Here is a 54,024-nt window from a genome sequence, read left to right on the forward strand (position 1 = left end):
ATCGACCAGGCCGACGTCGACGAGGCGATGGAGAGGATGCAGAAGGCCGCCGAGCGGTGGCGCGAATACGGCTACGACCTCGACTGGGCCAACCTGGTCTACATCGGCGAGCGCAATGAGCCCTCCGCCTACCTCGCCGCAGGCGGCTGGACGGTGACCGGCAACGGCGTCAACGACCTTCTGACCAGCCACGGCTATCCGCCGTTCGACGGCGACACGCCGTTTGCCGACCTGCGGTACATCAGCGGCGTCCTCGGAGACCAGGGATGACCAGGGCGGACTCCGACAGCTGGGACCTGGCCTCCAGCGTCGGCGCGACGGCCACGATGGTCGCCGCGGGCCGGGCGATCGCCAGCAGGGAGCCCGACGCTCTCATCAACGATCCGTTCGCCGATCCGCTGGTGCGCGCCGTCGGTCTGGACTTTTTCGCCCGGCTTATCGACGGGGAGATCGGGCTGTCTGACGACGATGGCGCGGCGGCCACCCGGTTGATCGTGAACGTGATGGCGGTGCGCACCAAGTTCTTCGACGACTTCTTCACCGATGCAGTGGCGGCGGGGATCCGGCAGGCGGTGATCCTGGCGTCGGGCCTCGATGCGCGGGCCTACCGGCTGTCCTGGCCAGACGGCACGGTCGTCTACGAAATCGACCAGCCGAAGGTGCTGGAGTTCAAGAACGCGACGATGGCGTCGCTGGGCGCCGAACCCACCGCCGACCGCCGGGCGGTCAGCATCGATCTGCGTGATGATTGGCCGGCAGCGTTGCGCGCCAACGGTTTTGATGTCACGCAGCCGACAGCGTGGACCGCCGAGGGCTTGCTGGTGTACCTACCGCCCGAGGCGCAGGACCGGCTCTTCGACGACATCGCGAAGCTGTCTGCGCCGGGCAGCCGGCTGGCCACCGAGTACCACCCCGACGGCGGCGCGAGCATCGGAGAGCGGGCAGAAGCGTTCCGCGAGCAGTGGCAGAAGCACGGCTTCGACATGAACCTCGCCGACCTGTTCTACAAGGGCGACCGCAATCCCGTCGTCGACTACCTCGCCGAGCACGGCTGGCAGGTGGCCACCCGCAGCCGGCCCGAGATGTTCGCCGCGTACGGGCGACACTTCCCCGGCAGCGACGAGCTTGCGCCGATGCGAGAGTCGCTGTCCGTCACGGCAATTCGGCAATAGGACATCGCGATGGCACGGACCGACAACGACAGCTGGGATCTGGCATCCAGCGTAGGTGCGACCGCAACCGCCGTCGCCGCGTCCCGGGCGGTGGCCTCGCAGGGCCCCGACCCGCTGCTCGACGACCCGTACGCCGAACCGCTGGTTCGTGCGGTCGGAGATTATTCGTTTATCAGGATCGTCGACGGCGATGCGTTCGTCGACAACCCGGCGATGAACCGCAGGACAATGAGCGAGCAGATCGCGGTCCGGACTCGGTATTTCGACGATCTCTTCACCGCCGCGGGCGAGGCAGGAATTCGGCAGGCGGTCATTCTGGCCACCGGGTTGGACACGCGCGCCTATCGGCTGCCCTGGCCGGCGGGCACGGTGGTGTTCGAGGTGGATCAGCCGCGCGTCATCGAGTTCAAGACCTCGACACTGGAAAGCCTTGGCGCGGTGCCCAAGGCTGTCCGCAAGACCGTCGCCATCGACCTGCGTGACGACTGGCCCTCCGCGCTGCGCGCGGAGGGCTTCGATCCGGCCGCCCCCACGGCCTGGATCGCCGAAGGGTTGCTGGTATACCTGCCGCCGGAGGCGCAGGATCGGCTGCTGGACAACATCACTGAGCTGTCCGCCGCCGGCAGCCGGCTGGCCACCGAGAACATGGACATGAAGTCGATGCCCGAGGACTGGGCGCAGAAGCTCGACGAGCGGTCGCGCCGTGCGGGGTCGCGGATCAAGCTGTCGGAGCTGTTCTACTCGGGCGACCGAAACTCCGCCCACAATTACCTGTCCGGGCACGGCTGGCAAGTCAGCACTCAGACGACGGCAGAGGCGTTCGCTGCCAACGGTTTCGACCTGCCCGACGACGAGCTGATCAATATGGCCGGCGACTCGGGATATTTGACCGCTATCCGACAGGGGCAATGATGGCGCGCAGCGACAACGACACCTGGGACCTCGCGTCGAGCGTGGGGGCGACGGCCACCATGGTCGCCGCCCAGCGAGTGCTCGCCCACCGCGAGGGCCTTATCGATGATCCGTTCGCCGAGCCGCTGGTGCGTGCCGTCGGGCTGGACTTCTTCGTCAAGATCCTCGACGGCGAGATCGACATGGCCGATTTGGCGGACGTGGACCCGCGGTTCACCGTCCGCCGGTCGGCCGAAGGGATGACAGTCCGCACCCGGCACTTCGACAAGTTGTTCACCGACGCCGCCGACGCCGGGGTCCGGCAGGCGGTCATTCTGGCGGCCGGGTTGGATGCGCGCGCCTATCGGCTGCCCTGGCCCGACGGCACGGTCGTCTTCGAGGTGGATCAGCCCGAGGTCATCGATTTCAAGTCGAAGACGCTGGCGGGCCTGGGCGGCGCTGCGCCAAAGGCGACGCGACGCACAGTCGCGATCGATCTTCGAGAAGACTGGCCGAAAGCGCTGCGCGACAATGGCTTCGACGCATCTCAGCCGACGGCGTGGATCGCCGAGGGGTTGTTGATTTATCTGCCTGCGCAGGCGCAGGATCTGCTCTTCGACCGGATCGACGAGCTCAGCGCCCCGGGCAGCCGCGTCGCCACCGAACACATCCCCGACGTCACCATGTTCTCCGATGAGCGGTCGCAGCAGATCTCCGAACGCCTCAAGCAGTACGGCCACGACTTCGAGATGCGCGATCTCATCTATCACGAGCAGCGCAGCGATGTGGTCGACTACCTCACCGGCCACGGCTGGGATGCCACCGCCCGAAGGGTGCCGGATGCGTATTCCGACAACGGTTTCGAGTTTCCCGAGGACGGCGCGATGGGTTTCTTCGCCGAGATGAGCTACGTCAGCGCCATCAAACGCTGACGGCCTCACCCCCGGTCGAGCGGGCCCGCTCCCCTTCCCCCGCGAGCGTGCGTGTCTGCACGAGACACGCCGCGCGTTTTCGACACTTTGCGCACCCTCGTTCCCGTGCGAGCGCGCGGCGATCGCCGACGATCAGTGCGTGTCGAGCAACAGACACGCACGCTTGGGCGGATGCATCCCCAAGGCTTAGAACCGGTAATTCCCCAGCCACAACGCGCTGACGCCGGTCAGCGAGCGCTCTGCGTGACCCAACATGTCCAACACCGACCGGCCGACCAGCGCAGCGACGGCCTCGGTCAGCGACGCGGCCGCGGGCTGCGACGAAGGCTTGGGCCGCAGGAAGTCCAGGAACGACGAGCCCGGGTAGTTGACGATGCGGACATCGGCGTCCTCGCCGTGCCCCGCCAACACCTTGGCCCTGTTGATCGCGGTGCGTAGCCCTCCGAGCTCGTCGACCAAACCGCGTTCGAGCGCGTCGGCACCGGTCCACACCCGACCGCGGGCCACGGCATCGACGGCCTCCACGGTCAGCTTTCGGCCTTCGGCTACGCGCTGGACGAAATCGGTGTAGCAGAGGTCGGCCTCGGCCTCGACGCGGGCGCGCTGCTCGTCGGTGAACGGCGTGTTGATCGACCACGCGTCGGCATTGTCGTTGGTGCGCACCGAATCCGATCCCACACCCAGCCTGTCTTTGAGTTCGCGGGCCACTATCTTGCCGGCCAGTACTCCGATGGAGCCGGTGATGGTGCCCGCGTTAGCGACGATCGCGTCGGCGCCCGTCGACACGTAGTAGCCACCCGACGCCGCCACCGCACCCATCGAGACGACGATCGGCGTCTTGCTGTCCCCGATCCGATTCACTTCTCGCCAAATAGTTTCCGATGCAGTGACCGATCCACCGGGGCTGTCCACCCGCAACACGATCGCCGACACCGAATCATCGGCTGCCGCCTCGCGCAGCGCGGCCGCGATGGTGTCTCCGCCCGCGCTGGAGTTGCCCAACGGCAACACGCCGGGACCGCCCCGCCCATTGACGATCGGGCCGTGCAGCGTGACGACAGCGATCGTCGGTTTCGCCTTTCGACCCGGGATCGGCGGCACTTGCGAGCCGGGGCGGCCAGCAGCTGCCTTCGCATACCGCGACAGGTACAGCCGCGGCGCAGCATCGGGATCATTGTCGGCGTCGCCCCTACTTGCCGAAAAGTTCGGCGCTCCTACGAGTTCGTTGATGCGCGCATATGCCTCGTCGCGGAAGCCGATTCGATCGATCAGCCGGGCCGTGACGGCGTCATCGCGCAGCAGAGGCGCCTTGTTCGCCAAGTCGTCGAGGGTGGCCGTGTCGACGTGGCGAGCTTGCGCGACCGCTCGCCAAACCTCGTCGTGCAGACTTTGCAGCACTCGGCTGTCCGCCTCACGGTGGGCGTCGGTATAGCGGTCCTCGGTGAAACGGTTTGTGGCAGACTTGTATTCGCCGACGGTGATGAATTGAGGTTCAATGCCCGCTTTGTCGAGCGCAGTACGGAGGAAGAGCGCGTTGGTCGCGAAACCGACGAGGTTGACTGTTCCCGACGATTGCATCCACACCTCACGGAACGCCGACGCCAGGTAGTACGCCAGCGTGCCGGGGTAGGTCTCGGCCCACGCCAGCGACGGCTTGACGTCGCTGAAGGCCGAAATCGCATCGCGCAGTTCCTGGACCGGACCGGCGGCCGCAGCGGGCAGCTGCACCCGTGCGACCAAGCCCGCCACACGCTTGTCCTCGGCGGCACGGTGGATCGCGGCGACTGCCTCGCGCAGGACCATCGGCTTTCCGCCGGTGATGATCGCCATCGGGTCGAACCCACTGGTCTCCGGCGGGGCCGTCAACAGGTCCAGCTCGAGCACGCAGCCGTCGGGTATGCCGTGGTGGCGGGCGGTGTCCACTTTGCGGGCAAGCTGCCGCAGGTCATCGGCGCCGGGAAGGCTGGGCAAAAAGCTGAACATGGCCCGAGCCTACCGACGCGGGCTCCGCCGAGATCGCCGCGGCCTAGGGTGGTTGGGTGCGGTTCTCCATCTCGATCCCCCAACTGGACTATGACCGGTTCGACGACGCCGGCGTGCAGGCTTATCTAGCGCGCGCCGAGAAGCTCGGCTTCGACGGTGGCTGGACGCTGGAGCAGGTCGTCGGCAAGTCACCCGGGATTGCGCCGCTGCAACTACTCGCCTACGCGGCGGCCTGCACCAGCCGGCTGCGGCTGGGCGTCGCGGTGTTGATCACGACGCTGCACGACCCGCTGCAACTCGCGGCGGCAATCACCGCCGTCGACCGCCTCAGCCACGGCCGGCTGGACGTCGGTGTCGGCCACGGCGGCAAACGCAGACCGTTCAGAGCCTTCGGCGTGGCACCGGAATCGTTCGTCAGCTATTTCACCGAGGGCATCGACCTGATGAAGGCGGCGTGGTCCGACGAGGCGACCGTGACGTTTCACGGGCGGTTCCGCGACGTCGACGGGCTGACGATCCAGCCCAAGCCCGTACAGCGGCCGCACCCGCCGCTGTGGGTGGGCGGCACCGCCCCCAAGGCGCTCGCGCGTGCCGTCCGGATCGGCGACGCCTTCCTGGGTGCTGGCTCGTCGACCACCTCGACCTTCGTCGAGGCGGCCAAGACCGTGCGTCGTGAACTCGACGAACAGGGCAAGGACCCAAGGCAATTCACCATCGGCAAGCGGGTGTATCTGATGGTCGACGACGATGCCGCCCGCGCCCGCGGACGCGTCGTCGAGGGGCTGCACCGGATCTACGACAACATGCCGGGCATCGAGGACGTGCCGGTGTCAGGGACACCCGACGACGTGGCTCAAGGGCTACAAGAGGTGATCGACGCGGGCGCCAAGATGGTGCTGTTGAATCCGGTCGGTGCGAACGTCGCCGAAGACCGCGAGCAGATGGAACGCCTTGCCGCCGAGGTGATTCCGCAATTGCGCTGAAAGGCGAAAGCCCCCGAATGAATCGGGGGCTTATCGGCTTGGACGTCAGAGCTCTGTCGCGGAACCGCCTGCCGCTTCGGTCCATGATCCGCCCGCGGATGCGATCTTTTCCTTCGCGCTGGCGCTGAACTTGTTCGCGGTGACGTTGACCTTCACGGTCAGCTTGCCATCGCCGAGCACCTTCACCAGAGAGTTCTTGCGGACCGCGCCGGCGGCGACGAGTTCGTCGACGCCGACGTCGCCGCCCTTGGGGAACAGCTTGTTCAGGTCGCCGACGTTGACAACTTCGTACTCGGTGCGGAACCGGTTACGGAAACCCTTCAGCTTAGGCAGCCGCATGTGAATCGGCATCTGACCGCCCTCGAACATCACCGGGACGTTCTTGCGGGCCTTCGTACCCTTCGTACCGCGACCGGCGGTCTTGCCCTTGGAGCCTTCGCCGCGACCCACCCGGGTTTTCGCGGTCTTCGATCCCGGCGCGGGCTTGAGATCATGAAGTTTGATCATTATTTGGACTCCACCTCTTCCACCTCTACGAGGTGATGCACGGTCTTGATGAGCCCGCGCGTCTGCGCGTTGTCCTCACGCACGACCGACTGACGGATCTTGCGCAGACCCAGCGACCGCAGGCTTTCCCTCTGCCGCCACCGGGCACCGATGGTGCTGCGAACCTGGGTGATCTTCAGCTCTGCCATGGCTATGCCGTTCCTTCACGTGCGGCGCTCGCGGCCAGCGCGTCGGCCTCACGGCGCGCCTTGAGCATGCCGGCGGGCGCCACGTCTTCGATCGGCAGGCCGCGCCGGGCCGCTACCTCTTCGGGACGCTGCAGCAGCTTCAGCGCGGCAACGGTGGCATGCACCACGTTGATCGCGTTGTCGCTACCCAGCGACTTGGCCAGGATGTCGTGCACGCCAGCGCATTCCAGCACCGCGCGGGCGGCGCCACCGGCGATCACACCGGTACCGGGGCTGGCCGGGCGCAGCATGACCACGCCCGCGGCCGCCTCACCCTGCACCGGATGCGTGATGGTGCCGCCGATCAGCGGAACGCGGAAGAAACCCTTGCGTGCCTCCTCGACGCCCTTGGCGATCGCGGCGGGAACTTCCTTGGCCTTGCCGTAGCCGACACCGACCATGCCGTTGCCGTCGCCGACGATGACCAGCGCGGTGAAGCTGAAGCGTCGACCACCCTTGACCACCTTGGAGACGCGGTTGATCGCGACGACGCGCTCCAGATAGTTGCTCTTGTCGCCGCCGTCGCGGTCGCGCCGACCACCACGATCGTCGCGTCGGCCACGACCCTCGCGATCGCCGCGCGGTGGCCGGTTATCTGAAGTCGCCGGCCCGGCGCCTGTCGCCTGCTCGGCCATTACGCAATCCTTCCAATTGTTTTCGTCATTAGAACTTCAGCCCACCTTCGCGTGCCGCATCGGCCAGCGCCGCGAGCCGTCCGCCGTAGGTGTAGCCACCCCGGTCGAATACGACGTTCTCGATGCCTGCGGCCTTGGCGCGCTCGGCGATCAGCTGACCGACCCGCTTGCTGTGGGCCTTCTTGTCGCCCTCCACCCCGCGCACGTCGGCCTCGATGGACGACGCCGCGGCCAGCGTGGTGCCGTTGAGGTCGTTGACCAACTGCACGTGGATGTGCCGAGACGAGCGGTTGACGACCAGGCGCGGCCGTTCGGCCGTCCCCTCGATCTTCTTCCGCAACCGGGCGTGCCTGCGCAGCCGCGAGGTCCGCCGGACCTCCGCGACACTCTTGCCGGCGCTCTTCGAAGCGTCTTTTGCCTTCTGAGCCTGAGCCATTGCTACTTACCTGTCTTTCCGACCTTGCGGCGGATCTGCTCACCCTCGTAGCGGATACCCTTGCCCTTGTAGGGATCGCTCTTCCGCAGGCGGCGGATGTTGGCCGCGACCTGGCCGACCTTCTGCTTGTCGATACCGGAGATCGAGAACTTCGTCGGCGTCTCCACCGCGAACGTCACGCCCTCGGGCGCGGTGATCTGCACCGGGTGGCTGTAGCCGAGGGCGAACTCGAGGTTGCTGCCCTTGGCCACCACGCGGTAGCCGACGCCGAAGATCTCCATCTTGATGGTGTAACCGTCGGTGACGCCGGTGACCAAGTTGGCCACCAGGGTGCGCGAGAGTCCGTGCAGCGAGCGGTTGCGCCGCTCGTCGTCGGGCCGCGTCACCACGATGGCGCCGTCGTCATCGCGGGCCACCTTGATCGGCTCGGCGACCGCGAGCTCGAGGGTGCCCTTGGGCCCCTTGACCGAGACGTTCTGGCCGTCGATCGTCACGTCGACTCCGGCGGGTACCGGAACCGGCTGCTTACCAATGCGGGACATAGCTAGTTCTTCCCCCTCACCACACGTACGCGAGGACTTCGCCGCCCACGCCTTGTCGTGCCGCCTGACGGTCGGTGAGCAGACCCGACGACGTGGAGATGATCGCCACGCCGAGGCCGCCGAGAACTCGCGGCAGGTTGGTGGATTTCGCGTACACCCGCAGACCGGGCTTGGACACCCGGCGCAGGCCCGCGATGCTGCGTTCGCGGCTGGGGCCGTACTTCAGCTCGACGATCAGCGACTTACCCACGCGAGCATCCTCAGTGCGGTAATCGGAGATGTAACCCTCGTTCTTGAGGATCTCGGCGATGTTCGCCTTGAGCTTCGAGTGCGGGAGCGTCACCTCGTCGTGGTACGCCGAATTGGCGTTGCGCAGACGTGTCAAGAAGTCTGCGATCGGATCCGTCATAGTCATGACAGCCGGTTCACCTTCCTCGCGGCGGTTCCCGTATCGGGGCCTGCCGCAACCTTTTCCGATGTTTTCGTGGTCTGTTCTGCTGTTACCAGCTGGACTTCTGCACACCCGGCAGTTCGCCGGCGTGCGCCATTTCGCGCAGGCAGATGCGGCAGAGCCCGAACTTGCGGAACACCGCGTGCGGGCGGCCGCACCGCTGGCAACGGGTGTAGGCCCGCACCTTGAACTTAGGCTTCTTGTTGGCCTTGTTGACCAGTGCCTTCTTTGCCATCTGCTCAGTTCTCCTTGAACGGAAAGCCCAGCGCCCGCAACAGCGCTCGTCCTTCGTCGTCGTTCGTCGCCGAGGTGACGACGGTGATGTCCATGCCTCGAGGCCGGTCGATGGAGTCCACGTCGATCTCGTGGAACACCGACTGCTCGGTCAGCCCGAAGGTGTAGTTGCCGGTGCCGTCGAACTGCCTGGGCGACAGGCCGCGGAAGTCGCGGATACGCGGTAGCGCGATCGAGATCAGCCGGTCGAGGAACTCCCACATGCGGTCGCCGCGCAGCGTGACGCGCGCACCGATCGGCATGCCCTCGCGCAGCTTGAACTGCGCGATGGACTTGCGGGCCCGACGAACCTCGGGCTTCTGGCCGGTGATCAGCGCTAGGTCGTTGACCGCGCCGTTGATCAGCTTGGCGTCGCGGGCGGCGTCGCCGACGCCCATGTTCACCACGACCTTGACCACGCCGGGGATCTGCATGACGTTGCCGTAGCCGAATTCCTTCTGCAGAGCTTCGCGGATCTCCTCGCGGTAGCGCTGCTTCAAACGAGGCGGAGTTTTCACCGCGCTTTCAGTGGTAGTCATTCTCAGATGTCCTTGCCGTTGGTCTTGGCGATGCGGACCTTCTTGCCGGTCTCTTCGTCTTTGCGGTAGGAGATGCGGGTCGGCTTGCCGTCGGAGTCGACCACCATCACGTTGGACACGTGGATCGGCGCCTCCTGGGTGACGATGCCGCCCGACTGCGCGCCGCGCTCATTGCGCGAGACCGCGGTGTGCTTCTTGATGCGGTTGACGCCCTCGACCAGCACCTTGTTACGGGTCGGAAAAGCCTGCAGCACTTTGCCTTTGGCACCCTTGTCCTTGCCGGAGATGACCAGCACGGTGTCGCCCTTGTGGACCTTCATCTACAACACCTCCGGAGCGAGCGAGACGATCTTCATGAAGCGCTTCTCGCGCAGTTCGCGGCCGACCGGGCCGAAGATGCGGGTACCGCGAGGATCGTTGTCGGCCTTGATGATCACCGCCGCGTTCTCATCGAACTTGATGTAGCTGCCGTCGGCGCGGCGGCGCTCTTTGACGGTGCGGACGATGACGGCCTTGACCACCTCACCGCGCTTGATATTGCCGCCGGGAATGGCGTCCTTGACCGTGGCGACGATGATGTCACCGATGCCGGCATAGCGCCGCGACGATCCGCCGAGCACACGGATGCACAAGATCTCCTTGGCGCCCGTGTTGTCGGCAACCTTCAGCCGCGATTCCTGCTGAATCACTCGATCTCCTCGACCTGGTTATATGTGTGCACGCAGGATTACCGACCCTGACGTGCGCGGTCTTGCTGTCACCGATAGGCACGCGGGGCCTATCGCAAGCGATTGGCCGAGGTCTGCCCAAGGCAACCCGTTGATTCTATGGGAGGACCAGCGAACAGCCAAATCCGCGCCGGTCGGAGCCCGATTGTGCGGACACAATGTCGCGCTGAGAGCGCCGCCATCGCCCATATATCCACGGCGTCGCTCTCAGACTGACATTGTCACCGCAGGGACATCAGCCACGCACCGAAACCCGATATGGGTGGTCGCGCTGTCTTGGGACTGCGGTGAACGCGCAGCTGGGCGGTACCGGTGGCAGTACTCCGGCGCGCACAGGTGTGAACCCCCTTTGAGCACCTGATTGATCGACGGGTCGGGCTCAGCCGAGGGGCAGCATCCCCCTGAGGCGTCGAGCCGGTGGTGGCCGGTGAACTGGGTCGTCGTCCACTCCCACACGTTGCCGATCATGTCGACAAGGCCGAACCCGTTCGGCGGGAACGTCCCGACCGGCGACGTGCCGACCCAGCCCGCTGCGCCGTCATTCTGGTACGGAAAACGCCCCTGCCAGGTATTGGCCATCAGCCGACCGTCGGGCATCGGGTCATCGCCCCAGGCGTAGATGTCGGTGCTGCCTGCGCGGGCTGCGTACTCCCATTCGGCTTCGCTGGGCAGCCTGCGTCCCGCCCAGCGGGCGTAGGCGGCCGCGTCCGGATAGGCCACCTGCACCACCGGGTGATCCGCTCGGTCCTCGAAGCTGGGGTCGCCGCTGTCCGGGCCGAACGGATGCCGCCAGCTGGCCCCGGGTTTCCATTCCCACCACTGTCGCCAGTCCCTCAGGTTCACCGGACCGCGTGTCGGCCGGAACACCAGCGCGCCGGGCACCAGGTCCGCCGGATCCGCGCCCGGGTACAGCACCGGGTCGATGTCCCGCTCGGCCACGGTGAGGTAGCCGGTCTGGTCGACGAATTCGGCGAACTGCGCGTTGGTGACGGGATGCCGCTCGATCGCAAACGACCGCACCGTCACCGTGTGTATCGGCGCCTCTTCGGGATAGAAGCTCGTCGACCCCATGCGGAAGGAGCCGCCCGGCACCTCGACGAGCTCGGTGAGCATGCGTTTCACGGTATGTCGACGGCGACCTGCCCGGTCAGCACCGCCGCGGCGGCGTCGAAGCCGACGGTGCCCGCAGGTGCCTGCACGTGGATGGCGGCCAGGTAGTTGTTGGAGTTGGTCCAGATGTGGGCAATGCGGTCGAGGAATTCGACGGATTGCTGCGGTGTGTCCGACCACGCGCCCATCAGTTTCTGACCGCTGTAGGCACACAGTTCGGCGGGCAGCACACTGACGCTGCTCACCGTCGACGTCGCCATCACCTTGTCCGCGTACTCGGTGAACGCCTCGGCGGGCTCCAGCGTGGTCTGGGCGACGGTGATGGTTGCCGACATCGCGGTTGGACCTTCGATGCGCAGATCGCTGTTGCCCGGTGATTTGCCAATCCAGCCGTCGGGCAACGCGACCGTGATTTCGGGCGCCTTCGGGTCGGCCGACTGCAGGGTGATTCGAGGGACGGCCATGGTCGGCGGAGCGCACATGACAGCATCCGCCGGGACCGGGGCCCGTGTGGTAGCGACCACGCCGGGCGCCGCAGGACCAGCATCATCTGCCGATTGGGGCGGCTGCGGACGTGCGACAGTCGCAGCATCCTCGTCGCGGATCGCCACACCCTCGTCGGTGCGGACACAGCCCGCGGGCAGGGGTGTCAGCAGCACCAGCACGGCCGCCGCCGTCCAACCGATCCGCCTCACCACTCCATCATCAGTCTTTTGCAAACGCCATCGCGAGTTCTTTCTCGACGTCGACATAGGGCGCGCCCGAGAGGTCGACGTCGACCTGCGCGATGGTGCCGCCGGTGAACGCATAAGGAGCCTTGAACGAACTCGACACCGCCGAGCCTGTGTTGCGTCCGACGCTGATCGTCGCACCGGCCAGCCCGAAGGTGCCCGGATGCGCCTTTACATCCGCCAGCGACGCCACGGCGTCCCCGTCGATGTAGAGCGTGACCTCACCCAGCGGCGTGTGGCTGTTCTCGACGGTTCCGGTGCGGCAGTAGGCGGCGCCGAAGATGTGCCTGCCCAACGGCACCGGCCCGGGCGACGACACCATCTGCTCCTGCTCGCCCATGAAGTTGTAGACGTAGTGCAATCGCCCGTCCTGGATGAACAGCACATGCCCGCCGTGCCCGCCGCCCTGTTTGAACAGCACCCCCTCGGCACCCGTCGTTTCGACGGTGACCTCGGCAAGCAGAGACAGCGACTGACCCCGCGGTTCCGCGGCGGCGCCCATGCCGACCTCCGCTGTGCCCGGGTAATACGTGAAGCTCTTTCGCTCACCAGCCAGGTAAGGGCGGTAGCGCGTCATGGTCTCGAGAATGTTGAGATCAGCCAGCGGCAGACCGTTGTACTTGGCCGCCTCGTCGAACCACAGCTTCGTCATCTCCTCGAGCTTGTCCGGATGCTCGGCGGCGAGATCGTGACATTGGCTGCGGTCGTTCTCGATGTGATACAGCTCCCAGCGGTCCTTGTCGAAATGTGACCAGCCCGCCGGCGTCGCGGCGTGCACGGTATTGGCGAACCAGCCCTTGTGCCAGATGCCGCGGGTTCCCAGCATCGCGTAGAACTGCGTGGCCTTACCCGTCTCGGCGGACGGATCGGCCAGCGCCGCTTTGAAACTCACGCCGTCGAGCGGCTTCTGTGCGATTCCAGCGACCTCAGCCGGCGGTGCGATGCCAAGCAAGTCGTAGACCGTGGGGGTGATGTCACAGACGTTGATGTAGTTGTCGCGGACTTCGCCGTGCGCGTTGATTCCGTTGGGCCAGCTGATGATTGCGGTGTCGGCGATACCTCCTTCGTGGGAGGCGTAACGCTTGTAGAGCTTGTACGGCGTATTGAACGCCATCGCCCAGCCGATCGCATAGTGCGGGTAGGTCTCGGGTCCGCCGAGGTGGTCGAGGTAGCGCAGGCTTTCTTCGACGGTGTCGATGTAGCCGTTGAAGAACTTGACCTCGTTGACGGATCCGTTCGGGCCGCCTTCACCGCTGGCGCCGTTGTCGGAGATCACCACGATGATCGTGTTGTCCAGTTGCCCGGACTCCTCGAGATAGTCGAGAATGCGGCCGATTTGGTCGTCGGTGTAGGACAGGAAGCCGGCGAACACTTCGGCCATCCTGCTGAAGAGCCGCTTCTCTTCGTCGGTCAGCGACTCCCACGGCCGCACGGTGTCCTGCGGCGGCCACGGCTCCCCGTTGGGACCCTTGACATCGAGATACGGGTTGACGGGCGACAATTCGGTGTCCGGCGGGACGATGCCGAGCTTCTTCTGATTCTCCAGCACGATCTCGCGGTAGCGCTCGTAGCCCATGTCGAACTTCCCGGCGTAGCGGTCGGCCCATTCCTTGAACACGTGGTGCGGGGCATGGCCGGCCCCCGGGCAGACATAGGAGAACCACGGCTTGTCGGGCGCGATCACCTTCGAGTCGCGGACGAACTCAATTGTCTTGTCGGCGATGTCTTTCGACAGGTGATAACCCTCTTCCGGTGTGGCCGGCGGGGCAACCTGATGATTGTCGTACACCAGGTCGGGATACCACTGGTCGGTTTCGCCGCCCATGAAGCCGTAGAACCTCTCGAAGCCGCGCGACAGCGGCCAATGACGCCGGGTGGCAGCGAGATTCGATTCTTCGAGCGGCGTCAGATGCCACTTCCCGACGCAATAGGTGTTGTACCCGCGCTCGCTGAGCACCTCCGACAACAGCGCGGTGTCGGCCGGGATGCGGCCGTTGCAGTTGGGGAAGCCGTCAGTGAACTCCTCGATGGTCGCCATGCCCACAGTGGTGGCGTTGCGCCCGGTCAACAGCGAGGCGCGCGTCGGCGAACACAGCGCCGTCGTGTGGAATTGCGAGAGCCGCACACCGCGCTCGGCGATGCGGCTCATCGTCGGCATCTCCACCAGCCCGCCGAAGCAATCCCAGGTGGCGATGCCGGTGTCGTCCCAGACGAGATAAAGGATGTTCGGCGAGCCGGCGGGCGCGGTCGGTGCGGCGTAGGGGCCCCAGTCGGGCTCGGAATCGCGGATGTCCAGCTCGATCTTGCCGTTGAATTCGGTTGACATGGCCACCCTCGTCCCGTCGTGGTCCCAACCGCCCGGAGATTACACCGGAGGCACATCCATTTGCCGCCAATTGACGACGGTGACATCAAGTTGTGTCCGGCGTTCGACCCTCCTACCCGACTTCACCAACGGCCAGCTCAACGCGGCGCGATGCGAAACCCGCTGTGCTGCAAGGTCTGCATGGACCCCGCCACGGTTAGCTCGTTCGAATTTCGGGTAACGCCGAATTGTCTCACCCGTGACGGCGCGATGGCGGAGGGCGGCAAGGCCGTGCACAACGAATCCGGCAGTGACAAGATGCCGAAGGTGGGGACAACTAGGCCAGGAAAAACCAAGGTGCAGACGATTTCGTATCCGGCGCCGGGCGCGCGCCCACACCGCCAAGACGACTACGCGGTCGATCCGCACGTGGTGGTGCTGTTCGGGGCGACCGGAGATCTGGCGCGCAGGAAACTGATCCCCGGCCTGGCCTACCTCGACCAGTCCGAGCTCGCGCCGAACATCGAGATCGTCGCGACCTCGCTCGAGGACATGTCGCGCGATGAGTTCCTTGAGATCGCCAAGTCGGCTATCGAGGACTTCGGCACCCACAAGCTGACCAGCGAACAGTGGAGCCGCTTCGCCGAAACGGTCACCTACGTGCCGCAGGGCGCGGGGCCCGAGGCGTTGGCCGCGGCCGTTGCTGAGGCCGAGGACAAACTGGGGCCCGACGTGCGGCGGCTGCACTATCTGTCGGTCCCGCCCAAGGCCGCCCGCGCCGTGATCACCACACTGCGCGAGGCCGACCTGGTCGACCGCTCCCGCGTCGTGATGGAGAAACCGTTCGGCACCGACCTGGCCAGCGCCGTCGAACTCAACGACTTCGTGCATCAGACGTTCGCCGAGGAGCAGATCTTCCGCATCGACCACTTCCTCGGCAAGGAGGCCGCCCAGAACATTCTGGCGTTCCGCTTCGCCAACGGGCTGTTCGAACCGATCTGGAACCGCAACTTCATCGACCACATCCAGATCGACATTCCCGAGACGCTCGGGCTCGACGAGCGCGCCAACTTCTACGAGAGCACCGGCGCCTACAAGGACATGGTGGTCACCCACCTGTTTCAGGTGATGGCATTCGTGGTGATGGAGCCGCCGACGGCGCTGGAACCGCGCGCGATCAGCGAAGAGAAGAACAAAGTGTTCCGGTCGATGTTGCCGGTGAACTGTTCTGACGTCGTCCGCGGACAATTCGTCGGATATCGCGAACTCGACGGTGTGGCAAGGGATTCCGACACCGAAACCTTCATCGCACTCAAGGTCGGCATCGACAACTGGCGCTGGGCCGGTGTGCCGGTCTACCTGCGTACCGGAAAACGGATGGCCGAAGGCATGCGGATCATCTCGATCGCCTTCAAGGAGGCACCCCGATCGATGTTTCCGGCCGGCTCAGGCGTGGGCTCACAGGGACCCGATCACTTGACCTTCGACCTGGCCGACAACTCCAAGGTGTCGCTGTCGTTCTACGGCAAGCGGCCGGGCCCTGGCATGAAGCTGGACAAGCTGTCGATGCAGTTCTCGACGCAGGAGATCGACACCGTGAACCAGGTGCTTGAGGCGTACGAGCGGTTGATCCTCGACGCGATGCGCGGTGACCACACGCTGTTCACCACCGCAGAGGGCATCGAGTCGCTGTGGGAGCGGTCCGAAGCGCTGTTGAACGATCCGCCGCCGGCCAAGCCGTACCCGCAGGGCACCTGGGGACCGAACGCAATCCATCAACTGATCGCACCCAACGCGTGGCGGTTGCCGTTCGAGCGGACGTGGCGCGAGGCCAAGAACAACGACTGCTAAAAGCCATTCCAGGCGCGGATAACCCGCGTTGTCGGAGGGCTGTGTGTATTCGACGACAAAGCCCCTGTGTGGGGCGCCGGCCACGTCCAGATCCTCAGCGACCCCGCTGAACTGGCCGCTGAGCGGATATTGGGTCCCGTCACCGACCAAGACGCATGAATGCGATGAAAGCGTCGACCGCTACTTCGGCGGAAATCAGGACCCGTGGCACATCAACACCGATCGTGATACCACGAATCGGGGTTGCTGAACGGATAGCGCTACTTGGCCTTTTCGAGGATCTCGACGAGCCGCCAACGCTTGGTCGCCGACAACGGACGCGTCTCCATCAGGGACACCCGGTCACCGATGCCTGCGATGCCGTTTTCGTCGTGCGCCTTCACCTTGGTGGTGGTGCGGATGATCTTGCCGTACAGCGGGTGCTTCACCCGGTCCTCGAGCTCGACCACGATGGTCTTCTGCATCTTGTCGCTCACCACGTAGCCGATGCGGGTCTTACGACGGCCGCGGGGCTTCTCGGTGCGCGGCGTATGTGCCGGGCCCTTCTTCGCAGTTGCCTTGTCTGCCATTACGATTCCTCACCCGCCGGCCCGGAAGCCAGGCCCAGCTCACGTTCGCGCAGGATGGTGTAAACGCGCGCAATCTCCTGGCGGACGGTGCGCAGCCGGCGGTTGTTCGCCAGCTGACCGGTCGCCATCTGGAAGCGCAGGTTGAACAGCTCTTCCTTCGACTCGCGCAGCTTGTCGGTCAGCTCGTCGTCGGTGAGCTCGCGCAGTTCGCCCGGCGTAACTCCCACTGCCATCAGAACTGCTCCTCTCGGGTCACGATGCGTGCCTTGATCGGCAACTTGTGGATCGCACGGGTCAGTGCCGCTCTGGCGATCCCCTCATCGGGGTAGCTCAGCTCGAACAGCACACGGCCCGGCTTGACGTTGGCCACCCACCACTCCGGCGAGCCCTTACCGGAGCCCATGCGGGTCTCGGCGGGCTTCTTGGTCAGCGGACGGTCCGGGAAGATGTTGATCCACACCTTGCCGCCACGCTTGATGTGCCGGTTGATGGCGATACGAGCGGACTCGATCTGCCGGTTGGTGATGTAAGCGTGCTCCAGTGCCTGAATGCCGTAGTCACCGAAGCTCACCGACGTGCCACCGCTGGCGATGCCGCGCTGCTTCGGGTGGTGTTGCTTCCGGTGCTTGACTCGACGGGGAATCAACATGATTCAGCTCTCCGTGTTCTCAGTCGGCGTCTCGGCGGCGGCGCCTGCGGCGGCTTCCGTGCCGGAAGCGGCCTCGGCGACGGCAGGGGCTTCTTCAGTGCCGGTCTGCGCCGGACCGGCATCACTGCCGGAGGCAGCGCGACCAGCGTCGGTGCTCGTCGCCGTGGTGCCCGAGGCGCCGCTGCGGCGCGGACGGGTGCCCGACGGACGCTCGCGGCGCGGACGATCGGCGCCGGCCGGGACGGCGGCGGCCAGCTCGCGCTTGCCGCCGACGATGTCGCCCTTGTAAATCCAGACCTTCACGCCGATGCGGCCGAAGGTCGTCTTGGCCTCGTACAGGCCGTAGTCGATGTCGGCGCGCAGCGTGTGCAACGGCACGCGGCCCTCGCGGTAGAACTCCGAGCGGCTCATTTCCGCGCCGCCCAGACGACCCGAGCACTGCACCCGGATGCCCTTAACGTTCGGTTGACGCATCGCCGACTGGATGGCCTTGCGCATCGCACGGCGGAACGCCACACGGTTGCTCAACTGCTCGGCGACACCCTGGGCGACCAATTGCGCCTGCGACTCAGGGTTTTTCACCTCGAGGATGTTGAGCTGAACCTGCTTGCCGGTCAGCTTCTCCAGGTCGGCGCGGATGCGGTCGGCCTCGGTTCCGCGGCGGCCGATGACGATGCCCGGACGTGCGGTGTGGATGTCGACGCGGACACGGTCACGGGTGCGCTCGATCTCGACGTCGGCGATGCCTGCACGCTCGAGACCGGTGGCCAGCAGCCGACGGATCGCAACGTCTTCCTTGACATAGTCCTTGTACTGCTTGTCGGCATACCACCGGGACTTCCAGTCGGTCGTGATACCGAGGCGGAAGCCGTGGGGATTGATTTTCTGGCCCACTACTCCGAGCCCTCCTTCGCTCCTGCTGAAGCTTCTTCAGTCTTTTCGGCCTTCGCCGCAGCCGTCTTCTTGGCGGTGCCGGATGTCGCCGCCTTCGCGGCTCCGGAAGCCTTCTTCGCCGGAGCCTGCTCAGCGGCCGCCTTGGTGGCGGGAGCCTTCGTGGCCGCTTCAGCGCTCTTGGCCTTGCTGCCCTGGGCGCGGCGTGCACGCGAGCTGCTGGCTGAAGCGCGTCCACCGCGTTCCTCGCGGCTCGCCCTGCTCTCGACGATCACCGTGATGTGGCTGGTGCGCTTGCGAATTCGGAACGCCCGTCCCTGCGCGCGCGGCCGGATGCGCTTGGCCGTCGGGCCCTCGTCGGCGTAGACGGTGGCGACCACCAACGTCGACGGATCGAGGCCCTCGTTGTTCTGCGCATTGGCGGCGGCGCTGGCGATCACCTTGGCGACCGGCTCGCTGGCCGCCTGCGGCGCCCAGCGCAGGATGTCCAGCGCCTCGGACACGGGCTTGCCGCGCACCAGGTCGATGACCCGGCGCGCCTTGGTCGCCGACACGCGGACGAAGCGGGCCTTCGCCGTCGCGCTCGGATATTCGGTCTCAACAGCGCTCATCGCCGCTTCGCCTTCCGGTCATCCTTGATATGACCCTTGAATGTGCGGGTGGGTGCGAACTCGCCCAGCTTGTGTCCGACCATCGCCTCGGTGACGAACACCGGCACATGCTTGCGGCCGTCGTGGACCGCGAACGTGTGCCCGATGAAGTCGGGGATGATGGTCGACCGGCGCGACCAGGTCTTGATGACCTGCTTGGTGTTCTTCTCGTTCTGTGCGTCGACCTTCTTGAGGAGATGGTCGTCGACGAACGGGCCTTTCTTCAGGCTGCGTGGCATCAGCTAACTCCTACCGGTGCTTCTTGCCGGTGCGCCGGCGTCGAACGATGAGCTTGTCGCTTGGCTTGTTGGGCTTGCGGGTACGGCCCTCGGGCTTGCCCCACGGGCTCACCGGGTGGCGACCACCGGAGGTCTTGCCCTCACCACCGCCGTGCGGGTGGTCGACCGGGTTCATCACGACACCACGGACGGTGGGACGCTTGCCCTTCCACCGCATGCGGCCGGCCTTGCCCCAGTTGATGTTGGCCTGCTCGGCGTTGCCGACCTCGCCGACGGTCGCGCGGCACCGCACGTCGACGCGACGAATCTCACCGGACGGCATGCGCAGCGAGGCGTAGGTGCCTTCCTTACCGAGCAGCTGAATGCCCGCACCGGCGGACCTGGCCAGTTTGGCGCCGCCACCGGGGCGCAACTCGACGGCGTGGATGACCGTACCGGCGGGGATGTTACGCAGCGGCAGGTTGTTGCCGGGCTTGATGTCGGCGTTGGGGCCGGACTCGACCACATGCCCCTGCCGCAGTCCCTCGGGGGCGATGATGTAGCGCTTCTCGCCGTCGAGGTAGTGCAACAGCGCGATGTTGGCAGTGCGGTTCGGGTCGTACTCGATGTGGGCGACCTTGGCGTCGACGCCATCCTTGTCGTGGCGACGGAAGTCGATCACCCGGTACGCGCGCTTGTGGCCACCCCCCTTGTGCCGGGTGGTGATTCGACCGTGCGCGTTACGGCCGCCCTTACCGTGCAGCGGACGCACCAGAGACTTCTCCGGCTCCGAGCGAGTGATCTCGGCGAAGTCGGAGACGCTGGCACCGCGGCGACCGGGGGTCGTCGGCTTGTACTTGCGAATTCCCATAACTCTTGTCTCTCAGCTTCTCTCGCTAGGACGGGGTTCCGAACAGGTCGATCGGCTTGCTGCCCTCGGCAAGCGTGACAATGGCGCGCTTGGTGCTCTTGCGCGTGCCGTAGCCGGCGCGTGAGCGCTTCCGCTTGCCCTGGCGGTTGGCGGTGTTCACGGACGAGACCTTGACCTTGAAGATCTTCTCGACGGCGATCTTGATCTGGGTCTTGTTCGAGTCGGGGTGAACGATGAACGTGTAGACGTTGTCCTCGATCAACCCGTAGGACTTCTCGGAGATCACCGGCGACAGGATGATGTCGCGCGGATCGGTCACGGTCGCCATCTACGCCGATACCTCCTCGGTGTTGGCTTGCGAGCGCTGGCTCGCCGCGCTGATGTAGGAATCCAGCGCCTCCACGGTGAACACCACATCGTCGGCGTGGAGCACGTCGTAGGTGTTGAGCTGATCCGGGGCCAGCACGTGCACGCCCGGCAGGTTTCGCACGCTCTTGGCGCCGGTTTCATCGCTGCGACCGATCACGACCAATACCTGCTTGCCCTCGACGAGGGTGCCCAGGAATGCCTTGGCGCTCTTAGTCGATGGCGCCTGGCCCTCGACAAGCTCGGTTACCGCGTGGATGCAGCCGTTGCGCGCACGGTCGGACAAGGCACCGAGCAGAGCGGCACGGATCATCTTCTTGGGGGTTCGCTCGCTGTAGTCGCGCGGCTTGGGTCCGTGCACGGTGCCGCCGCCGGTGAACTGCGGCGCCCGCGTCGAACCCTGACGGGCCCGGCCGGTTCCCTTCTGCCGGTATGGTTTCCGGCCACCGCCGCGGACCTCGCCGCGGGTCTTGGTGGAGTGCGTGCCCTGGCGGGCCGCGGCCAGCTGCGCCGTCACCACCTGATGCATCAGCGCGATGTTCGGCTCGACGTCGAACAGTTCGGCGGGCAGCTCCACGGAGCCGTTCGTCTTGCCCGCCGGGGTGTGGACTGAGATTGTCAGAAGATCTTTGGGTTCCGTCATTACTTTTCGCCTCGCTTGATCGCGCTCCGGACCATCACCAGGCCACCGGTGCGACCGGGGATGGCGCCCTTGATCAGCAATACGCCGTTCTCGGCATCCACCTTGTGCACCAACAGGTTCTGCGTGGTGACGCGGTCGTTGCCCATGCGGCCCGACATCCGGGTGCCCTTGAAGACACGGCCCGGGGTGGCGCAGCCACCGATCGAACCGGGACGGCGGTGCACGGCCTGCGCACCGTGGCTGGCGCCCTGGCCGCGGAAGCCGTGGCGCTTCATGGTGCCCGCAAAGCCCTTGCCCTTGGACGTGCCCGTCACGTCGACGTAGCTGCCGTCGGAGAAGATCTCGGCGGTGAGCTCCTGACCGACCTCGAATTCGGCGGCGGCTTCATCGTCGATGCGCAGCTCGGCGAGGTGCCGACGCGGGTTCACACCCGCGGCGTTGTACTGCCCGGTGAGGGGCTTGTTCACCTTACGCGGGCTGATTTCGCCGTATGCCAGCTGAATTGCGCTGTAGCCGTCGCGCTCCGGAGTGCGGATTCGGGTCACGACGTTGGGTCCAGCCTTGACGACCGTGACCGGCACAACCCGGTTGTTCTCGTCGAACACCTGCGTCATGCCCAGCTTGGTGCCCAGAATGCCTTTTCGTGCCATTTCTCTGGTCTCCTACTGGATGTTGACGTCGACGCTGGCCGGCAGATCGATGCGCATGAGAGCGTCAACGGTCTTCGGCGTCGGGTCGAGGATGTCGATCAGCCGCTTGTGGGTGCGCATCTCGAAGTGCTCCCGCGAGTCCTTATACTTATGCGGGGACCGGATGACGCAATACACGTTCTTCTCTGTCGGCAGCGGCACTGGACCCACGACACTGGCGCCGGTACGGGTGACCGTTTCAACGATCTTGCGCGCAGAGGCGTCAATGGCCTCGTGGTCGTAGGCCTTGAGCCTGATGCGGATCTTCTGTCCCGCCACGCTTCTCCTACCTCGCTCCTGCTTCGTACATCGGCCGCGCTGTATCAGCGCTGGTATTGCCGCCGCTGTTTACCTGTCTATGTGCACCGGCACCCGCGGTCGGGTGTGTCGCCCGCACGCACACTTCGACTCGACGGAAATCCGCCATTGTCGAAGTTGGCACCGGATGCGCCCGTATGGGCGCCGGTTGTGTGCCCGGCCAGGCGCAAACCCGGCGCAGAGCAACCCGACCAGTATGCCCTAGATCGCTGGCTGCTCCAAATCCCTGGCCGCGGCACTGCCGCGCTGACAGGCGCCCTATGGCCACGGTAGCCGTACCGTGTTCTTACTCCAGAGTAAGGTAACGCGACATGGCCGCTCAGACCGCCACCTATCAGATGTGGAGACGTCTCGCTGGACGTCCCGGCGGCAGCCGCCTTTTCTCGGCGGCGGCTATGGTGCGAGTCCCCTATTTCGCGTCGATCGTCCCGCACGTCGTACGGATGGAGCCGGGGCTCGCCGAGGTCGAGGTACCGAAGTGGTTCTTCGTCTACAACCATCTACATACCGTGCACGCGATCGCCTCGTGCAACGCCGCGGAGATTGCGATGGGGATGTTGATGGAGGCGACGGTGCCGACCAGTCACCGCTGGATCCCCAAGGCGATGACGGTGCAGTACCTGCAGAAGGCGACGTCGTCTTTGCGGGCGACCGCGCGGCTGGAGCCGCCCGACTTCTCGGCGATCACCGAGGGCCGCGAGCTGACGGTCCCGGTCAGCGTGAGCGACAAGGGGGGTACCGAGGTGGTCCACGCGGACATCACGTGCTGGGTCACGCCGACGCCCTGACGGCCTCTGTATCCGCTGCGAGTCTGCGCACAGATCGCGTTCGCGGCTGAAAAGTCGATCTCCCCGCAGACTCGGCGTCGGTTATCGCGGCAGGCTCGCCCAGAACGCGCACTTATGAGTGTCGTCGAACGTCGTGACCACGCGGCTGCCGTCGGGTTGCAGCGACATCCACGGCTGTGCGGCGCCATCAGTGCCCAACGGCGGCCACTCGGGTTGACCGCCAGCATCTGGCGACGCGTCCGTGATGAACCCGCTCCAGTAGTCGAGCATCTGGTCGGACAGCCCCTGTTGCGCGCGATCCAGCGGCTCGGCGCCGCCGACTTCGAAGATGAAGCGCAGTTCCAGTGAATGGCTGGCGCCGACGGGAAAAGGCAAGTCGCGCATCGCGTCCGGGGCGGGCGCGTCGCGGTCGTTGAACTCGTATGCATAGACCGGGCCCACACGGGCCAAGTCGTTGGCCATCCGTTCGTTGACGCACGCGAATACCCCGTCGGTGACGGCCGCCGCGTACGCAGACGGCACGTTGCCGTGGTAATCGCTGAGCGGATAGCGCGCACCGACCGCAGCAGCGTTGGGGCCGAACGTGTCTCGCAGGAGCTGCGGGTACTGCTCGGCGGTGAAGACCTTCCCCGCGCGCAGGTACTGCAACGCAACGAACAACGTGAACTCGTCGCGGTTGGTGCCGATCAGCACCGGAACGCGCGCGGCGTCGTGTTGGGCGATTGCGGTCACGGCGTCGACCGGTAACGCAGCACTTCCGCTCACCGGGCCGGGAAGCGCGTCGTCGCCGACGTTGTAGAACGTCACGGGTTCTCGCAGTTTGTCGACCGGCAATGCGCGTAGGCAGTCGGCGGCGGTTTTCGGGTCGCCGCACCCCACTTTCGCTGCGTAGTCGACGCTGCGGCGTTCGGCCGTCGGCAGATCGGCCTGCGCCTGGCACGGGGCACTCTGAATGATCGCCGCGCTGAACAAACCCCGAGAACCCGGCGCAACAAGGTGATCACACACCGACATCCCACCCGCCGATTCACCCGCGACCGTGACCCGGCTGGGGTCGCCGCCGAAATCGGCGATGTTGTCCTTGACCCAGCGCAGCGCCGCCTGCTGGTCCTGCAATCCGTAGTTGCCGACGGCGCCTGCAGGGCCAAGCGCCGGATGAGCCAGGAACCCGAGCGTGCCGAGCCGGTAGTTGATGGTGACGACGATGACATCGCCGCGAGTCACCAGCCACCCGGCGTCATAGATCTTGCCGCTGCCACCGGTGAACGATCCCCCGTGAATCCACACCATGACCGGTCGCGGGGCGGCCGTCTTCACGGGCGCCCAGACGTTGAGGCTCAGGCAGTCCTCATCGCTCTGCTTGCCGAATTCCGGATCTGCGCCCGGGTCCTGGATGCACCGCGGCCCCGGTTTGGTGGCGTCGCGGATGCCCTTCCACGGCGTCGCGGCCGCGGGCGGCTGGAACCGCAGCGGGCCGACTGGCGGTGCGGCATAAGGAATACCAGCGAACAAGCGATGGTCCGACTCGACAGCCCCACGAAGCACTCCGTTCGCGGTGCGCACCAACGACGAGTCCGACGACGGCGGCCCCGGGGTGGGGATCACCGGCGAGGGCGGCTCGAGGATGTGCGGGACGGCGTCCCTGGGCGACGCCCCGACCAGCCGGCCGAGCGCCACGACCAACACCGTCACCGACACAACGAGCAGGACCACTCGCAGGCTTCGAGCCGTCCTTGGCTGCACGAACACCGAGCCTACGCAAGCGTTTCGGCAGAACCCTGGATCCGCGGTGCGGCGATCCCATAGACTGCCGAAGTTGACACCCGTCAAGTTTGTACCGCAGGAGACGCAATGCCCTCACACACCAAGGACGAGGCGGCCGAGGTTCTGGCCGACCCGACGGCCTACGCCGACAACGAGCGGCTGCACGCCGCGCTCACACGTCTGCGGGCCAACAATCCGGTGGCGTGGGTCGACAAGCACCCCTACCGCCCCTTCTGGGCCATCACCAAGCACGAAGACATCATGGCGATCGAGCGGGCCAACGACTTGTTCCTGTCGGAACCACGCCCAGTGCTGGCCACCGCCGAGACCGACGATGTGCTCAAGGCACAGCAGGAAGTCGGCATGGGCATCCGCACCCTCATCCACATGGATGACCCGCACCATCGGAAGGTCCGTGCGATCGGTGCGGAGTGGTTCCGTCCAAAGGCGATGCGCGCCTTGAAGGTTCGCGTCGACGAACTCGCCAAGCGCTACGTTGACACGATGCGCGACATCGGCCCGGAATGCGATTTCGTTGAAGCGATCGCCGTCAATTTCCCGCTGTATGTGATCCTTTCGCTTCTCGGCCTGCCCGAAGACGACTTCCCGCGGATGATGAAGCTGACGCAGGAGATGTTCGGCGGCGACGACGAAGAACACCAGCGAGGTGGATCAACCGAGGATCTGCTGGCCGTGCTGGCCGACTTCTTCAACTACTTCTCGGCGTTGACGGCGTCGCGGCGCGCCACCCCGACCGAGGACTTGGCATCCGCGATCGCCAACGGTCGCGTCGACGGTGAACTGATGTCCGACATGGACACCCTGTCCTATTACGTCATCATCGCCAGCGCGGGCCACGACACCACCAAGGACGCGATATCGGGCGGTCTGCACGCGCTCATCGAGAACCCCGGCGAGTTGGCGCGCCTGCGCGACGACATGAGCCTGATGCCGACCGCAATCGAGGAGATGATCCGGTGGACGACGCCGGTGAAGGAGTTCATGCGGATTGCCGCCGAGGACACCACGGTTCGCGGGGTTTCCATCGCCAAAGGTGAATCCGTGTATCTCGCTTACGTTTCCGGCAACCGCGACGAGGACGTCTTCACAGACCCGTTCCGGTTCGACGTCGGTCGCGATCCCAACAAGCACTTGGCTTTCGGATACGGCGTCCACTTCTGTCTTGGCGCCGCGCTGGCACGGATGGAGATGAACAGCTTGTTCACCGAATTGGTTCCGCGGCTGGAGTCCATCGAGCTGGCCGGTAAGCCCGAGCTGTCAGCCACCACGTTCGTCGGCGGACTCAAGCACCTGCCTATTCGTTACTCGCTACGCTGAGCCCCTCAGCCTTCCTGCGGTGGGTGGCAAGGAAACCGTCGACGGCCGACACCGCGATCTCGTGGTAATCGAAGTCGGGCAGCGTCGACAGCTTGCCCAGCGCGATCGGGCCGAGCAGTAAGGCCGCCGCCCTGGTGCGGTCGACGTCACCGATCTCTGCGATCGCCTGTGGGCTGCTCAAGATCGCCTGGAACGGGGCCACGTACTGTTCGGCGACACGCTCACGCAGGGTGCGCACCTCGGGACTGTCCGCTGATCCGCGGTGCGGCGCGCCGGGCAGCCGTTCAAGGTCGCCGCCTAGGGTCAACCAGGACATCGCCGTCAGCGTCACGGGGGCTTCGGCGATCAAGTCGGCCTGCGCCTGCACCAACGCGATCAGTCTGTCGCGCAGCGAACCCTCTGCAGGCGGCGTTGGCGCTGGCGGTATGAGCGCGTGAAAAGCCGCGGCCAGCAGGTCGTTTCCACTCGGGAAGTGGCGATAAAGCGTGGCCCGAGCTACGTTGGCGGCACGGGTGACCGCATCGACAGTCACCGCGTTGGGACCACCGGTACGCAAAAGCGCTGTCGCCGCATCGATGAGACGGGCTCGGGATCGTGCCGGTCGCGGGTCGATATGCCCGGTCATGGTTTAGCCCCCTTCCCAATGGGAACAAGACTGTTGGTCTTGTACTGAGACTGTTAGTCTCAAAAATTCGCGATCGAAAGCGAGCGACTTATGGTCGACACCCTCGTCCGGTCCGACCAGAATATCGACGCCAACCTGGCGACACTGTCGAGATTCGGCCGGTTCTGGCTCTTGACGGTCGCGGCGGTCGACGTGCTGCTGGTGATCTCGTCCATGGTGGCGCTCAATGCGGCGCTGCCCGACATCGCCGTCGAAACGGCGGCGACCCAGACCCAGCTCACCTGGATTGTCGACGGTTACACCTTGGTGCTGGCGTGCCTGCTACTGCCCGCGGGTGCGCTGGGCGACCGGTACGGACGGCGAGGCGCACTGCTTGTCGGGCTGGCGATCTTCGCGGCCGCCTCGCTGTCGCCGACCGTGTTCGACAGCCCGGTCCAGATCATCCTGGCGCGCGCTGCCGCCGGTGTCGGAGCAGCGTTCATCATGCCCGCCACCTTGTCCCTGCTGACAGCGGCGTTCCCGAAGGACGAACGCAACAAGGCGGTCGGTATCTGGGCCGGGATGGCCAGTTCCGGCGCGATCGTCGGGTTCATGGGCACTGGCCTGCTGCTGCGATTCTTCGAGTGGCAGTCGGTGTTCTACACGTTCGCCGTCGCAAGCGTCGGATTGATCTTCTGCACCTGCACAATTCGCACTTCACGCGATGAAACTGCCACCCCGGTCGACTGGGTGGGAGCGGTATTGATCGGTGGCGCCGTGGCGATATTCGTCTTCGGCGTGGTCGAGGCGCCGGTGCGCGGGTGGACACATCCGGTGGTGTGGGGGTCCATGTCGGCCGGCGTCGCGCTCGGCCTCGTCTTCGCCGTCGTCGAGCTACGGCGCCGCCATCCGCTGCTGGACGTGAGATTGTTCGGCCGCCCCGACTTTGCGAGCGGCTCGGTGGGTATCACGTTTCTGTTCTTCGCCAACTTCGGCTTTTTCTTCGTCGTCATGCAGTACATGCAGCTGATCCTCGGCTACAGCCCGCTTCAAACAGCCTGGGCTCTGGCACCTTTGGCGGTACCGATCATCGTTCTGGGCGCGACGATGCATTTGATCCTGCCACGGGTCGGGCTGCGGCTGATCGTGGCCGCGGGTTTGCTACTGCTTGCCATCGGCCTGTTCAGCATGCGGTCCCTCGATGCCGGTTCGTCCTACATCGACCTTGTATGGCCGCTGTTGGTCGTCAGCGCCGGCATCGGGTTGAGCGTGGCCCCCACGACGTCGGCGATCATGAACGCCGTGCCCACCGCCAAGCAGGGGGTGGCTTCGGCCGTCAACGACACCACGCGGGAAGTGGGTGCGGCGGTCGGTATCGCGGTGGCCGGATCGGTGCTGGCGGCTCAATACGATAAAGCGCTGGCGCCTGGCCTCGGCGCATTCCCCGCACAAATTCGTGCGGTGGCGTCCGATTCGCTGGCCAACGCGCTGGAAGTCGCCAAACAGCTTGGCCCACAAGGTCCTGCGTTAACGCGGCTGGCCGAATCGGCATTCCTCGATGCGATGGACATGTCGCTGACGGTGCTTGCGGGTGCCCTTGCGGTGGCGGCCGCGTTCATCGCGGTGTGGGCTCCCGGCCGGGACGGCAGACAGCTCAGGCCGGTTCGCCGCTTAGTCGACGACGAACTCCGCGCCGCGGTGCCCGAGCATTACGATCGTGGCGTGCGGACCACGGCCGGTGACCCTGGGCAGGATTGAGCCGTCGATAACCCATAGCCCGTCGACACCGCGCACCCTGCACCGTTCGTCGACGACCGCCGCGGGGTCACCGTCGACACCCATGGGAGCGGTCGCGCACAAATGCTGCGACGTCGACCAATTCGCCTCGCCGACTTTGGTTGATGTCGAGGCCAGTTCGCGTGCGAGCTCGGCTCCGGCACTCAACACCGCCACATCGTGGGGGTCGCTGTCGTAGCGGTGCTCGATGACGGGTGCGGTCGAGGGGTCGGCGGATACGACCCGCAGCCGACCCGTGGACCGGGGATGCATCAGCGCGACGCCGAGGTGCGGGCGGTCGGCCGGATCAACTCGTGTTCCGTCGACCATGGCACCGAAGCCACGCGTGTACGGCCGGATCTCGAGGCCGTTGGCCGTGGTGAGAATCGCCTCCAGCGGAGGAAGGTCGTGCGTCGGCGTCCAGTCGACCGGCAACACCCACTCCGGATGGTCGCTTGTCTGCATCCCCACCGGTGAATCGTGAAGAACAGAGATACCGGCGCTTTGGAGTACGTCGGCGGGGCCAACTCCGGAGAGCATCAATAGATGCGCAGAGCTGATTGCCCCCGCACACAGCACTATTCGGTCGGCGGAGAAGTCGGCAGGCCCGTCGGGACCGATCGCGTGCACACCAACCGCACGGCCGCGTTCGAATCTGATGCCCACGGCCCGGGTGTCAGCGAACAGCGTCAGATTCGGCCGGTCCAGCGCCGGCTGCAGGTAAGCCCCGCCGGGGCCGAGCCGGATGCCGCCGTTGATGTTCAGCGGTACCGCACCGACGCCGACCGTCGTCGGCGCTTCTGCGGTTGCACCGTTGAGGTCGGCAATCCACGGGTACCCGATTTCGGTTGCGGCATCGACGAATGATGCTGTGCAGCCGTCGAATTCAGACACACGGTGCACTCGTATCGGGCCGTCTGAACCATGCATCGGGCCGACGAAATCGACATCGCTCTCGATCGCCCGAAAATGCGGTAGGACGTCGGCCCACGACCAGCCCGGAATGGCCCAAGCGTCGAAGTCTGCGGGCAGCGCGCGGCAGAAGTAGCCGCCGTTGACGGCCCCAGATCCACCTACCACCGCCCCGCGCATGATGTGCGCGACACGCCTGGGGTGCTCGGTCAGCGTCGTCGCATAATGCCGCACCACTGAGCTGGCGGTGCCTATCGGCATCCGCAGCGCGTCGGTGATCTGGGCGCCGACCTTAGGATCCGACGGCGCGGGACCCCCTTCGATTACGGTGACGCGGGCCGCGCCGTGACGCGAAACGCGCTCGGCTACAACCGAACCAGCACTGCCGGCGCCGACGATCAGCACGTCGCTGCGGTGCAACAATCAGGTCCGAATCTGCGGCGTGAGGGCGCCGATGTGCCGTTCTCGTACGACACCGGTCCACAGGCCGGCGCCGTACGCGATGTCGTCGAGACGCTTCAGCAACAGGTGGCCCATCAGCCCCACCGGCTTCGTATCGTCGTCGGCATTACCGTGCCTCTTCACCCAGTCCACGACGCCGTCGATGATCGCCGCAACCAGCACCACGCTTCGACAGTGTCGCGACAGCAACGCAAGCACCAGCGCCACCGGCCAGTAATGGCGGCAGATCGCCGCGGCAAGCTGAAGGGCCCCCGACCACAGTCCGTGCGCGGCGACGACCGCGACGTCCTTCGGTTCGGTGTCGACCGTGCCGAGCGAGCCGGCGATCCGGCGGCCGGTGATCATGGCGACCACCATCGATGCCAGATACCCGATAACCGACCCCATCGAGAGCAGCACCCACACGAGCAGCGTCCACCCCGATATCACGACCGGCGCGGTCTTGCCGGGATGGCGGATCGACAGCGGTGCCGCGGACGCACCGTAAAAAGCCTTGCGCGCGAACCACTCTCGCAATTCCGTGCGGTGTTCGTGAGCGACCATGGCAATGGGTTCATACCGCAGCCGCGCGCCGGCCTCCACGAACCGCCAGCACAGGTCGACGTCCTCCCCCGACTTCAACGTCTCGTCGAACCCGCCGACCTGGGCCAACACGGAGCGACGGCAGATGATCGCGGCACTCGGCACGTAGGACACCGGGCCGTAGGGCACGACGGGGGCTTCCCGCTGCCCGAGGTCCAGTGACGAACGCACCGCCTCATAGCGGGCGATCAAACTGTCCGGCTGCGAAAGATTCACGATGCGTGGCGCCACCAAAGCCACTGCTGGATCACAGAAGTGGCCGAGTAGCGCCTCCAGCCAACCCCGGCGCGGCACGACATCGGAGTCGAGGAAGGCGACGAAGTCGGTGGTGCACACGGCCAGGCCGGTGTTGCGTGCGGCGGCGGGCCCCTTGCTCCGGGGATGGCGCAGTACCTGTACGTCGCAGTGCATGCCGTCGAAGTCGGAATGCTGGATCGGAGTCGTCGAGCCGTCGTCGACCACCACGACCCGCATCCCGCGCAGTGTCGAGACGACCCGCCGCACGCCGGAAGTGTTGTCGCGCACCGGAATAACGACCGTGACATCGCGGTGTGACGGCCCGCTGGCAGGACGTGGGTGGGCGACGGTTGCGTCGAGCAGTGTCCGGGCGACCTGTGCGCTGAGGGCGTCGTGCACCTCGAGCCTGCCGCCGTTGAGCATGGTCTGCGCGGCGGGGGCCAGTCGCAGCAGGCGGGTGGGCGAGCCGCCGAGCAGTGTCGAGCCCTCCCCAAGCACCTTCACCCGGCGATCGACCTGCACCGCGAAGCCGTCCGGCAGCCGCGGCTGACTCATGTCAGCATCCCGTCACGGTCAGGCGTCCAGCGCTCGATGCGGGCGGCACAGCCGTCGATCATTTCGGCGAGCAGGCGGTCCCCGTCGGCGGCGGTGGCGGTGGTGGGGTCGCCGAGGACGCCCAGCTCACTGACCGCCGCCACTCCGCCACTGCGCATCGCGGGCAGCAGTTCGGCGAGGGGGGCGCGGTTGCCTGGTGCCATGTCGTCGACCCGTACGAGTTCTGGCGAAATATGTAGCAATACAGAGGTTTCGGTGTGTCCGGCATGCGCATCGCCGTTTCGCACACCACACGAGCACCATCCGGCGTCGCGGCCTTCGTACCTCAGCAATGCGACTGCGGCTGCCAGTGCCTCCACGTTCCCCCCGTGTCCGTTGACGAACACCAGCCGGCTGGCCCACTTCACGGCCGACCGCCCGAACTCCACCAGCAAGAGGCGAAGAGCGGAATTGCCGATCGACACCGTGCCGGGAAAGCTCTCGTGTTCGCCACTGGCTCCGTAAGCAATCGCCGGCGCCAGCATCCATCCCGAATCATGATCTGCGACCGACAGCCGTTCAGCAACCCCCCGAGCAACGGCTGCGGCGATCCGGGTGTCGGTGTCCAGCGGCAGGTGGGGTCCATGCTGTTCGGTGGAACCTACCGGGATAACCAACGCGGGTGACGGGCCGTGCAGCTGCCTCGACGTTGAGTTCCCAAGCTCGCTGGGGAAAGCCACCCGCCGATGGTAGGACGAATTCACCTGCTGTGCGCCGGTTGTTGGTGCATGCGCAAATTTTGTTTTCTCCAGAATTTGCGGCGACGGCCGCCGGCTAATCACGTCCGCCTCCCCCGCCACACAGTTTCACGGCAATCTGCTGGTAGCGGAGGTGGTGCCTCAGGCTTCGGCGTCAGGCGGTATACCGAGCGCCCGGATGAAGCCCGGCGGCACGACGACGTCGTTGGCGACGAGATCGTGCACCGACGCGCGGCCGAGGCCCATCATCGACGAGTCGATACCGCCTCGGAGAATGTCGAGGACGTTCTCGACGCCCGCCTGCCCCTCGGCCGCCAGCCCCCAGAGGTAGGCCCGGCCGATCATGACGGCCCGGGCGCCGAGGGCCAACGCCTTGACGACGTCGCTTCCGCGGCGGACGCCGCCGTCGAGCAGCACCTCGACCTCGTGCCCCACGGCCTCGGCGATGGGGGTCAGTGCCCGGATCGCCGCCGGCGTGCCGTCCAGGTTGTTGCCGCCGTGGTTGGACACCGAAATGGCCGAAACACCAGCGTCCACAGCACGTTTCGCGTCGTCGATGCGCATCACGCCCTTGAGCATGAACGGGCCGCCCCAGAGTTCACGCAGCCAGGCGATGTCCTCCCAGGTGGGCGGCGGCGTGGCCATCCACTGGCCGTAGGCGGCGAAGAACGGCGGGCCGGGTTCCCCTAGAGAGGCCTGGTTGGGCACCCGCAGATCCGGCGGGCGCATGGTCTTGGCCCATTGCAGCAGCCACCGCGGCCGGGTCAGGCCCTCCGGAAGCATCCGCACCGTGGTGCGCAGGTCCATGTGCTCGGGGATCTTCGGGCTGCCCCAGTCGCGGCCGTGCGCGAAGCTCCAGTCCGTCGTGGCGATCAGGCCGACCGCACCGGCGGCTCTGGCCCGCTCCACCCGCGCGGCGATGGCGTCGCGGTCACCCAACCAGTAGATCTGGAAGAACGTCTTGGGGTTGGCGGCGACGACGTCCTCGATCGGCTTGCTTGCGAACGACGACAGACCCATGGCCGTCCCTCGCGCGGCAGCGGCGAGGGCTACGGCGATCTCGCCGTCAGGATGGACGGCCTGAACCCCCGTCGGGGATATCACCACGGGCAGCGAAATATCTTGGCCCATAACCGTTGTCGCAAGATCACGCTTCTCGATGGCACCGATTACGTGCGGCGCGAATCCGAGCTCGCCGAACGCGTCGACGTTGTCGGCGACCGTGATGCCCTTCTCACTGGCCGCGAGCAGCGCGCTGTAGACCGACTTGGGCAGCCGCTTTTTCGCCCGTTGCTGGGCGAATGCCACGGTCTCGAACCATTTGTCTCGTGCCATGGGTTTAGACCGGGCTTTCGTTGCACAGCCGAGCAGGTGGCTTGGTCAGGAGTTTCAGCGGGACCGGCCCTTGCTTGGTGCCGCGGGAATGGTCGCCGCTGGGCTTGGGCTTGACCCTGTCCTGCTCTAGAGCCGGGACACCGTATCCCTCAACGCATTCCGGATCCGGACCGTCGAGGGGCAGACCGGTGAAGAACTTGGCGGCCATGCAGCCACCGCGGCAGCTGTCGAAGTGGCCGCAGCTTCCGCACGCGCCGGCAGACTGCGGTTCGCGCAGTTCCCGGAACAGGGGCGCGTTCTTCCAGACATTGTGAAATCCGTCGTCGGACAGGATGTTTCCGGCCAGGAATCGGTCGTGGATGGCGAAGGGGCACGCGTAGACATCGCCGACCGGATCGATGAGACAGACCACGCGGCCCGCCCCGCACAGGTTGAGGCCGGCAAGCGCGCCGGGGGCACCGAGGCCCGACAGGTGGAAGAACGAGTCGCCTGTCAACACGCGGTCGCCGCGCTCGACCAGCCAGTCGTAGAGCTGCACCTGCTGCTCGGGGGTGGGGTGCAGCTCGTCCCAGACGTCCGCGCCCCGGCCCGACGGGCGAAGCCGCGTGATTCGCAGTGTGGCGCCGTAATGTGCTGCCAGGTCGGCGAATTCGTTTAGCTGGTCGACATTGTGACGGGTGACCACGACCGAGATCTTGGCGTCTTTGAAGCCCGCCGCCGCGAGGTTCTCCAGCGCCCGCACTGCCATCGCAAAAGAGCCTTCTCCGCGCACGGCGTCGTTTACCTCAGCCGTCGCCCCGTCCAGCGAGATCTGCACATCGACGTAGTCACTGGCCGCCAGCCGGGCCGCCACCTCAGGGGTGATGCGTACCCCGTTGGTGGAGAACTTCACACCGACGTGGTGGGCGGTGGCGTAATCGACCAGTTCCCAATAATCCGGGCGCACAGTCGGTTCGCCGCCGCCGATGTTGACGTAGAACACCTGCATGCGCTCGAGCTCGTCGATGATGTCCTTGCACTGCTCGGTCGACAGCTCACGCGGATCCCGCTTGCCCGACGAGGACAGACAGTGCACGCACGCCAGGTTGCAGGCGTAGGTCAGTTCCCAGGTCAGGCAGATCGGCGCGTCGAGCCCACGCTCGAACTGCTCGACCAGCCGCGGCACCGGCGCGGGCGCCGAATCGGTAACCGTCATGAGTTGTCTCCCGCCACAAGCATCTTCGAGTCGGCCAGCACGCCTAGTGCGTGCAAGTAAGGCCCCTGCTGCGCGTCCTCGACCCCGGCCGCGCGACACGCCGATCGGACGTCGGGGTGATCACCGAGCGAGTTGATCACCTCGACGATCGTCCGGTTCTTCAGGAACGACAGCTTGCGCGTTCCGAAGTGGTACAGCAGCGCACCAAACGGCTCGGGCCGCACCGCCACCTGGTGGTGCAGCCGCCAGCTCACGTCCGGGTCGAATGACACGGTGGACATCTGTGCGGCCTCAGTAGACGCCGCACATCCCGTCGATCGACACCTCTTCGACCAGCGTCTCGGTGACGAGCTCGGCGTCGGTTTCCACCTGCTGATTGGGCTCCATGTCTGCGGCCTTCCTCTGTTGGGTATCGACAATTGTGATCGAGATCGCAATAATATGGCATCGAGTGCCAGAATGGAAGAGCGGGTGGTGATGCGGCCGGGTTCCGAGCATCGGGTGGGCAGGCGGCGGTCGACGACGACCGACCACCTGAGCAACGTCGCCATCGATCTCTTCTCGATCCGCGGCTTCGACGAGGTGAGCGTCGACGACGTCGCCCACGCCGCGGGCATCGCCCGCCGCACCCTGTTCCGCTACTACCCCTCCAAGAACGCCCTGCCCTGGGGTGATTTCGACGCCCACCTCGAGCGCATGCGTGATCAATTGGCCGGCCTCGATCCGAGTGTCCCGATTCGGCAGGCGCTGCGCACCGCACTGCTGGCGTTCAACACCTTCGACGACGCCGAAACGGCCCGACATCGGCGGCGCATGCGCGTCATTTTGGAAACCGCTGAGCTGCAGGCCTATTCGATGACCATGTATGCCGGCTGGCGCGCGGTGGTGGCCGCCTTCGTGGCGCAACGCCTCGGCACGAAACCCGACGAGCTCATTCCGCAGACAGTGGCCTGGACCATGCTCGCGGTCGCGCTGTCGGCCTACGAGCACTGGCTGGCCGACGAATCGGCGACGCTGGTGGAGGCGCTGGGCGACGCGTTCGACTTGGTCAGCGACGGGCTGGGTGCCCTGGACTGACACGTCGGGCCAAAAATCTCGGCTCCAGGGCGTCGGAGTTCGGCCGTTCGGGCGCGACGATAGGGATGTGAGCGTCGAACCGGACCCGCCCGATGGCCCTCGGGCGCTGCTGGCGCTATACGACGAGGCGCTGCCCACGGTGTACGGGTACTTCGTCCGACGCTGCGGCGACCGCGGTACCGCCGAAGACCTGACGTCGGAGACGTTTCTGGCGGCGATGGACGCCGCCAGGAAGCCCGATCCACCCCAGATCACGGTGGCGTGGCTGATCGGCGTGGCACGGCACAAGCTCGCCGACCATTACCGTCGCCGCGCCGCCCGGTTCACCGTCACCGTGCCTGATCTCCCGGAGCCGGCCGACCCGGCCGACGAATGGGATGCCGAACTCGACCGGATCGTCGCCGAGAGCGTGTTGGCCCAATTGCCCGAACAGCACCGCACGGTGCTGGCCTTGCGCTACATGGACGACCGCAGCGTCGGTGAATGCGCTGAGCTGATCGGTCGCACCGTGCACGCCACCGAAGCCCTGTTGGTACGAGCCCGCCGTGCCTTCAGATCCCATTACCCGCAGCCGGAAGGAGGGACGCCGTGAACAACAACCGCGATCCGTTGAGCGTGCTGCATGGCGACGAACTTCCGGTTTCACCCGATCCGGCGTTCGCGGCCCGGCTGCGCGCGCGCCTGGAATCGGCCGCGAATTTGTCTGCAGCGCAGCCGAGTCGAACAAAGGGAGTAGAAATGAGTGGAACCGATGCCGCCATCGCCGAGCTGAACGAGCCCCCCGTCGAGACTCCGGCGCCGCCGCGTTCGGCTGCCTTGCCGTATCTCGCCGTCGCCAATGCCCGCGAGGCGATCGCCTGGTACACCGAGGCATTCGGTGCATCGCTGGTCGGCCAGATGTATGAGATGGACGACGGCCGCATCGGGCATGCCGAGCTACAGATCGGCGATGGTGTGCTGTACCTTGCCGACGCGTATCCCGAGCTGGGGCTGAAAGCCCCTGACCCGCAAGCGACTTCGATCAGCCTCATGCTGCCCGTCGCCGACACCGACCAGACGCTGGAGCGGGCCCGCGAGCGCGGTGCGGTCGTGCAGCGCGAACCCTACGAGAACTACGGCGCCCGCAGTGCCACCATCATCGACCCGTTCGGGCACCGGTGGATGCTCAGCGGGCCGGTGACAGGTGCGCCGATCCAGATCCAGCACGGCGACGTCGGCTATGTATCGGTGTGGACGCCGGAGGCCGAACGTGCCGCGGCGTTCTATAGCCATGTCCTCGGGTGGATTTACGACCCGCAGACCCACCAGGTGACCAACACCAGGCAGCGCATCGGCATCTACAGCGTGCCCGGCCCACCGACGTTGTTCTGCTGCTACGCGGTGGACGATCTCGACGGCGCCAGGCAGGCCATCGTCGACGGTGGCGGCACCGTCGACAAGCTCGAGGAATTCGACTTCGGCACGCTCAGCGGCGCCACCGACCCGGAGGGTGCCTCGTTCGGTGTCTACCGGCCGAACCCCGGCCAACCACGCCCTGCGATCAATGGCACTGGGCCGGGTGAACTTTCGTATATCACCTACGAGGTGGCTGACTCTGCAGCGTTCAAGGCGTTCTACAGCCGCGTGTTGTTCTGGACTTTCCAGCCTGGCCGCATCGTCGACGGCTGGCAGGTGGACCAGACCCACCCGATGGCGGGGCTGGCCGGCGGCAGCGCGCAACGGGTGACGGTGCCGATGTGGACCGTCGATGACATCGACGCGGCGGCGGCCCGGGTCCGCGAGGCCGGCGGCACCGTCATCGACGAACCGTCGCAGCAGCCCTACGGCAAGTCCGCCCAGTGCGCCGACGACCAGGGCAGCCGCTTCTACCTAGGCGAGCACTGACATGGCGATTTCGGCGTGATTTCCCGCGCTTGCCGCGTGTTATCACGCCGAAAACGCTCAGGACGGGAGGACGTCGGCGATAGGGGCGCCATTGGCGATCTTGGTCCGCACCTTCATCACCTTGCCCGGCATGCCGCCGCCGACGACGCCGGCGACCACGCCGTCGCGCTCGTAGAACGCCAGGAATTTACGGCCGTCGTCCTCCACGATGTGCACGGTGTCATCGGCCTGCGGTTCGCCCAGGCACTGGATCTTGACGTCGTACTGGTCGCTCCAGAAATAGGGCACCGTGACTGTCGCAGGGATCTCCTTGCCCAGCAGCGCTGGCACCAGCACCCGTGCCTGGTCGGCGACGTTGCTCCAATGTTCAACGCGGACTTGATGTCCCACCGGATGAAGCCAGGACGCGACGTCACCGATCGCCCACACGTGCGGGGCCGACGTGCGCCCGACGTCGTCGCAGACCACGCCGTTGTCCACAGCGATGCCACTGCCGTCGAGCCAGTCGGTGGCGGGCCTGGAACCGATGCCGACCACCACCAGATCAGCGTCGAGCTCGCTGCCGTCGGACAGCACGACCTTTTCGACGTGCTCGGTGCCGCGCACCTCGTCGACCCCGATACCGCAGCGCACGTCGACACCTTCGGCCTGATGCAACCGGGTGACCAGCGCGCCGATCTGCTCGCCGAGCACCGACGCCAGCGGTGTCGGCTGCGGTTCCACCAAAACGACGTTCACACCCATGCCGCGCAGGCTTGCGGCCACCTCGCAGCCGATGAAGCCTGCACCGACCACCACGGCGTTGCGGGCGGAACCCGCCTGCTCCCGTAGCGCGATGCTCTCCTCCAGCGAGCGAAGCACCTGGATGCCCTCCAGCTGAGGGAACGACGGAATGGTCTTGGGGACAAGGCCCGTCGCGATGATCAGCTCGTCGTATGCCAACTCGCTGCCGTCGGCCAGCGTCACTGTCTGGGCTGCGGGATCCACCGAGCGCGCCCCGTTGCCGAGTCGCACACTGATGTCGTTTTCTTCGTAGAACTCCGCGGGCTTGAGCGTGACGTCGTCGACCTCAGCGCGCAGCACTTCCTTTGACAGCGGTGGACGGTCGTAGGGCAGATGGTCCTCATCGCTGACGATGGTGATGGCGCCGCCATACTCCGATCGCCGCAGTTGTTCAGCGGTCCGGGCGGCGGCCAGCCCGCCTCCGACGATGACAAGGCCGGCAGATGTGGTCACGTGGGGTTTTCTACACGATCGCCGCGAGCAAATGTGCGCCACCCTGCCGTTCGGCTACCCCCGCATTCGGTCGATGACGTTGGTGAGCACCACGATGCTCTCGCTGCGTTCCACGTCAGCCGCCGAGCGGATCCGTTCCAGCGCCTGTTCGAGGTGGCGCATATCGCGGGCGAGCACGTGCAGGATCGCGTCGGCGGTGCCGGTGACGGTCGCGGCGCTGACCACCTCCGGAATGTTGATCCACGCCTTTCGCAGCTCGTCAGGAGAGATAGTCCCGTGGCGGAACACCTGGACATACGCTTCGGTGTTCCAGCCCAACGCATTTCGATCGACGACGGTGGTGAAACCGCGGATCACCCCGCTGTCGAGCATGCGGTCTACCCGCCGCTTCACGGCGGGGGCGGACAGGTTCACCCGCTGTCCGATCTCGGCGTACGTCGCGCGCGCATCCTCGGCCAGCTCCGTCAGGATGAGCTCGTCGGTGTGATCCAGCCGTTCCATACCCGCCTCTACGCAATAAATCATCGCTACGGTTAGTTTCGCACAACAGACCATTGGTAGACACGCAACAATCGGCGATTGCTTGCGGAAATGGCCACTAATATCGTTTGATCATGACGATTTCGGAGGTCGCGTCGGGTGATGTGGCGACGCCAACCATCGAGGCGATCGCCCTCGACGAGCGCTACGTCGCCCACAACTACTGCCCGCTTCCCGTGGTCGCGGCCAGTGCCGAGGGCGTTTGGATCACCGACATCGAAGGCCGTCGATACCTGGACTGCCTGGCTGCCTATTCGGCCGTCAACTTTGGGCACCGCCATCCCGAGATCATCGCCACCGCGCACGCCCAACTCGACACTGTGACGCTGGTCAGCCGGGCCTTTCACGCCGACCGGCTCGGGCCGTTCTGCCGGTCGCTGGCCGAACTGTGCGGCAAGGACATGGTGTTACCGATGAACAGCGGCGCTGAGGCTGTCGAGAGCGGCATCAAAGTGGCCCGCAAATGGGGCACCGATGTGAAGGGTGTGCCCACAGGCCAGGGCAATATCATCGTGGCGCGCAACAACTTTCACGGCCGCACCACCACAATCATCAGTTTCTCCGACGACGACGCGGCCCGGCGCGGCTTCGGGCCCTATACGCCAGGATTCCGCTCGGTCCCCTTCGGACCCGACGATCCCCACGCCGAGGCGTTGGCCGCGGCGATCGACGATCACACCGTCGCCGTGCTGGTCGAGCCCATTCAGGGCGAGGCAGGCATCATCGTCCCGCCCGAGGACTATCTCCGTCGCGTGCGCGCGGTGTGCACCGAACGCAACGTCCTGATGATCGCCGACGAGATCCAGTCCGGCCTCGCACGCACGGGCCGCACCTTCGCCTGCGACCACTGGGGCGTCGTACCCGACATCTACCTGCTCGGCAAGGCCCTCGGCGGTGGCGTCGTCCCGGTGTCGGCAGTGGTGGCCGATAGCAACATCCTCGCAGTACTGCATCCCGGGGAGCACGGCTCCACATTCGGTGGCAATCCGCTGGCGGCCGCGATCGGAACGACAGTCGTCGGCATGCTGCGCCGGGGTGAATTCCAAGCCCGCGCAACCACGCTCGGCGAGCGCCTGCACCGGCGGTTGCGCGCCCTGATCGGCTCCGGCGTCGTCGCTGTGCGGGGGCTCGGGTTGTGGGCGGGCGTCGACATCGACCCCCCGCTCGGAACGGGGAAACAGATCAGCATGCGTCTCGCCGAGCGGGGCGTGCTGGTGAAGGAAACACACGGCTCAACGCTGCGCTTCGCTCCCCCGCTGGTGATCACCGCAGAGGAGATCGACTGGGCGGTGGGGCAATTCGCTGGTGTGTTGGCGGAGTGCCGTCTCTAGTACTTAGCGGTTCCGCGGTCGACGGCGATCTGGCTGCCAGAGATCGTCGCCGAGCCGTCGCCGGCCAGCCACGCGACGACGTCTGAAACCTCTTCGGGCAGCATGAATTCCATCAGGCCCTTCTTGCCCTGATGGTTGACGGGCTGATACGGCATCGGCGAGAAGCTGTGCACGTAGTGGGGATACTTCGAGAAGAGCTCGATCATCGCGTCCTTCTCGACCATCGGCGTCTCGATCGAGTACGGATGAATGGAGTTCACGCGAATGCCGAATTCACCGAGTTCGATTGCCAGCGCGTTCGTCAACGCCACCAGGCCGTGTTTCGACGCCGAATAATGTCCGTTACCGGGGGTGGCCTTCAGGCCGGCCGATGAACTGACGATGACGATCGAGCCGCCGTTACCGGCCTCGATCATGGCCGGTACCGCTGCGCGGATCGTGCGCCAGGTGCCGTTGAGGTTGACGTCGATGACGGTGTCCCACTGCTCTTCTGACATCTCGTGTATCCGGCCCCAGCTCAGCACACCCGCATTGGCGACAATGATGTCGAGCCTGCCGAACTGCTCGATGCCGTCGGCCACGACCTTCTGCTGAGCGGCAAGGTCGCGGATGTCCACCTCGCGTGCCAGGACCTTGCGGCCGGTGGCTTCGACGGCCCTGACCGTCTCGGCGAATTCGTCGGAGCTGGCCGCCGGATAGGTGACGGTGTCGGACACCGGTCGACAGATGTCGATCGCGATGATGTCGGCCCCATCGTTGGCCAACCGAATCGCATGCGCCCGGCCCTGTCCGCGCGCGGCTCCGGTGATGAATGCCACCCGCCCTTCCAGAGGGCCGTCAGACGCCGCCACCACTGCTCCTTTCGTGGGCTGCGGACCAGGCTAACAGCCGAACTGGAACGTGTTCTAGGAACCTCGGCAGCGGAGGAACTACAGATCGGCGAGGATCTGCGCGCGTTTGGCGGTGTATTCCTCATCGGAGACGGCACCGGTCGCGCGCAACGTCTCCAGCTCCTGCAGTCGCTGCGATGTGGATGGCTCAGGCGGTGTAGGCGCGAATTGCTGCGGGGCACCCGGAGCCGAGCCCGAGGCGGGAGCCGCAGATGCCTGCGCAGCAGCGGCCCGTCGCACCACCGCCTGAACCTGTTGCCGCGCAGCGGGATTCGACCGCAGATCGATCATGTTGTTCATGCCTATCCCGTGCGCCTTGAGAATCTGCAGAATTTCCATCAGCGCAGCGGTCTGACCGCTGAGGTCGTAGGTCCTGTTGTCCTCGGAGATCGTGAACGTCGCAGGCACCAGCCCATTGATCAAAGCGCTGCGTTCCCAGTCGATCTGGTACTGCTGAGTAACGGGATCCACCAGCACCACGAGCTTGCGACTGGTGAGGTTGCCCAGCCTTGTCACGCTCGCGATGACCCTGTCCTGCGATTCAAAGGGTGTGATGCCCGGTCCCTCGATGCGCAGTTGCAGTTTCACCAGCGGTTGGTCGTTGATGCGGGTACCGGTTTCACCCATGCCGGTGATCTGGGCGAGCGCCAGCACGCCGCTCTGTTCCAGGGCCGCTGTCTTGGCGGCCGACTTCGCCCCGTAATTGGCGAGCGCCAAGGCGGTGAGAACGTCGACGACAGTGACCAGTAATCCGACGTAGAACATCCACTTCAGAAGTGAGTCCTGGCCGGTGGCGAAATAGACCACCAAGAAAATCGGGCCGACGAGGCCGCCGCACAACAGAACCATCAACTGGGCTTTGATATACCGCCACAACATGTGCCACGCTCCTCGCTTGACGCGGTTTGCGTGTCAGATTAGCGCCAAGAGGCGCATTATGAGCCGAGTTACGTACGCGTGGTCGGGCCGTTGGGAGCCTGAGGTGTCTGCGTCGCGGGCGAGGACGATCCGAGCAGTTGGTGAACCATCCATGTCCACATCTGGCCGTTGCTGCCGTTGACCGTATAGCTTGTGTGGATCGCCACCGCGGTCGCCGAGACCTCGTCGGCGTCGGGGTCATAGTCGCAGACGGCGTCGCCGGCATCGCACACGCTGATGGTTCGCACGCCGACATTCGCGGGCAGTTTCGCAGGGGCGTGGGCCAGGATGGGCCAGTCCTGCGCGGCGCCGCCGGTCTTCTCCGGATCCTTCGACGCCGATCCGACGTTGACGGTGGTGTCGTTGGGAATGCGGTCACCGTCGGCGATCAGCAGTGACGCGGCGAGGTTGGGATCGGCGCCGATCGCGGCGAGATTGCGGTGCACGACCATCGCGCCCTGCGAGTAGCCGGCCAACACAACCTTGGTGGTGGGGCACTGCGCGGTAAAGGCCGCGTACTGCGCGCCCAGGGCGGTGGCTCCGGCATCGACGCTGCCCATGTAGTCGAGCCAGTCGCCGACGCCGGCGTCGGCGGGCACATCCTTGGCGGGGTACTCGACGGCTTCGGCGGTGATGGTGCGACCCTCTTGCGTCAGCTGCTGCTGGAGAGCCTGATACGACTGGTAGACGATCTTTCCCATGCCGCCGCTGGCGGTGGCCTCGTAGCCGTCGCGCTCGCCGGAGCCTGCGGCACCCATCCAATGGACGTCGGGGCAGCCCGGGGCCGCGTTCGCGGTACCGGCCGTCAAGCTGACAAAAGCACTTCCGGCCACAGCGACCGCACACGCGGCCGCACTCGTCCGACGAAACATGAAACCCCCAACCCGACCTGCAGAAACACGATATACGCAAGAGATATCGCCACATAGTTCTCACGCGTTACAGATCCATCAAGATCGCGGTGACGCGCAGGTTTGCGATTCCTCAGGTCCGAATACGCGAGCAAGGGCTGACGTTGACGCGGCCAGGTGGAGCGCCACCCGCTTGTTCGGCGTGGGCCTACCTGCGCCGCTCATCTCTGGAGTTGCCAATGACCGGAGTAATCTCCCCGACGTGGCCACGATGAAGATCGCCCGCGTTCCCGCGGCGAATGAGAAATTCGAACTGACCGAAGTCGACATTCCCGAACCAAGCCCCGGACACGTCCGCGTCAAAGTCCACGCCTGCGGCGTCTGCCACTCCGACTCGCTCACGATCGCCGGCGCGCTGGGCAATTCATTCCCGCGCGCACCGGGACACGAAATCGCCGGTGTCGTCGACGCCGTCGGCGAGGGCGTCGCCACCTGGAATACCGGAGATCGCGTCGGCGTCGGCTGGTTCGGCGGGTGCGACTTCACGTGCGAGCCTTGTCGCAGAGGCGATTTCATCTCCTGCGAGAACGGCCAGATTCCCGGCATCGCGTACGACGGCGGCTACGCCGAGTACATGATCGCGCCGGCCGAGGCTCTGGCCCGAATCCCTGATGATTTGTCCGACGTCGACGCCGCGCCGCTGCTGTGCGCCGGCATCACGACGTTCAATGCGCTTCGGGAATCCGTCGCTCGCCCGGGCGACCGCGTTGCGGTCCTGGGCGTAGGCGGATTGGGACATCTGGGAATCCAGTTCGCCGCGAAGATGGGCCTTGAAGTGATAGCGATCGCACGGGGCACCGACAAGGAGCCGCTGGCCAAAGAGCTTGGCGCACACCACTACATCGACTCCACAGCGTTCAACGTCGCCGAGGAGTTGAACAGGCTCGGCGGTGTCCAGGTGGTCCTGGCGACGGTCACCGTCGCAGACGCGATGACGGCTACGCTCGAGGGACTCAAGGCACGCGGTCAGCTCGTCGTCGTTGGCGCGCCGCATGATCCACTTCAAGTGCCCGGCGCATCGATCATCTTCAAGTCGTCGTCGGTCCAGGGCCACGCGTCGGGCACCTCGCAGGATTCCGAAGATACCCTTCGCTTTTCGGCGCTGACCGGTGTCCGGCCGATGATCGAGACGGTCCCGCTGTCGGAAGCGCAGGCTGCCTACGACAAGATGATGAGTGGTGCCGCGCGCTTCCGGATGGTGCTGACGATGGTCTGAGGCCTCCCGCCGAATGCCCCCAATCGCAAAGTGGCGCCCACCCTTTCGGGTGAGCGCCACTTCGGCGTTTTGAGTTCAGATCATCACTTGATGATCTTGGTAACCCGGCCCGCGCCGACGGTGCGGCCGCCCTCACGAATCGCGAAGCGCAGACCCTCGTCCATGGCGACGGGCTGGATCAGCTTCACCGAGATGTCGGTGTTGTCACCGGGCATCACCATCTCGGTGCCCTCCGGCAGCGTCACCACACCGGTTACGTCGGTGGTGCGGAAGTAGAACTGCGGACGGTAGTTGTTGAAGAACGGCGTGTGCCGGCCGCCCTCATCCTTGCTCAGGATGTAGACCTGACCCTCGAACTCGGTGTGCGGGGTGGTGGTGCCGGGCTTGGTCACGACCTGACCGCGCTCGACGTCCTCACGCTTCACACCACGGATCAGCAGACCGACGTTGTCACCGGCCTGCCCCTGGTCGAGCAGCTTGCGGAACATCTCCACACCGGTGACGGTGGTCTTGGTGGTCTCCGGACGGATGCCGACGATCTCGACTTCCTCGTTTACGTTGATCACGCCACGCTCGACACGACCGGTAACCACGGTGCCGCGGCCGGTGATCGTGAAGACGTCCTCGACGGGCATCAGGAACGGCTTGTCGGTCTCGCGGACCGGGTCCGGGATCGACTCGTCGACCGCATCCATCAGCTCTTCGATGCTCTTGACCCACTTCTCGTCACCCTCGAGCGCCTTCAGCGCCGAGACGCGGATGACCGGGGCCTCCTCGTCGAACTCCTGGGCGGCCAGCAGCTCGCGGACCTCCATCTCGACGAGCTCGATGAGCTCCTCGTCGTCGACCGCGTCGGCCTTGTTCAGCGCCACCAGGATGTAGGGCACGCCCACCTGACGGGCCAGCAGCACGTGCTCGCGGGTCTGCGGCATCGGGCCGTCGGTCGCAGCGACCACCAGGATCGCGCCGTCCATCTGGGCGGCACCGGTAATCATGTTCTTGATGTAGTCAGCGTGACCGGGGGCGTCGACGTGCGCGTAGTGACGCTTCTCGGTCTGGTACTCCACGTGGGAGATGTTGATCGTGATACCACGCGCCTTCTCTTCAGGTGCGTTGTCGATCTGGTCGAAGGCCGACGCCTCGTTCAAGTCGGGGAACTTGTCGTGCAGAACCTTCGTGATAGCCGCAGTCAGCGTGGTCTTGCCGTGGTCAACGTGACCAATGGTCCCGATGTTGACGTGCGGCTTCGTCCGCTCGAACTTCGCCTTCGCCACTTCTGTGTCCTCCTGGACTGTGTTGGTGCTTGTTGTAAAGCAGGTTTGATCTTTGCAGTTGTTGTTCGCCGCGGCGGCGTCAGGTCAGACTTACTGACCCGTCGCCTTCGCGATGATCGATTGCTCGACTCCGGGCCAGCTCCGGGCCTCGGGCTGACGCCCTCGTGTCCTCACTGACCCGTCGCCTTCGCGATGATCTCCTTCGACACCTGCGCCGGAACTTCGGCGTAGCTGTCGAACACCATGGAGTAGTTTGCCCGGCCCTGGGTCTTCGACCGAAGGTCGCCGACGTAGCCGAACATCTCCGACAGCGGCACGTGCGCCTTGACGACGCGTGCACCGCTCCGCTCCTCCATGGCCTGGATCTGGCCACGGCGGGAGTTCAGGTCGCCGATCACATCGCCCATGTAATCCTCGGGCGTGGTGACCTCGACGGCCATGATCGGCTCCAGGATCACCGGCTGTGCTTGTCCCGCAGCCTTTTTCAGTGCCTGCGAACCGGCGATCTTGAATGCCATTTCCGATGAGTCGACGTCGTGGTACTGACCGTCGAGCAGAGTGACCTTCAGGTTCACCAGCGGGTAGCCGGCCAGCACGCCGTACTGCATGGCGTCCTGCGCGCCAGCATCCACCGACGGGATGTACTCGCGCGGGATGCGCCCACCGGTGACCTTGTTCTCGAACTCGTAGGTCGCACCGTCCTCGCCAGTGAACGGCTCGAGGTTGATGATGACCTTCGCGAACTGGCCGGAGCCACCCGTCTGCTTCTTATGGGTGTACTCGACGTTCTGCACTGCGCGGCGGATGGTCTCCTTGTAGGCCACCTGCGGCTTGCCGACGTTGGCCTCGACCTTGAATTCGCGGCGCATGCGGTCCACCAGGATGTCCAGGTGCAGCTCGCCCATGCCGCCGATGACGGTCTGGCCGGTCTCCTGATCCAGGTGCACCTTGAAGGTCGGATCCTCCTCGGCGAGCTTCTGGATCGACAGCGACAGCTTCTCCTGGTCGCTCTTGGTCTTGGGCTCGATCGCCACTTCGATCACCGGATCGGGGAAGGTCATCGACTCCAGCACGACCTGATCGTTCGGGTCGCTCAGGGTGTCGCCCGTGGTGGTGTCCTTCAACCCGATCACGGCGTAGATGTGTCCGGCCGAGGCGTACTCCACCGGGTTCTCCTTGTTGGAGTGCATCTGGAACAGCTTGCCCAGCCGCTCCTTCTTGCCCTTGGTGGCGTTGATGACCTGCGAACCCGAGTCGACCTTGCCCGAGTACACCCGGACATAGGTCAGCTTGCCGAAGAACGGATGCGTGGCGACCTTGAACGCCAGCGCCGAGAACGGCTCGTCGGTCGAGGGCTTGCGGATGATCTGCTCATCCTCTTTGCCCGGTGCGTGGCCGACGGCCGGCGGCACATCCAGCGGGGACGGCAGGTAGTCGATGACCGCGTCGAGCATGGGCTGCACGCCCTTGTTCTTGAACGCGCTGCCGCACAGCACCGGATACGCCTCCGAGGCGATCGTCAGCTTGCGGATCGCGCTCTTGATCTCCTCGACGGTGAGCTCCTCGCCGCCGAGGTACTTCTCCAGCAGCGCCTCGTCGGTCTCCGCGACGGCCTCGAGCAGCTGGGTGCGGTACTCGTCGGCCTTCTCCTGCAGGTCGGCCGGGATGTCGACGACGTCATACTTCTCACCGAGCTTGGCCTCGGCGCTCCACACCTTGGCCTTCATCTCGACGAGGTCGACCACACCTTCGAAATCGCTCTCCGCGCCGATGGGCAGCTGGACCGGGATCACGTTCGCACCCAGGCGCTCCTCCATCGTCTTCACGGAGAAGTAGAAGTCGGCGCCGATCTTGTCCATCTTGTTGACGAAGCAGATGCGCGGCACGTCGTACTTGTCGGCCTGCCGCCAGACCTGCTCGGACTGCGGCTCCACGCCCTCCTTGCCGTCGAACACGGCAACGGCACCGTCGAGCACGCGCAGGCTGCGCTCCACCTCGACGGTGAAGTCGACATGGCCAGGGGTGTCGATCAGGTTGATCTGATGGTCTTTCCAAAACGTAGTGGTAGCAGCCGAGGTGATGGTGATACCCCGTTCCTGCTCCTGCTCCATCCAGTCCATCGTGGCGGCACCGTCGTGCACCTCACCGATCTTGTAGCTGATGCCGGTGTAGTACAGGATGCGCTCGGTGGTCGTGGTCTTGCCGGCATCGATGTGCGCCATGATGCCGATGTTGCGGACCTTGTTCAGGTCGGTAAGCACGTCCTTCTGTGCCACAGAAGTCTTCTCTTTCGCTCGTTAGTTGCTGTTGTTCAGTGCGCCCGGCGACGGTGCCGAAGGTCGCCGCTCAGCGGCTCCGCGCGCGAGGCGACTTACTCACCAGCGGTAGTGCGCGAAGGCCCGGTTCGCCTCGGCCATCTTGTGGGTGTCTTCACGCCGCTTGACGCTGGCACCCAGGCCGTTGCTGGCGTCGAGGATCTCGTTGGCCAGCCGCTCGACCATCGTCTTCTCCCGGCGCTGCCGCGAGAAGCTCACCAGCCAGCGCAGGGCCAGCGTGGTGGAACGATCGGCACGCACCTCGACCGGGACCTGATAGGTCGCACCGCCAACCCGGCGGCTGCGAACCTCGAGGGCCGGCTTGACGTTGTCGAGAGCGCGCTTGAGGGTGACGACCGGATCGGTGCCGGTCTTGTCCCGAGCCTGTTCGAGCGCACCATAAACAATGCGTTCGGCCAGCGATTTCTTCCCCTGCAGGAGAACCTTGTTGACCAGCTGGGTGACCAACTGCGATCCGTAGACCGGGTCGTTGACCAGCGGACGCTTGGGTGCGGGCCCCTTGCGCGGCATTAGCTCTTCTCCTTCTTGGCGCCGTATCGGCTGCGCGCCTGCTTGCGGTTCTTCACGCCCTGGGTGTCGAGCGAGCCGCGGATGATCTTGTAGCGGACACCGGGGAGGTCCTTCACACGACCGCCGCGAACCAGCACCATCGAGTGCTCCTGCAGGTTGTGTCCCTCACCCGGGATGTAAGCGGTGACCTCAACCTGGCTGGTGAGCTTGACGCGGGCCACCTTGCGAAGCGCCGAGTTCGGCTTCTTCGGGGTGGTGGTGTACACGCGGGTGCACACACCGCGCCGCTGCGGGCTGCCCTTGAGGGCCGCGGTCTTCACCTTGGCGATCTTGTCGCGGCGACCCTTGCGGACCAGCTGCTGGATGGTTGGCATCTACCGGCTTTCTCTCTTCTTGGTACTTCTAAGTCGTGCTGTCTCAAGTCTCTGTACTGCAGTTATGACCCGTTCGCTTACCCCGCGACCGGGTGTGTCGCACACGCCCGCACCGGGATTTTTGACGACCCATTTCGATGCTTGACGAACATGCGAATTGGCCCGGCGCGCGGCAACCGCCTACCTGCCAGGCACGGCGATCCACGATACCAGGGCAGAGCACCACGATCCAAACCCGTGACAGGGCGCCTAACCGCAGGTCAGCCGGTGCGGACGCTCAGCGCCTCTGCATGCCGGCCGCCAACCGCATGACCATGTCACTGAACACCGTATCGGTATCAACAATTCCGTTCATCACGCCGGTCATCTCCAGCAGCACGAAGCCGTGCAGCGCCGACCAGAACTCCAGGGCGGCGTGGAAGGCGTCCTCGCCGTCCAGCCCGTAAGAGGCCAGCACCGAGATGACCGGCGCCGCGGCGGCCCTGGTGGCTTCGGTGAACTCAGGGTCGTCACCGCCTAGCGGCATTCGGGTGAACGCCGAGTAGCGGCCCGGATGGTGGTGCGCATAGCTGCGGTACGCGCTGGCCATCGCCATCACCGCGTCGTCGCGGGTGCGGCCCTGCCCGACCGTGTTCAACATGTCGATGATGTCGCCGACCACCCGCATCCGCACCGTGCGGCGCAGGTCCTCCAGGCTGTCGACGTGGTTGTACAGCGACGGGCCCTTGGTGCCGAGCTGGGTGGCCAGCGCGTTGATCGTCAGCGCGTCCCAGCCGTCGCGGTCGAGGAAGGTCAGGGCCGCGTTGACGATGGAGTCCCGGCTCAGTTTCGCCGGTCGTCGACCGGGCGATTGGGGCGCCGGCGCCGCCTTGACGTCGCTGGCCTCGCGGGCTGCCATACCCGAAAAACTAACACCTCTAGTTTCCCGGGGGTCAGTTGACACGGTCCTGGCTGAGCTGTGCCAGCCGTTCGGCGATCGTGCACAGATCGGGCAGCGTGGCGGGATTCATCGTCTGGATCGACCAGGTGATGACGTCACCGCCTTTCGACACGTAGATGCTGCAGGCGTTGGCGTCGTACGCCTTGAACCCTTTGTTGCCGTCGAGAGACAGTTCGGTCAGCGTCCGGCCGGCCTGTTGTTCGAGCGTTCGCTCGGTGTCCATGTCGCTGCCGCGGTACCACCACGTCGAGATGCCCATGCCGGCACCGAACGAGCCGAGCATCGTGTTCTCCTGCCAGAAGCAGCCCGCGTCGCTGTCGACGACCTTGGTGAACATGCCCGAACCGGTGGCCGCGGCTATGTCGGAGTCCGTCACGTCGTTGCACTCGCCGCTGCGGAACCCGCCACTGGAACCGGTATCAGCGCCGAACGTCGGCCCGCGGTGTGGCGTGCCGGTACAGGCGGACAGAAAGGCGCAGGCCACCAGCGCAGCCCAGAGGTGACGCAGTTGTTTGGACACCGTCTACAGATCCGACGACAGGGTGGCCGCGAGCAGTTTTTCGGCGTCCTTGCACGGGTCGGTGTCGGTCTTGCCGCGGGTCTGCACCCACCAGCTCAAGACACCGGAGCCGGCCGCGGCGGTGGCCGAGCATCCCGCGCCGTTGGTGTCGCGACGGGCGAGAAACGCCTCGTGCCGTTCGATGTCCTTGTCCGTGACCGTCGCGCCGCGCTGCCGGACCAGCGTCCGTTCGCGGTCCAGGCTGCCGGTCTCGAACCACGAGAACGTGACGTCGACCGTGGCCGGAGCGGCACCTCCCGACCTGCGCTGCAGCACGTATTGGCACACCGCGCCGCTGTAGGGCCGCACCACGGTGTCAGCGCCCAGTATGTCTTGCACCGAGCTGTCCTCGAGGAGGCCGCAGCGGTTTTCGACGTAGCCGTAGCTGCGTTGCGGATCCGGCACGGCGAGCCGGGAGCGTTGTGCGGTTCCACTGACTGTCTGCGCACAGCCACCGGCGGTCACCACCGCCGTGACCGCTGCGATAGCAACCGCCGTGACCCGCCAACGCATCGTCGACACGCTACCCAGCGCCGTCCGGGGTCGCGACCCATGTATGCAGGCCCGACGCGAATCCGAACCGACCAACTACTGCCGTGAACCTCAGCCACGACGTACGCTTTACAGCCATGACCGCTGGGGGTTGGAAAGCGCTTCGCCGATCGGTGACGGTGTTTGCGGCCGTGGCGCCGATGGCGTTCATTGTGGGCGTTCCTCCCGCGCAGGCCAAAGAAGGCGACACCCACATCACGTCTGTCGGCAGCGTTCAGACGATCGACTGCAACGACTCGACGCTTCTGGTGAACGGTTCCGGCAACTCGATCACCGCGCTAGGTAGCTGCTGGGCGATCACGGTTCAGGGGTCGTCGAACACCATCATCGCCGACAACGTGATCAACGACATCACCGTCTACGGGTTCGATCAGGCCGTCTTCTATAAGAACGGCGACCCGGTTATCTGGGACCGTGGGCGGGAACTTGGCATGATGAATCGGATCGACCGCGTCCCCGCGTAGTCGTCCGGTTCTGTTCGCGCCCAACGGAAGCGAGGGAACCATGCGCACGCGCGTTTTGTTCGGTGCCACTGCCGCCGTCATCACCATCGGCCTCGCCGGCTGCGGAGCCGAGAGCAACGACACCAACTCTCCGTCAGCGACGTTCGGCTCCGAGGGTGGTCAGGTCGAGATCGGCAACACCATCAACTTCAGCTCGGTCGGCACAACCACGGAACTGGATTGCGCAGATGGAAAGTCGCTCAACATCGGCGGCAGCAACAACAAGCTGACCGTCAAGGGCACCTGCGCCAACGCGAACATCGGCGGCGCCGACAACACGCTGACCATCGAGCGCATCGACAAGGGGCTCAGCGTCGTCGGCTTCAACAACACCGTCACCTACAAGCAGGGCGATCCGAAGATCAACGACACCGGGTCAGGCAACAAAATCAGCAAAGGCTGACTTTTTGATGTCCATCATCATGGACATCAAATGGCAATTTGCTGTACATTGCCATTGACATGAAAACGCGCACGTACGACATGGGCGCACGTCAGCAGGCCAAAAACGCGACCCGCGACGCGATCATCCGGGCCGCGATCGACACCTTCATGGCCGAGCGATCATTCGAGATCACGCTGCCCTCCGTCGCCGAGCGCGCCGACGTATCGGTCAAGACGGTGCTGCGGCACTTCGGCAGCCGTGACGCACTGATCGATGCCGCGTGGTTGCAGGCGTATGCCGACGTCATGGCCGAACGCACGCCTCCGCCCGACGATCCGGACGCCGCGCTGCGGGTGCTCATCGCCCACTACGAACGCCTGGGCGAAATGGGCCTGGCCATGCTGGCCAATGAGAGCGACCATCGTGCGCAGCAGATGAACCACGCGGGGCGACTCGCCCACCGCCAATGGGTGGAGGACGTTTTTGCGTCCCGGCTTCCGCAGTCACCCGAGGCACGGGCCCGGTGCATCGACGTCCTTGTCGTCGCCACCGATGTTTACTGCTGGAAGCTGCTTCGCCTGGATCGGGCGTTGTCGGTCGACGAGGTCCACGATCGGATGTCGCTCATGACAGACGCCGTATTGGCAAGTGCGCAAAGCGAAGCCGGTCCAGTGCGGAGGTAGGGCGCCGTGAAAATCCTGTTCGCCATCGTCGACGGCGGGGGCAACGTGCCGCCACAGTTGGGCACCGCCCGGGCGCTTCGAGCTCGCGGCGTCGAGATCCTGGTGCTGGGTCACCCCGGCATTCGCACCCGGGTGGAAGCGGCCGGACTGCCATTCCAATCTTTCACCGGCGGAGCGCATTTCGATCCCACCGTCCCACGTTCGCTGGCAGCGATCATGGCGACCTTCACCCGGGTGGCGGCCGACAAGGCGGTCGGCCGCTGCATTGTCGAGGCCGCGAGCACGCACCGCGTCGACGCCGTCGTCGTCGACATGATCCTCAGCGCGAGCATTCCCGAGATCGAGAAGTCGGGCATCCCGACCATCGTCTTCGTGCACTGCTTCTACCGCGCGGTGCAGGATCTGGTGGCAGGCCCGGTGGGCTGGGTGCTGCGGCTGCGAGGCACCGATCCGCTGGCCGCCGAGCACGGCGGTCTCCTGCAGGTCGTCGCGGCTCGGGCCGACCTCGATCCCGTGCGCGGCAAACCGCCGGTCCGCCATGTCGGCGTGGTGTGGCAAGGCGTGCCGGCCGTTTCGGCTCCCGCTGAGGTGCCGCGAATCCTGGTCAGCCTCAGCACATGTGGCTTCCCCGGGCAGCGGCGCATGCTGCAGAACATTCTCGATGCGGTCGCCCCGCTTCCGGTTGAGGCGACGGTGACCGTCGGACCGGGAATCGACGCGGCGGGCCTGCGGGTGCCGCAGAACGCGACGATGCATGCGTGGCTCGACCATGACGATGTGCTTGCGACCGCGTCCTTGGTGGTCGGACACGGCGGCCACAGCACCGCGATGCGCGCGTTGTCGTTCGGCGTGCCGCAGGTCACCATGCCAGCCAACCCGATGATCGACCAGAAGGCCGTGGGCGCAGCCCTGCAGAAAGCCGGCAGCGGAATTCTGCTGCCTAAACACGCCAAGCCGCAACGCATCCGGGCCGCCATCGAGACGGTGTTGGGTGATCGGTCCTACCGGCGGGCGGCGAACCGGCTCGGCGAGCAGATCCGGCAGCGTGACGGCGCCGAGGTGGCCGCCGACGCGATCAGCGAATACGTCGCCGACCGGCAATTCGCCCCGTCCTAGGCCCCGGCGCCGTGCCGACCGGCTCCCGCAGCGAATCGCTGGGCGCCTTCGAGTGATTCGGACGCCACGCGCGACAAGCTGCCGAATTCGAAATCGATGGCCTCCGCCTCGGACATGCCCCACTGGTTGAGCTGTGACATGCGGTCAGATCGCATGCACTGCTGCGGCAGCGCGGCAAGCTCGGCGGCCAGCGCCTCGGCCTTCTCGCGCGCCTGCCCCTTGGGCGCCACCCGGTTGGCCAAACCCCACGACAGCGCTTCGGTGGCGTCGACGCCGCGGCCCGTCAGGATCATGTCCATGGCGCGGCTGTGCCCGATCAGCCGCGGCAACCGCACGGTCCCGCC

65 protein-coding genes (2 of these 65 cut by a window edge) are annotated in these 54,024 nt (G+C 65.7%); 18 read left to right on the top strand and 47 right to left on the bottom strand.

Features of this window, described 5'->3' with window-relative positions:
• The 4 genes in view from A5651_RS23415 to A5651_RS23430 are tightly spaced (at most 9 nt apart) and all read left to right on the top strand, a layout consistent with a single transcriptional unit that may run on beyond the window.
• A protein-coding gene (locus tag A5651_RS23415) for a class I SAM-dependent methyltransferase (protein WP_066986831.1) crosses the window boundary here: on the top strand, positions 1-270 show its 3' end. 663 nt of this gene lie to the left of the window's left edge; 270 of the gene's 933 nt are visible here — the last part of the coding sequence; its start codon lies beyond the left edge, outside the window; the stop codon is at positions 268-270.
• Positions 267-1,172: a class I SAM-dependent methyltransferase gene (locus tag A5651_RS23420; protein ID WP_066986834.1), complete on the top strand. Its 906-nt coding sequence runs from the start codon at positions 267-269 to the stop codon at positions 1,170-1,172. The genes A5651_RS23415 and A5651_RS23420 overlap by 4 nt, the downstream gene beginning before the upstream one ends.
• 9 nt (positions 1,173-1,181) lie before the next feature.
• Positions 1,182-2,084, top strand: a complete 903-nt coding sequence (locus tag A5651_RS23425) for an SAM-dependent methyltransferase (RefSeq protein ID WP_066986837.1) — start codon at positions 1,182-1,184, stop codon at positions 2,082-2,084.
• Entirely contained in the window at positions 2,084-2,995 is a 912-nt protein-coding gene (locus tag A5651_RS23430; RefSeq protein ID WP_066986840.1) for a class I SAM-dependent methyltransferase, read from the top strand. Before A5651_RS23425 ends, A5651_RS23430 begins: the two co-directional genes overlap by 1 nt.
• Before the next feature lie 186 nt (positions 2,996-3,181).
• Here the strand turns inward: A5651_RS23430 and sppA are convergent, their stop codons facing one another.
• The gene (gene sppA / locus A5651_RS23435) at positions 3,182-4,978 is read right to left on the bottom strand and encodes a signal peptide peptidase SppA (RefSeq protein WP_066986843.1); all 1,797 of its coding nucleotides are present in this window, start codon (positions 4,976-4,978) and stop codon (positions 3,182-3,184) included.
• Between the two features lie 56 nt (positions 4,979-5,034).
• Here sppA and A5651_RS23440 point away from each other — a divergent pair, with 56 nt between their 5' ends.
• Positions 5,035-5,961, top strand: a complete 927-nt coding sequence (locus A5651_RS23440; protein WP_066986846.1) for an LLM class flavin-dependent oxidoreductase — start codon at positions 5,035-5,037, stop codon at positions 5,959-5,961.
• A gap of 45 nt (positions 5,962-6,006) precedes the next feature.
• On the opposite strand, the gene rplO is transcribed toward A5651_RS23440, so the two are convergent.
• The 13 genes from rplO to A5651_RS23505 all read right to left on the bottom strand — a co-directional run bounded on the left by rplO (position 6,007) and on the right by A5651_RS23505 (position 14,466).
• On the bottom strand, positions 6,007-6,471 hold the full coding sequence (rplO, locus tag A5651_RS23445) for a 50S ribosomal protein L15 (RefSeq protein WP_066986848.1): 465 nt from the start codon (positions 6,469-6,471) through the stop codon (positions 6,007-6,009).
• Positions 6,468-6,656 carry a 50S ribosomal protein L30 gene (rpmD, locus tag A5651_RS23450; RefSeq protein WP_066986851.1) on the bottom strand — a complete coding sequence of 63 codons (189 nt, stop codon included), beginning with the start codon at positions 6,654-6,656 and terminating at the stop codon, positions 6,468-6,470. Before rpmD ends, rplO begins: the two co-directional genes overlap by 4 nt.
• A gap of 2 nt (positions 6,657-6,658) precedes the next feature.
• A complete protein-coding gene (gene rpsE, locus A5651_RS23455) occupies positions 6,659-7,330 on the bottom strand; it encodes a 30S ribosomal protein S5 (RefSeq protein WP_066986853.1) in 672 nt (223 codons plus the stop codon).
• A gap of 28 nt (positions 7,331-7,358) precedes the next feature.
• Positions 7,359-7,766: a 50S ribosomal protein L18 gene (rplR, locus tag A5651_RS23460; RefSeq protein ID WP_066986856.1), complete on the bottom strand. Its 408-nt coding sequence runs from the start codon at positions 7,764-7,766 to the stop codon at positions 7,359-7,361.
• 2 nt (positions 7,767-7,768) lie between these two features.
• Complete coding sequence (gene rplF, locus A5651_RS23465; RefSeq protein WP_066986858.1) at positions 7,769-8,308, bottom strand: 50S ribosomal protein L6; 540 nt, start codon at positions 8,306-8,308, stop codon at positions 7,769-7,771.
• Between the two features lie 16 nt (positions 8,309-8,324).
• Positions 8,325-8,723, bottom strand: a complete 399-nt coding sequence (gene rpsH / locus A5651_RS23470; RefSeq protein WP_066986860.1) for a 30S ribosomal protein S8 — start codon at positions 8,721-8,723, stop codon at positions 8,325-8,327.
• A gap of 85 nt (positions 8,724-8,808) precedes the next feature.
• A complete protein-coding gene (locus A5651_RS23475) occupies positions 8,809-8,994 on the bottom strand; it encodes a type Z 30S ribosomal protein S14 (RefSeq protein WP_059101363.1) in 186 nt (61 codons plus the stop codon).
• Between the two features lie 4 nt (positions 8,995-8,998).
• Positions 8,999-9,571, bottom strand: a complete 573-nt coding sequence (rplE, locus tag A5651_RS23480; RefSeq protein WP_066986863.1) for a 50S ribosomal protein L5 — start codon at positions 9,569-9,571, stop codon at positions 8,999-9,001.
• Between the two features lie 2 nt (positions 9,572-9,573).
• Positions 9,574-9,891 carry a 50S ribosomal protein L24 gene (gene rplX, locus A5651_RS23485; RefSeq protein WP_066986866.1) on the bottom strand — a complete coding sequence of 106 codons (318 nt, stop codon included), beginning with the start codon at positions 9,889-9,891 and terminating at the stop codon, positions 9,574-9,576.
• The gene (rplN, locus tag A5651_RS23490) at positions 9,892-10,260 is read right to left on the bottom strand and encodes a 50S ribosomal protein L14 (protein WP_066986869.1); all 369 of its coding nucleotides are present in this window, start codon (positions 10,258-10,260) and stop codon (positions 9,892-9,894) included.
• A 246-nt stretch (positions 10,261-10,506) separates the two neighbouring features.
• Entirely contained in the window at positions 10,507-11,412 is a 906-nt protein-coding gene (locus tag A5651_RS23495; RefSeq protein WP_066987017.1) for a formylglycine-generating enzyme family protein, read from the bottom strand.
• 5 nt (positions 11,413-11,417) lie between these two features.
• Positions 11,418-12,104 carry a hypothetical protein gene (locus tag A5651_RS23500; RefSeq protein WP_066987020.1) on the bottom strand — a complete coding sequence of 229 codons (687 nt, stop codon included), beginning with the start codon at positions 12,102-12,104 and terminating at the stop codon, positions 11,418-11,420.
• Positions 12,105-12,114: 10 nt separating this feature from the next.
• The gene (locus tag A5651_RS23505; protein WP_066986871.1) at positions 12,115-14,466 is read right to left on the bottom strand and encodes an arylsulfatase; all 2,352 of its coding nucleotides are present in this window, start codon (positions 14,464-14,466) and stop codon (positions 12,115-12,117) included.
• Positions 14,467-14,763: 297 nt separating this feature from the next.
• Between A5651_RS23505 and zwf the strand changes: the two genes are divergently transcribed.
• The gene (zwf, locus tag A5651_RS23510; protein WP_066987023.1) at positions 14,764-16,296 is read left to right on the top strand and encodes a glucose-6-phosphate dehydrogenase; all 1,533 of its coding nucleotides are present in this window, start codon (positions 14,764-14,766) and stop codon (positions 16,294-16,296) included.
• Positions 16,297-16,556: 260 nt separating this feature from the next.
• Here zwf and rpsQ read toward each other — a convergent pair whose 3' ends face one another.
• From rpsQ to rpsJ, 11 genes are read right to left on the bottom strand one after another with little or no spacing between them, the layout of a single operon-like run.
• Positions 16,557-16,865, bottom strand: coding sequence for a 30S ribosomal protein S17 (gene rpsQ, locus A5651_RS23515; protein ID WP_066986874.1), 309 nt, complete (start codon positions 16,863-16,865; stop codon positions 16,557-16,559).
• The gene (gene rpmC, locus A5651_RS23520; RefSeq protein ID WP_066986877.1) at positions 16,865-17,098 is read right to left on the bottom strand and encodes a 50S ribosomal protein L29; all 234 of its coding nucleotides are present in this window, start codon (positions 17,096-17,098) and stop codon (positions 16,865-16,867) included. Before rpmC ends, rpsQ begins: the two co-directional genes overlap by 1 nt.
• Positions 17,098-17,514: a 50S ribosomal protein L16 gene (gene rplP, locus A5651_RS23525; RefSeq protein ID WP_066986880.1), complete on the bottom strand. Its 417-nt coding sequence runs from the start codon at positions 17,512-17,514 to the stop codon at positions 17,098-17,100. Before rplP ends, rpmC begins: the two co-directional genes overlap by 1 nt.
• A gap of 3 nt (positions 17,515-17,517) precedes the next feature.
• Positions 17,518-18,408 carry a 30S ribosomal protein S3 gene (gene rpsC / locus A5651_RS23530; RefSeq protein WP_066986883.1) on the bottom strand — a complete coding sequence of 297 codons (891 nt, stop codon included), beginning with the start codon at positions 18,406-18,408 and terminating at the stop codon, positions 17,518-17,520.
• Positions 18,408-19,016, bottom strand: coding sequence for a 50S ribosomal protein L22 (rplV, locus tag A5651_RS23535; protein ID WP_066986886.1), 609 nt, complete (start codon positions 19,014-19,016; stop codon positions 18,408-18,410). Before rplV ends, rpsC begins: the two co-directional genes overlap by 1 nt.
• On the bottom strand, positions 19,013-19,294 hold the full coding sequence (gene rpsS, locus A5651_RS23540; protein WP_007167837.1) for a 30S ribosomal protein S19: 282 nt from the start codon (positions 19,292-19,294) through the stop codon (positions 19,013-19,015). Before rpsS ends, rplV begins: the two co-directional genes overlap by 4 nt.
• A gap of 10 nt (positions 19,295-19,304) precedes the next feature.
• Positions 19,305-20,144: a 50S ribosomal protein L2 gene (rplB, locus tag A5651_RS23545; RefSeq protein ID WP_066986889.1), complete on the bottom strand. Its 840-nt coding sequence runs from the start codon at positions 20,142-20,144 to the stop codon at positions 19,305-19,307.
• 25 nt (positions 20,145-20,169) lie between these two features.
• Positions 20,170-20,472, bottom strand: coding sequence for a 50S ribosomal protein L23 (rplW, locus tag A5651_RS23550; protein WP_066986891.1), 303 nt, complete (start codon positions 20,470-20,472; stop codon positions 20,170-20,172).
• Positions 20,473-21,153 (bottom strand): 50S ribosomal protein L4, encoded by a 681-nt coding sequence (gene rplD / locus A5651_RS23555; protein WP_066986894.1) that lies wholly within the window; start codon positions 21,151-21,153, stop codon positions 20,473-20,475.
• The gene (gene rplC, locus A5651_RS23560; protein ID WP_066986897.1) at positions 21,153-21,803 is read right to left on the bottom strand and encodes a 50S ribosomal protein L3; all 651 of its coding nucleotides are present in this window, start codon (positions 21,801-21,803) and stop codon (positions 21,153-21,155) included. The genes rplD and rplC overlap by 1 nt, the downstream gene beginning before the upstream one ends.
• Before the next feature lie 12 nt (positions 21,804-21,815).
• Positions 21,816-22,121: a 30S ribosomal protein S10 gene (gene rpsJ / locus A5651_RS23565; protein ID WP_003883485.1), complete on the bottom strand. Its 306-nt coding sequence runs from the start codon at positions 22,119-22,121 to the stop codon at positions 21,816-21,818.
• Positions 22,122-22,471: 350 nt separating this feature from the next.
• Here rpsJ and A5651_RS23570 point away from each other — a divergent pair, with 350 nt between their 5' ends.
• The gene (locus tag A5651_RS23570; RefSeq protein WP_066986899.1) at positions 22,472-22,948 is read left to right on the top strand and encodes a hotdog fold domain-containing protein; all 477 of its coding nucleotides are present in this window, start codon (positions 22,472-22,474) and stop codon (positions 22,946-22,948) included.
• Between the two features lie 81 nt (positions 22,949-23,029).
• Here A5651_RS23570 and A5651_RS23575 read toward each other — a convergent pair whose 3' ends face one another.
• A complete protein-coding gene (locus A5651_RS23575; protein WP_066987026.1) occupies positions 23,030-24,691 on the bottom strand; it encodes a carboxylesterase/lipase family protein in 1,662 nt (553 codons plus the stop codon).
• Between the two features lie 108 nt (positions 24,692-24,799).
• Here A5651_RS23575 and A5651_RS23580 point away from each other — a divergent pair, with 108 nt between their 5' ends.
• Entirely contained in the window at positions 24,800-26,050 is a 1,251-nt protein-coding gene (locus A5651_RS23580; RefSeq protein WP_066986902.1) for a cytochrome P450, read from the top strand.
• Here the strand turns inward: A5651_RS23580 and A5651_RS23585 are convergent.
• Complete coding sequence (locus A5651_RS23585; RefSeq protein ID WP_066986905.1) at positions 26,028-26,675, bottom strand: TetR/AcrR family transcriptional regulator; 648 nt, start codon at positions 26,673-26,675, stop codon at positions 26,028-26,030. The two genes, A5651_RS23580 and A5651_RS23585, sit on opposite strands and share 23 nt — an antisense overlap.
• 90 nt (positions 26,676-26,765) lie before the next feature.
• Between A5651_RS23585 and A5651_RS23590 the strand changes: the two genes are divergently transcribed.
• Positions 26,766-28,412, top strand: coding sequence for an MFS transporter (locus A5651_RS23590; protein WP_066986907.1), 1,647 nt, complete (start codon positions 26,766-26,768; stop codon positions 28,410-28,412).
• On the opposite strand, the gene mftG is transcribed toward A5651_RS23590, so the two are convergent.
• The 7 genes from mftG to mftA form a co-directional block, all read right to left on the bottom strand.
• Positions 28,326-29,765 (bottom strand): mycofactocin system GMC family oxidoreductase MftG, encoded by a 1,440-nt coding sequence (gene mftG, locus A5651_RS23595; protein ID WP_369803994.1) that lies wholly within the window; start codon positions 29,763-29,765, stop codon positions 28,326-28,328. The two genes, A5651_RS23590 and mftG, sit on opposite strands and share 87 nt — an antisense overlap.
• Positions 29,766-31,178, bottom strand: a complete 1,413-nt coding sequence (gene mftF, locus A5651_RS23600; RefSeq protein WP_066986909.1) for a mycofactocin biosynthesis glycosyltransferase MftF — start codon at positions 31,176-31,178, stop codon at positions 29,766-29,768.
• A complete protein-coding gene (mftE, locus tag A5651_RS23605) occupies positions 31,175-31,921 on the bottom strand; it encodes a mycofactocin biosynthesis peptidyl-dipeptidase MftE (protein ID WP_066986912.1) in 747 nt (248 codons plus the stop codon). The genes mftF and mftE overlap by 4 nt, the downstream gene beginning before the upstream one ends.
• A gap of 135 nt (positions 31,922-32,056) precedes the next feature.
• Positions 32,057-33,250 carry a pre-mycofactocin synthase MftD gene (gene mftD / locus A5651_RS23610; protein ID WP_066986914.1) on the bottom strand — a complete coding sequence of 398 codons (1,194 nt, stop codon included), beginning with the start codon at positions 33,248-33,250 and terminating at the stop codon, positions 32,057-32,059.
• A 4-nt stretch (positions 33,251-33,254) separates the two neighbouring features.
• Complete coding sequence (mftC, locus tag A5651_RS23615; RefSeq protein ID WP_066986917.1) at positions 33,255-34,445, bottom strand: mycofactocin radical SAM maturase; 1,191 nt, start codon at positions 34,443-34,445, stop codon at positions 33,255-33,257.
• On the bottom strand, positions 34,442-34,726 hold the full coding sequence (mftB, locus tag A5651_RS23620) for a mycofactocin biosynthesis chaperone MftB (RefSeq protein WP_066986920.1): 285 nt from the start codon (positions 34,724-34,726) through the stop codon (positions 34,442-34,444). The genes mftC and mftB overlap by 4 nt, the downstream gene beginning before the upstream one ends.
• Positions 34,727-34,736: 10 nt before the next feature.
• A complete protein-coding gene (gene mftA / locus A5651_RS25100) occupies positions 34,737-34,832 on the bottom strand; it encodes a mycofactocin precursor MftA (RefSeq protein ID WP_067073445.1) in 96 nt (31 codons plus the stop codon).
• A 90-nt stretch (positions 34,833-34,922) separates the two neighbouring features.
• On the opposite strand from mftA, the gene mftR reads away from it, so the two are divergent.
• The 3 genes from mftR (at position 34,923) to A5651_RS23640 (ending at position 37,406) form a co-directional block, all read left to right on the top strand.
• On the top strand, positions 34,923-35,522 hold the full coding sequence (mftR, locus tag A5651_RS23630) for a mycofactocin system transcriptional regulator (RefSeq protein WP_066986923.1): 600 nt from the start codon (positions 34,923-34,925) through the stop codon (positions 35,520-35,522).
• 67 nt (positions 35,523-35,589) lie between these two features.
• Positions 35,590-36,114 (top strand): RNA polymerase sigma factor, encoded by a 525-nt coding sequence (locus A5651_RS23635; RefSeq protein WP_066986926.1) that lies wholly within the window; start codon positions 35,590-35,592, stop codon positions 36,112-36,114.
• Complete coding sequence (locus A5651_RS23640) at positions 36,111-37,406, top strand: VOC family protein (protein ID WP_066986929.1); 1,296 nt, start codon at positions 36,111-36,113, stop codon at positions 37,404-37,406. The genes A5651_RS23635 and A5651_RS23640 overlap by 4 nt, the downstream gene beginning before the upstream one ends.
• Before the next feature lie 57 nt (positions 37,407-37,463).
• On the opposite strand, the gene A5651_RS23645 is transcribed toward A5651_RS23640, so the two are convergent.
• Both A5651_RS23645 and A5651_RS23650 read right to left on the bottom strand, forming a co-directional pair.
• Positions 37,464-38,684: an NAD(P)/FAD-dependent oxidoreductase gene (locus tag A5651_RS23645; protein ID WP_369803995.1), complete on the bottom strand. Its 1,221-nt coding sequence runs from the start codon at positions 38,682-38,684 to the stop codon at positions 37,464-37,466.
• A gap of 12 nt (positions 38,685-38,696) precedes the next feature.
• Complete coding sequence (locus tag A5651_RS23650) at positions 38,697-39,143, bottom strand: Lrp/AsnC family transcriptional regulator (RefSeq protein WP_066986935.1); 447 nt, start codon at positions 39,141-39,143, stop codon at positions 38,697-38,699.
• Positions 39,144-39,256: 113 nt separating this feature from the next.
• Here A5651_RS23650 and rocD point away from each other — a divergent pair, with 113 nt between their 5' ends.
• Positions 39,257-40,513, top strand: coding sequence for an ornithine--oxo-acid transaminase (gene rocD / locus A5651_RS23655; protein ID WP_066987034.1), 1,257 nt, complete (start codon positions 39,257-39,259; stop codon positions 40,511-40,513).
• Here rocD and A5651_RS23660 read toward each other — a convergent pair.
• From A5651_RS23660 to A5651_RS23670, 3 genes are all read right to left on the bottom strand, one after another.
• A complete protein-coding gene (locus A5651_RS23660) occupies positions 40,510-41,364 on the bottom strand; it encodes a mycofactocin-coupled SDR family oxidoreductase (RefSeq protein ID WP_197496742.1) in 855 nt (284 codons plus the stop codon). The genes rocD and A5651_RS23660 overlap by 4 nt on opposite strands.
• Positions 41,365-41,442: 78 nt before the next feature.
• On the bottom strand, positions 41,443-42,282 hold the full coding sequence (locus A5651_RS23665) for an SHOCT domain-containing protein (RefSeq protein WP_066986938.1): 840 nt from the start codon (positions 42,280-42,282) through the stop codon (positions 41,443-41,445).
• A gap of 68 nt (positions 42,283-42,350) precedes the next feature.
• Positions 42,351-43,193, bottom strand: coding sequence for a cutinase family protein (locus A5651_RS23670; RefSeq protein ID WP_066986941.1), 843 nt, complete (start codon positions 43,191-43,193; stop codon positions 42,351-42,353).
• Positions 43,194-43,443: 250 nt separating this feature from the next.
• Here A5651_RS23670 and A5651_RS23675 point away from each other — a divergent pair, with 250 nt between their 5' ends.
• A complete protein-coding gene (locus A5651_RS23675; RefSeq protein ID WP_066987039.1) occupies positions 43,444-44,448 on the top strand; it encodes an alcohol dehydrogenase in 1,005 nt (334 codons plus the stop codon).
• 83 nt (positions 44,449-44,531) lie between these two features.
• Here A5651_RS23675 and tuf read toward each other — a convergent pair whose 3' ends face one another.
• From tuf to A5651_RS23710, 7 genes are all read right to left on the bottom strand, one after another.
• On the bottom strand, positions 44,532-45,722 hold the full coding sequence (tuf, locus tag A5651_RS23680) for an elongation factor Tu (protein WP_066986944.1): 1,191 nt from the start codon (positions 45,720-45,722) through the stop codon (positions 44,532-44,534).
• 170 nt (positions 45,723-45,892) lie between these two features.
• Positions 45,893-47,998 (bottom strand): elongation factor G, encoded by a 2,106-nt coding sequence (gene fusA, locus A5651_RS23685; RefSeq protein WP_066986947.1) that lies wholly within the window; start codon positions 47,996-47,998, stop codon positions 45,893-45,895.
• Between the two features lie 99 nt (positions 47,999-48,097).
• On the bottom strand, positions 48,098-48,568 hold the full coding sequence (gene rpsG / locus A5651_RS23690) for a 30S ribosomal protein S7 (RefSeq protein ID WP_066986953.1): 471 nt from the start codon (positions 48,566-48,568) through the stop codon (positions 48,098-48,100).
• On the bottom strand, positions 48,568-48,942 hold the full coding sequence (rpsL, locus tag A5651_RS23695; protein ID WP_007167812.1) for a 30S ribosomal protein S12: 375 nt from the start codon (positions 48,940-48,942) through the stop codon (positions 48,568-48,570). Before rpsL ends, rpsG begins: the two co-directional genes overlap by 1 nt.
• Positions 48,943-49,219: 277 nt before the next feature.
• On the bottom strand, positions 49,220-49,840 hold the full coding sequence (locus A5651_RS23700) for a TetR/AcrR family transcriptional regulator (protein ID WP_066986957.1): 621 nt from the start codon (positions 49,838-49,840) through the stop codon (positions 49,220-49,222).
• A gap of 34 nt (positions 49,841-49,874) precedes the next feature.
• On the bottom strand, positions 49,875-50,351 hold the full coding sequence (locus A5651_RS23705; RefSeq protein WP_369803997.1) for a DUF3558 domain-containing protein: 477 nt from the start codon (positions 50,349-50,351) through the stop codon (positions 49,875-49,877).
• A 54-nt stretch (positions 50,352-50,405) separates the two neighbouring features.
• Complete coding sequence (locus A5651_RS23710) at positions 50,406-50,954, bottom strand: DUF3558 domain-containing protein (RefSeq protein ID WP_066986960.1); 549 nt, start codon at positions 50,952-50,954, stop codon at positions 50,406-50,408.
• A 179-nt stretch (positions 50,955-51,133) separates the two neighbouring features.
• Here A5651_RS23710 and A5651_RS23715 point away from each other — a divergent pair, with 179 nt between their 5' ends.
• From A5651_RS23715 to A5651_RS23730, 4 genes are read left to right on the top strand one after another with little or no spacing between them, the layout of a single operon-like run.
• Positions 51,134-51,457, top strand: coding sequence for a DUF3060 domain-containing protein (locus A5651_RS23715; protein ID WP_197496743.1), 324 nt, complete (start codon positions 51,134-51,136; stop codon positions 51,455-51,457).
• A 40-nt stretch (positions 51,458-51,497) separates the two neighbouring features.
• Positions 51,498-51,899, top strand: a complete 402-nt coding sequence (locus A5651_RS23720; RefSeq protein WP_066986965.1) for a DUF3060 domain-containing protein — start codon at positions 51,498-51,500, stop codon at positions 51,897-51,899.
• Between the two features lie 59 nt (positions 51,900-51,958).
• Positions 51,959-52,564, top strand: a complete 606-nt coding sequence (locus A5651_RS23725; protein WP_066986968.1) for a TetR/AcrR family transcriptional regulator — start codon at positions 51,959-51,961, stop codon at positions 52,562-52,564.
• Positions 52,565-52,570: 6 nt separating this feature from the next.
• Positions 52,571-53,680, top strand: a complete 1,110-nt coding sequence (locus tag A5651_RS23730; RefSeq protein WP_066986972.1) for a glycosyltransferase — start codon at positions 52,571-52,573, stop codon at positions 53,678-53,680.
• Here the strand turns inward: A5651_RS23730 and A5651_RS23735 are convergent.
• Positions 53,677-54,024, bottom strand: the final stretch of a protein-coding gene (locus A5651_RS23735) for a crotonase/enoyl-CoA hydratase family protein (RefSeq protein WP_066986975.1). It continues 411 nt past the right edge of the window; 348 of the gene's 759 nt are visible here — the last part of the coding sequence; its start codon lies off the right edge, out of view; the stop codon is at positions 53,677-53,679. The genes A5651_RS23730 and A5651_RS23735 overlap by 4 nt on opposite strands.

The sequence above is a fragment of the Mycobacterium sp. 1274761.0 genome (assembly GCF_001668615.1).
GTDB lineage: Bacteria > Actinomycetota > Actinomycetes > Mycobacteriales > Mycobacteriaceae > Mycobacterium.

What these genes read in the sequence shown, in the direction of transcription:
- A5651_RS23420 (WP_066986834.1), top strand. Translation starts at nt 267, where the DNA reads ATGACCAGGGCGGACTCCGACAGCTGGGACCTGGCCTCCAGCGTCGGC.
- A5651_RS23425 (WP_066986837.1), top strand. Translation starts at nt 1,182, where the DNA reads ATGGCACGGACCGACAACGACAGCTGGGATCTGGCATCCAGCGTAGGT.
- A5651_RS23430 (WP_066986840.1), top strand. Translation starts at nt 2,084, where the DNA reads ATGGCGCGCAGCGACAACGACACCTGGGACCTCGCGTCGAGCGTGGGG.
- sppA (WP_066986843.1), bottom strand. Translation starts at nt 4,978, where the DNA reads ATGTTCAGCTTTTTGCCCAGCCTTCCCGGCGCCGATGACCTGCGGCAG.
- rpmD (WP_066986851.1), bottom strand. Translation starts at nt 6,656, where the DNA reads ATGGCAGAGCTGAAGATCACCCAGGTTCGCAGCACCATCGGTGCCCGG.
- rpsE (WP_066986853.1), bottom strand. Translation starts at nt 7,330, where the DNA reads ATGGCCGAGCAGGCGACAGGCGCCGGGCCGGCGACTTCAGATAACCGG.
- rplR (WP_066986856.1), bottom strand. Translation starts at nt 7,766, where the DNA reads ATGGCTCAGGCTCAGAAGGCAAAAGACGCTTCGAAGAGCGCCGGCAAG.
- rplF (WP_066986858.1), bottom strand. Translation starts at nt 8,308, where the DNA reads ATGTCCCGCATTGGTAAGCAGCCGGTTCCGGTACCCGCCGGAGTCGAC.
- rpsH (WP_066986860.1), bottom strand. Translation starts at nt 8,723, where the DNA reads ATGACTATGACGGATCCGATCGCAGACTTCTTGACACGTCTGCGCAAC.
- A5651_RS23475 (WP_059101363.1), bottom strand. Translation starts at nt 8,994, where the DNA reads ATGGCAAAGAAGGCACTGGTCAACAAGGCCAACAAGAAGCCTAAGTTC.
- rplE (WP_066986863.1), bottom strand. Translation starts at nt 9,571, where the DNA reads ATGACTACCACTGAAAGCGCGGTGAAAACTCCGCCTCGTTTGAAGCAG.
- rplX (WP_066986866.1), bottom strand. Translation starts at nt 9,891, where the DNA reads ATGAAGGTCCACAAGGGCGACACCGTGCTGGTCATCTCCGGCAAGGAC.
- A5651_RS23495 (WP_066987017.1), bottom strand. Translation starts at nt 11,412, where the DNA reads ATGCTCACCGAGCTCGTCGAGGTGCCGGGCGGCTCCTTCCGCATGGGG.
- A5651_RS23505 (WP_066986871.1), bottom strand. Translation starts at nt 14,466, where the DNA reads ATGTCAACCGAATTCAACGGCAAGATCGAGCTGGACATCCGCGATTCC.
- zwf (WP_066987023.1), top strand. Translation starts at nt 14,764, where the DNA reads ATGCCGAAGGTGGGGACAACTAGGCCAGGAAAAACCAAGGTGCAGACG.
- rpsQ (WP_066986874.1), bottom strand. Translation starts at nt 16,865, where the DNA reads ATGGCAGACAAGGCAACTGCGAAGAAGGGCCCGGCACATACGCCGCGC.
- rpmC (WP_066986877.1), bottom strand. Translation starts at nt 17,098, where the DNA reads ATGGCAGTGGGAGTTACGCCGGGCGAACTGCGCGAGCTCACCGACGAC.
- rplP (WP_066986880.1), bottom strand. Translation starts at nt 17,514, where the DNA reads ATGTTGATTCCCCGTCGAGTCAAGCACCGGAAGCAACACCACCCGAAG.
- rplV (WP_066986886.1), bottom strand. Translation starts at nt 19,016, where the DNA reads ATGAGCGCTGTTGAGACCGAATATCCGAGCGCGACGGCGAAGGCCCGC.
- rpsS (WP_007167837.1), bottom strand. Translation starts at nt 19,294, where the DNA reads ATGCCACGCAGCCTGAAGAAAGGCCCGTTCGTCGACGACCATCTCCTC.
- rplB (WP_066986889.1), bottom strand. Translation starts at nt 20,144, where the DNA reads ATGGGAATTCGCAAGTACAAGCCGACGACCCCCGGTCGCCGCGGTGCC.
- rplW (WP_066986891.1), bottom strand. Translation starts at nt 20,472, where the DNA reads ATGGCGACCGTGACCGATCCGCGCGACATCATCCTGTCGCCGGTGATC.
- rplD (WP_066986894.1), bottom strand. Translation starts at nt 21,153, where the DNA reads ATGACGGAACCCAAAGATCTTCTGACAATCTCAGTCCACACCCCGGCG.
- rplC (WP_066986897.1), bottom strand. Translation starts at nt 21,803, where the DNA reads ATGGCACGAAAAGGCATTCTGGGCACCAAGCTGGGCATGACGCAGGTG.
- A5651_RS23570 (WP_066986899.1), top strand. Translation starts at nt 22,472, where the DNA reads ATGGCCGCTCAGACCGCCACCTATCAGATGTGGAGACGTCTCGCTGGA.
- A5651_RS23580 (WP_066986902.1), top strand. Translation starts at nt 24,800, where the DNA reads ATGCCCTCACACACCAAGGACGAGGCGGCCGAGGTTCTGGCCGACCCG.
- A5651_RS23585 (WP_066986905.1), bottom strand. Translation starts at nt 26,675, where the DNA reads ATGACCGGGCATATCGACCCGCGACCGGCACGATCCCGAGCCCGTCTC.
- A5651_RS23590 (WP_066986907.1), top strand. Translation starts at nt 26,766, where the DNA reads ATGGTCGACACCCTCGTCCGGTCCGACCAGAATATCGACGCCAACCTG.
- mftF (WP_066986909.1), bottom strand. Translation starts at nt 31,178, where the DNA reads ATGAGTCAGCCGCGGCTGCCGGACGGCTTCGCGGTGCAGGTCGATCGC.
- mftD (WP_066986914.1), bottom strand. Translation starts at nt 33,250, where the DNA reads ATGGCACGAGACAAATGGTTCGAGACCGTGGCATTCGCCCAGCAACGG.
- mftC (WP_066986917.1), bottom strand. Translation starts at nt 34,445, where the DNA reads ATGACGGTTACCGATTCGGCGCCCGCGCCGGTGCCGCGGCTGGTCGAG.
- mftB (WP_066986920.1), bottom strand. Translation starts at nt 34,726, where the DNA reads ATGTCCACCGTGTCATTCGACCCGGACGTGAGCTGGCGGCTGCACCAC.
- mftA (WP_067073445.1), bottom strand. Translation starts at nt 34,832, where the DNA reads ATGGAGCCCAATCAGCAGGTGGAAACCGACGCCGAGCTCGTCACCGAG.
- mftR (WP_066986923.1), top strand. Translation starts at nt 34,923, where the DNA reads ATGCGGCCGGGTTCCGAGCATCGGGTGGGCAGGCGGCGGTCGACGACG.
- A5651_RS23650 (WP_066986935.1), bottom strand. Translation starts at nt 39,143, where the DNA reads ATGGAACGGCTGGATCACACCGACGAGCTCATCCTGACGGAGCTGGCC.
- rocD (WP_066987034.1), top strand. Translation starts at nt 39,257, where the DNA reads ATGACGATTTCGGAGGTCGCGTCGGGTGATGTGGCGACGCCAACCATC.
- A5651_RS23665 (WP_066986938.1), bottom strand. Translation starts at nt 42,282, where the DNA reads ATGTTGTGGCGGTATATCAAAGCCCAGTTGATGGTTCTGTTGTGCGGC.
- A5651_RS23670 (WP_066986941.1), bottom strand. Translation starts at nt 43,193, where the DNA reads ATGTTTCGTCGGACGAGTGCGGCCGCGTGTGCGGTCGCTGTGGCCGGA.
- A5651_RS23675 (WP_066987039.1), top strand. Translation starts at nt 43,444, where the DNA reads ATGAAGATCGCCCGCGTTCCCGCGGCGAATGAGAAATTCGAACTGACC.
- rpsG (WP_066986953.1), bottom strand. Translation starts at nt 48,568, where the DNA reads ATGCCGCGCAAGGGGCCCGCACCCAAGCGTCCGCTGGTCAACGACCCG.
- rpsL (WP_007167812.1), bottom strand. Translation starts at nt 48,942, where the DNA reads ATGCCAACCATCCAGCAGCTGGTCCGCAAGGGTCGCCGCGACAAGATC.
- A5651_RS23700 (WP_066986957.1), bottom strand. Translation starts at nt 49,840, where the DNA reads ATGGCAGCCCGCGAGGCCAGCGACGTCAAGGCGGCGCCGGCGCCCCAA.
- A5651_RS23710 (WP_066986960.1), bottom strand. Translation starts at nt 50,954, where the DNA reads ATGCGTTGGCGGGTCACGGCGGTTGCTATCGCAGCGGTCACGGCGGTG.
- A5651_RS23715 (WP_197496743.1), top strand. Translation starts at nt 51,134, where the DNA reads ATGGCGTTCATTGTGGGCGTTCCTCCCGCGCAGGCCAAAGAAGGCGAC.
- A5651_RS23720 (WP_066986965.1), top strand. Translation starts at nt 51,498, where the DNA reads ATGCGCACGCGCGTTTTGTTCGGTGCCACTGCCGCCGTCATCACCATC.
- A5651_RS23725 (WP_066986968.1), top strand. Translation starts at nt 51,959, where the DNA reads ATGAAAACGCGCACGTACGACATGGGCGCACGTCAGCAGGCCAAAAAC.